This is a genomic window from Paenochrobactrum gallinarii (assembly GCF_014205685.1).
In the GTDB taxonomy this organism is placed as follows: Bacteria; Pseudomonadota; Alphaproteobacteria; order Rhizobiales; family Rhizobiaceae; genus Paenochrobactrum; species Paenochrobactrum gallinarii.
On sequence record NZ_JACIIU010000005.1, the window covers coordinates 115,102 to 161,465 of the forward strand.

The window sequence follows — 46,364 nt, forward strand, 5'->3', positions numbered from 1 at the left end:
CACTGCAAACAGACTTGTAAAGCCAAGTGACAGCACAAAATACATCACGCTAAGCACCAGATAAATTTCAAAGCTGGCGAAAGTTTTTGCATTTAAATCGGCCCCCATCGAGGCCAGATCATTAGCCGAAATGGCAGACACAACGCTCGACGTTAAAAGCAAATAAATAAACTGGCTCGTCAGCGAAGGATAAATACTTCTCAGTGCAGGCTTGATCACAATATAACGGAAAATCTGCATTCGTGACAGGCTCAATGCCCGCCCCGCTTCTATCTGCCCCTGCGGAATAGATTCAATACCCGCACGAATGATTTCAGTACCATAAGCCCCGACATTAATCACAAGCGCAACAAGCGCTGCCGTGTTGGGCGACATACTAACACCAACCGCCGGCAACCCGAAGAAGATGAAAAAGATTTGAATAAGGAACGGAGTATTGCGGATCACCTCCACATAAACACCAACCAGCCAGCGCAAAAATGGCATTGTTGACGTTTTGGCCATCGCTCCCAAAACAGAAACAACAAGGCCCAGCACCATCGCGATAAGCGAGAGGCGTACCGTTAACCAAGCACCGTATAACAACAAATCAAGGTTGTTAAAAACCGGTTCGAAATTGAGCTGATACATCGCCCCTCTCCGCGGATATTGCTAATTTCACAATTTAGAACGATCTAAATGAGAAAAATAACAGAGTCAAGCCATGTTTAAAGCACTACTCGCCCGTATGATCAGACGCGGCTCAACGATTGATCTTTCCACTTGAATACCAGGACAAACCAGGCGCCGCGCTAATAATCTTGCGGCCATTTCGCCAATACGTGCAGGGTCTACTGCCACACTTGTCAAAGGCGGATATGTCAGTTCTGCAAGCGGCAAACCGTCAAGACCAATCACTGCTATGTCACGCCCCGGTTCGCAACCGGCACGGCGCAAGCCCAGCATTAAGCCGGCCGCCAAAATATCGTTAAAACACAAAACAGCCGTGGGTTTTCCAGGCAAAGCAAGCACTTGCGCGGCAGATTGCTCTGAGCCTTTCCATGATAATTCGGCCTCAATAATGCCCGCATTTTCAGCCCCGCACAATGCTAAAGCTTCGGTTACACCATCAAGACGCTCTTCACGTGCTGATGTGCGTGCCGGTACTGATAAGAAAGCTATACGTCGGTGCCCTTGACCAACCAAATGCTGTATCGCCAGCAGAATGCCGGCGGCATAGTCGGCACCGGCATAATCGGTTGCGCTTGTCCCTACCTCACGTAAAGTTTGCACAACTGCCAAACCCCATTTTTGCAAGCGTTCCGGCAAATCAGGGTCTGTTTCTTCTGCCGGGCACAGAATCACACCATCCACACCATGGCCACGGAAGCGTTGCAAAATAGCATTCTGCCGTGTGGTATCATCCTGACTATTTGCCAAAAGAACAACACGGTCTTCCTCTTCCATAACTCGCTCAACACCAGCAAGAAACTCGGTAAAAAAGGAATTCACCAGATTGGGGACGATAACACCGATTGTATGACTACTATTACTACGTAATCTCGCAGCCCCAAGATCACGCACATAATCGAGCTCGGCCATCACCCGCTCAACTTTTTTGCGTGTATCTTCAGCCACCAAAGGGGATTTTCGAACCACGAGCGATACTGTTGCCCGCGACACTCCCGCAGCACGCGCAACTTCCAACAATGTAACTTTTCTGTGATCCATATCCCGATTCCGTAGCTTTTAGCCTTCCTTATAACTTAAACCAGAAGATGTAACATCTGCGAGCCGGAAGAAACAAAAAGGCAAAGTGAACAGATCATAACTTATGATAGATAATTAACATGATGAGCTGTCAGAAGGAGCCAATAAGATGAAATTACTATGCCTTGACCACGTACAATTAGCGATGCCTGAAGGCGAAGAAAATAAAGCTCGTTCTTTCTATCAAGGATTGTTAGGACTTACCGAAGTGGAAAAACCGGAGAACCTTAAAAAGAGAGGCGGCTGCTGGTTCCAGTCTGGTGATATCAAAATACATCTTGGCGTCGAGATGCCATTTACACCAGCTACCAAGGCACACCCGGCTTTTGTTGTCAGCGACTTAAATAAACTGGCAGAAATCATGCAACAGGCTGGTTATCGCGTCGTTACAGATGAACCACTCGTTGGATTTGATCGACTTTATATTGATGATCCGTTTGGCAACCGTATTGAATTCATGCAACCCGCTGTTGTGTAAAAATTCAACCCGAGGAGAATATTGTTTTATTTATAAGAAACTTCATCCTGTCCTTGTTTTAGCCATATTGTGCGACTATATATTTTCTCAGGCATTGCTGATGAGCGCTTATCTCACAGCGCTCGCAACTGCCTAATGTCATTTAGAGCCTTTGACCACGGATGTACTGGCACTGAGTTTAAATGACGAACTGAAGGTCGGTGCAGAGTTGCCCCGGCCTTTTTTGTTGCCTGAATTTCTAAAGCTTTCTTATCGCTGGGTAAACCAAAGTTGGACGGCAAGCGTTGCAAAAGCAGCAGAAAATCCTCGTCGCATCCAATTTTGAACAGAATTGCTAGAAATGACATATTGGCGAACGGAAGCTGCAAATACGCCGTAAATCGCAAAAACAATAAAAGTCAGCAGCATAAAAATTAAACTTAATTGCAGCATTTGACTAAACTGCGAAGTGTGATTCACCGAAACAAATTGCGGTAAAAATGCAAAGAAAAAGATTGATAATTTCGGGTTGAGAAAATTAATAAGAATGGCAGAAACTATGATCTTATGTGGATTTTTATCAGTTTTTGTATTGCCGTTAAGGCTTAGCATTCCACGCGCACGGAACATCGCCCATGCCATATAGAGCAAATAAACAACACCCAGATATTTGATGAACTGAAAGGCAAGCGCACTGGTGTGAAGCAGCACGGCCAATCCGCTGATCGCTGCCATGATATGGGGCACAATGCCTAATGTGCAGCCAAATACTGCAAAAAGGCTCATGCGGGCACCATCAGACAAGCCGATGGCGACAGTATAAATTGCGCCAGTACCGGGCGAAGCAACAATGACTAAGGACGTTAGAAAGAATTCAAGCGTCATGCCAAACACCCTTCTGAGAAGAAGGAATGATGATAAGTCACTGCCATTCTGTTTTGGTTATCTAGTTGCAGAAGCATTTTTGACCTCATTGGTTTTTAGCCAACTGATCAGTTACAAATCATCGCGTCTTGAATAAAATTGCAGATTAATGCTGTGCCGCAGCATAATTGCCGGGTGTCATGCCATAGGCACTGACAAAAAGCCGTGTCATGTGGCTTTGATCCGCAAAACCACATACGTGCGCTATATTTGACAGTGCCTCACCTGTCGCAATCATTATCCGTGCGCGTTGTAATCTGCGCTGCACAAGATAAGCATGAGGTGTCAGGCCTGTAAATTTTGAAAAGCCTCGGATCAACTGGAACTGGCTGATGCCTGCAATATTTGCCAACTCATCAAGCGTCACTGCAACGGAGGGGTCATCATCAATACGGCTTTGAGCCTTTACAATGTTTTTGGGAACGGCATTTTTATGCTCACACGAAGCGAGTTCAATTAAGCGCGCCAATAGTATAAGTAAATTTTCATGAAATTGAATTTCACTATCACCGCCATTTTTATCAGTGATCGCGCGATATAGGTTCAAAAATAACTTTGCGGAAACCGGATCTTTGATAGCAGGGTGAGAGAGTTCCGCCATATTGTCACGTCCGTCAGTCAATGCATGAATTGGCTTTATAAAAACGGCAGGATCAAAGTATAACATCTGCCAACTGCGACCATGATCACCGATAGGTGAGCCATCATGGACTTCGTCAGGATTAACGGTAATTACATCACCTGCTTCGGCCTCAACTACCCCACGCCCGCTTAAGGATTTTTGCGCTCCGCGTAGAATGACACCAATGCCAAATTGGCCGTGTATATGACGACCAAATGTATGAGCGGAATCGGCGGCAACGGCCTCAACACCTCTTATTTCGCTACGGATTATATGAAACCGACCTCTGCTCATAACAATAAGCATATAATAAAAAGGCATATTTCATAAGAGCCAATAAAAGCGCCGTATGTAGAAATGAAAAGCGCATTAGAAATACATCTTTAGCTAGCGGCTGGCCTGACCATTATAATATATCCGGCGTAGCGTCTTAATCCCAACTGCCCCTATGCTCACTCATCAAGACTTACTAACGCTCATCATCAAAAGCGGCGCTCGTGAAGGATGTTGGTATGAGCATATTATCTTCAATTAATGACTGTTTCGTTCCCATTCATAAAAAAGGTTATCCATTTTTATTGAGCGGCATTGCTGCAACAATCGGTTTAGCCTTTCTGTCAGCTCACTTGTTTTGGGTCGTGCTCATCATCACCATTTGGGTCGGTTATTTTTTTCGTAACCCACAGCGCACCACCCCGATAGCGGATGGTATTGTTGTTGCTCCTGCCGAAGGTCACGTCAGTATGATTACTGAAATTGCGCCACCATCAGAACTTGGCCTATTGAGTGAACCCATGCTGCGCGTTTCTGTTTTCATGAGCATCTTTGATTGTCATGTGAACCGCATGCCCGTCAGCGGAACAATCCGTCGTATCGCTTACAGACCAGGCAAATTCTTCAATGCAGAACTGGATAAGGCCAGCGACCATAATGAGCGAAACGGGCTGGTTATTGAGACGCCTTACGGAAAAATTGCAGTCGTGCAGATCGCTGGACTTATCGCCCGACGGATTGAACACTGGGTGAGTGAGGATCAGCAAATGGAAGCCGGTGACCGCTTTGGGCTTATCCGCTTCGGATCACGCCTTGATGTTTATCTACCTCTTGGCACACCACTGAATGTCTCTGTCGGGCAAATTGCAGTGGTTGGTGAAACTGTACTGGCACATTTAAATGACAGAACCAATTCCGGACATTTTAAAACAAGCTAAAAGAAAAATCCGCGCCTTTTTTATATAAAAGGCGCGGGGTTTCCATCAATAATAACAGATTATTTTTTACCGTAACCGCCACCGGTTGGGGTAATCACCGTAAAGGCCTCACCAGCCTGCAAGACGACCTGATCGCAACCTTGCAGAACCTGACGTGTACCGTCCAGACGACGAACCTCGTTACGGCCAAGCTCACCTTCTTCGCCGCCTTCCAGTCCAAACGGACGCACGCGGCGATGTCCGGAAAGAATGGCAAATTCAAGCTCTTCCAATGCACGGATGGTGCGATGAGTGCCATCACCTGCCGTCCACTGGCCGCGTCCGCCGGAATTTTCCCGAATATGGAAATCTTCCAGCATGACAGGGAAACGCGTTTCCAGAATTTCCGGATCAGTCAGGCGTGAATTGGTCATATGCGTGTGCACTGCATCCGCACCATTAAAACCCGGGCCCGCAGGTGCACCGGAACAAATCGTTTCATAATACTGATATTCATCATTACCGAATGTCAGATTATTCATCGTTCCTTGTGCCGCGGCCATCGCTTTGGTTGCGCCAAACAAGCAGTTGGTAACGGCCTGACTAACTTCCACATTACCCGCCACAACGGCAGCCGGATAATGCGGTGACAACATCGAACCTTCAGGAACAACCACTTTGATCGGGCGCAGGCAACCGGCATTCATCGGAATATCGCCTGTAGCCAAGACGCGGAAAACATACAAAACCGCCGCACGGGTCACCGGCTCAGGCGCGTTGAAATTATTCGGCTGCTGTTGTGAAGTGCCGGTAAAATCAACCACAGCTTCGCGGTTAACGCGATCAACAGTGATATTAACCTCAATCTTGCAGCCCTGATCCATTTCATATGTGAAACCGCCATCCGGCAGCTGATCCAGCACACGGCGCACGCTTTCAGCAGCATTATCCTGCACATGCCCCATATAGGCTTTCACGACATCTTCGCCGAAATAAGCAATCATTTTGCGCAGTTCAGTGACGCCCTTTTCGTTAGCGGCGATTTGCGCTTTCAGATCATTGACGTTTTGTGTCAGATTACGAACCGGATATGTCGCGCCATTCAACAAGTCTGCCAGCCCATCTTCACGGAAATGTCCTTGATCGACCAGTTTGAAATTGTCGATATAGACACCTTCCTGCTCAATATTAACCGCCAGCGGCGACATTGAACCCGGCGCAATACCACCAATATCCGCATGGTGACCGCGGCTTGCGACCCAAAAACGGATTTCTGTTTGTGCATCATCAAATACAGGCGTGCAAACGGTCAGATCCGGCAAATGCGTGCCGCCATTATAAGGCGCGTTAATGAGGAAAACATCACCCGGTTTGATAACCGGATTTTCGCGAATAGCCGTTGCAACCGACGCATCCATCGAGCCCAAATGCACAGGCATATGCGGCGCATTGGCCACCAGATTGCCTGTTGCATCAAACACGGCACATGAGAAATCGAGGCGTTCTTTGATATTCACCGAATAAGCGGTGTTTTGCAACGTGACACCCATCTGCTCAGCAATCGACATGAACAGATTATTGAAAATTTCCAGCATTACCGGATCGGCATCGGTGCCAATCGCCACGCGTTGCGGCAATGCCTTGATGCGGGTCAGCACCACATGATCATGACTGGTCAGACGTGCCTGCCAGCCATCTTCAATCACAATGGTCTGATTTTTTTCAATGATGATTGCAGGGCCGGTTACGGTTTGGCCGCGCTGCATGGTTTCGCGCACGACAACGGATGCATCATGAAAAGCACCATGCGAATAAAAACAGGTGTGGCGCGAAGCTGTCGCTTCGCCAGCATCAATAACTGAGCCTTTTGCTTCACCTTCACCAGCACCACCGCCAACGGTTTCAAATTCGATGGCATCAATAACCAGTGCTTTATTTTCAGCAATGAACCCAAAGCGGCGTTTATGGGCGGCTTCAAACTCAGCGCGCAAACGCTCGGCCTGATCATGCTGCGGATAGGTTGCTTCAATTGAAAGCACCGTATCCGTACCGGCATAGCGAATATGCGCACGCAAATGCGTGTTAATCACATCTTCTTTGACGCCTTGTGCGGTGAGTTCATCCATACATTCTTGCGCCAGTTCTGCACCGAGTGCGAATAATTGCGCAGGCGCATCCGCATCCAGATTAACACCGAGCGCCTTTTGGCGTGTGGCACGAATATCGGCCAAGCCCATACCATAGGCAGACAACAAGCCCGACATCGGATGAAGCAGGATATTTTTCATGCCCAGTGCATCAGCAACCAAGCACGCGTGCTGCCCGCCTGCTCCGCCAAAGCAATTGAGCGCATAGCGGGTAACGTCATAACCACGCTGCACGGAGATTTTCTTGATCGCTTCAACCATATTGGCCACAGCAATGCGAATGAAGCCATCAGCAACGCTTTCAGGCGAACGGCCATCGCCGATTTCATAAGCCATTTGCGTGAAAAGCTCACGCACACGCTCCACATCAAGCGGCTTGTCCTGATTAGCACCAAAAATCGACGGGAAATAATCCGGCATCAACTTGCCGAGCATCACATTGGCATCGGTTACCGCTAATGGCCCGCCATTGCGATAGCAGGCAGGACCCGGATTAGCACCCGCAGAATCAGGTCCAACACGGAAACGTCCAGCATCAAAATGAAGAATAGAGCCGCCACCAGCCGCAACGGTGTGAATCAGCATCATGGGTGCGCGAACACGCACACCTGCAACCTCTGTTTCAAAAGCGCGCTCATATTCACCGTCAAAATGGGCAACATCAGTTGATGTGCCGCCCATATCGAAACCAATAACCTGATGGAATCCGGCCGTTTCACCTGTGCGCGCAAGGCCGACAACACCACCGGCCGGCCCTGACAAGATCGCGTCTTTGCCCTGGAACATATCAGCGGCCGTTAATCCGCCGGATGACATCATGAACATTACGCGGGCGCCGGTGCGCTCCACATCCAGCTCGCGCGAAACCTGCGCTACATAACGGCGCAAAACCGGTGACAAATAAGCATCAACAACGGTTGTATCACCGCGCCCGACCAGTTTGATCAATGGCGACACTTCATGACTGACAGAGACCTGCTCAATGCCGAGATCACGGGCAATTTTCGCAACTTGTGCTTCATGCTGAGGGAATTTGTAAGCATGCATAAAGACGATCGCGACAGCATTATAGCCTTCAGCTTTAAGGGCACGCAAAGCGCTTTCAGCCTGCTCTAAATCAAGCGCTTCATCAACGCTTCCATCGGCCAAAATGCGCTCGTTAATTTGCACAACCTGATCATAAAGAGCTTCCGGCTTGATGATTTCGGTCGCAAAAATATTCTTGCGCTCCTGATAACCAATACGCAGCGCATCACGGAAACCTTTAGTGGTTACGAGTGCCAGCTTTTCGCCTTTACGCTCAAGCAAAGCGTTGGTTGCAACTGTTGTGCCCATGCGCACTTCACCGATTGCACCTGTGGGCACCGGCTCACCATCGCGCAAACCGAGATGCAAACGAATCCCCTGAACAGCAGCATCTTTATAAGCAGACGGATTTTCCGAGAGCACTTTACGGGCATGAAGCTGCCCTTCAGGGTCGCGACCGATAACATCCGTAAATGTACCGCCACGATCAATCCAGAAGTCCCAGACTTGCGAAATCTGTGGTGCCGTTCCGCTCATTTATCGGATCCCTTGTGAGAAAATAATCATTATCCAGCGTGTTTACCAGAAAACATTGTTTCATTTTATTGACAAAATGTCGATAAGATGGTGACATAAAATACATGAGATTGGGAGCGTGGCAATATGAGCAATAAAAAAACTAGTGTGAAGGATGATGACAATCCGGTATTGGCCGAGAAAAATTTGTCTGAAAATCTTTTGCCTGAACATTTGCGTAATGCGCCTTCCATCACGCCGATTGTTTCTTCTGCTCATTTGGCTGAAGGCGGCTCGACCGCTTTATCCGAAGTCGAGTATGGTTTAATTCTCGCCTCTCATGCTTTTTCCCGTTGGATGGTGCGGTGCATGGCAGCAGCAGGTTTGCCAGGACTTTCCCCGATTGAAATTCTGATCCTGCATTCCATCCGCCATCGCGGACGTGAAAAAAAACTTGCTGATATCTGTCTTGTTCTCGATATTGAGGATACGCATGTTGCCACTTATGCATTACGCAAGCTGGAAAAAGCAGGCCTGCTGACCACCGGAAAAGCAGCCAAAGAAAAAACTGTTCGTATAACCGAAAAGGGTGCTGATGCCTGTGCGCGTTACGCGCAAATCCGCGAGCGTTTGCTTGTGGGGGCAACGGCCAATGCACGCCCTTCGGAAGAAACCCTGTCTGAAGTGGCATCTTTGCTTCGCTTTATGTCGGGCGCATTTAATCAGGCAGCACGTTCTGCCATTACGCTATAAGGATGACCGGAGTGAACGACGCACAGCTTCGCCAAACAGCTGAAATCCAGCCATTGCTGGAAGTCAAAAATCTCTCCGTCGAGTTCGGCACGGCGCGGGTCGTCGACCAATTAAGCTTTTCTGTCCAACCCGGCAAAACATTGGCCATTGTCGGCGAATCCGGCTCCGGTAAATCCATTACATCGCTTTCGGTGATGCGTCTGGCCGATATGCAGGGCGCGTCATATCCGGAAGGCGAAATTCAATTTACCGGCACAAATGGCACTTTAAACCTGCTTGAAACCGAGCAGAAGACCATGCGCCGTATTCGTGGCAAAGAAATTGCCATGATTTTTCAGGAGCCGATGACGTCGCTTAATCCGGTTTTCACCATTGGTGACCAGATTGCCGAAGTATTGATGCTGCATGAAAAACTGTCAAAGAAAGACGCCTTGAAAGAAGCGCAGCGCCTGCTGGAAATGGTACGCCTTCCTGATGCTGCGGGCTTATTGTCACGTTATCCGCATCAGCTTTCCGGCGGTATGCGCCAGCGTGTAATGATTGCGATGGCACTTGCTTGCCGTCCAAAACTTCTGATTGCCGATGAACCGACCACCGCACTGGATGTTACCATTCAGGCGCAGATTTTGCACATCATCCGCGACCTCCAGAAAGAACTGGAAATGGCCGTGATTTTCATCACCCATGATATGGGGGTTGTTGCAGAAATGGCTGATGATGTGGTTGTCATGTGGAAGGGCAAGAAGGTTGAGGAAGGCGCGGTCAGCGATATTTTCGCCAATCCGCAGCATCCTTATACAAAGGTTCTTTTGTCAGCTGTGCCAAAGCTTGGCAGCATGGCCGGTGAAGATTTCCCGATCAGAACACCAGTCACTATGCTTGAAGACGGCAAGCCGGTTCAGGTCGGTGAAACACGTATTCAGGATACTGCCCGTTTAGACCAGTCACCGCTTTTGTCGGTGCGCGATTTGTCGGTGCGCTTTAACATCAAAAAGAACATGTTCGGACGTGTCACCCATGTTTGCAATGCGGTGTCACAAGTCAGCTTCGATATTCATCCGGGCGAAACACTGGCATTGGTGGGTGAATCCGGTTCCGGTAAATCCACCATCGGTCGCACAATTCAGCAATTGCAGCAGCCACTGGCCGGCGATATGCGCTTTAACGGCAAAGCCTATTCGGATATGAGCGCGACTGAGCGTTTCCGTATGCGCCAGGAAGTACAATATATCTTTCAAGACCCGTTTGCTTCGCTTGACCCGCGCAAGACTATTCGCTTTTCCATTGCCGAACCAATCCGCACCCATGGCCTTATTCTGGATGAAGCATCCATCACCAAACGCGTTGACGAATTGCTCGAACGCGTTGGTTTAAGTTCAGCGGTCGCCAATCGCTATCCGCATGAATTTTCCGGCGGACAGCGCCAGCGTGTTTGTATCGCGCGTGCACTTGCATCCAACCCGAAACTCATTATCGCCGATGAGGCCCTCTCCGCACTGGACGTGTCAATTCAGGCGCAGATCATCAATCTGTTTATGGATTTACAGAAAGAGCACGGGCTCGCTTATCTTTTCATCAGCCATGATATGGCAGTCGTTGAAAAAATGAGCCATCGCGTTGCTGTACTTTATCTCGGCCAGATCATGGAGCTGGGCTCACGCCGTCAGGTGTTTGAAACCCCGTCTCATAATTATACGCGCCGCCTGCTTTCTGCCGTTCCTGTGGCCGATCCGCTGGCGCGCACAAACCGTCCAATGCTGGAGGGAGAAATTCCAAGCACCACCAGACGGATCGAAGATAAGCCGCAGATCTGGGCTTATGAAGAAGTGGCCAACGGCCATTTCATTGCCCGTAATACCTAAGACCTGACAATAATTTATATAAAAGGGAGTTGAGCGCATGAGACTAAAAACCATTTTCTCCAATCTGGCACTGGCTACAGCATTATCTGCTGTTGCGCTGTCCGCCGCACCGGCATTTGCTGCCGGTAAAATGACTGTATCATCACCGCAGGATCCGGGCAGCTGGGATCCGATTGACACATTTTTGGTCAACTGGGCATCCGTTGCCACCAATATTTATGACGGTCTGGTCTATCGCGGTCCTGACCTGAAAATTGTTCCGGCTCTGGCAACTTCTTGGGAGGAGCTCGACGAAGGCAAGCGCATCCGCTTCCATCTTCGTGAGAATGTAAAATTCCATAATGGCGAAGACTTCAACGCTGAAGCTGTAAAGTTTACTTTTGAACGCCTGCTCGGTGAAGAAGGCGGCAAAGGCCCGCAGCGCTCCAATTATGTCGCGATTGATAAAGTTGAAGTCATCGACGATAAAACCGTTGATTTCCACCTCAAAGACACCGATCCGGTTTTGATGACAAAACTGGCCGGTTATGGCGCAATGATCGTGCCTCCAAAATATATTCAGGAAAAAGGCGATGATTTCTTCAACGCTAATCCTGTTGGCACCGGCCCGTTCAAAGTCACCAGCTACAAGCCAAAAGTCGGCATCCAGATGGAAGCATTTGCCGATCATTGGGGCGGCGCACCAAAACTTTCCGAACTGGAATATCGCTTCATCACAGAGCCTTCAACTGCTGTCGCAGAACTGCAAGCAGGTCGCGTTGATCTCGTTATTCCACCTACTATTCCGATCAGCATGATCCCGACCATTCAGAGCGACCCGAAGCTCGATATCGTGACGACTGCTGGCCCAACAGTTTATTCACTGCGTTACAACACGCGTGACGGCATCACCGCTGATCCGCGCGTGCGTAAAGCGCTGATCCTCGGCGTTGATCGTGACACCATCATCCAGTCTATTCTGGGCGGACAGGCAGAACCTATCGCCAGCCTTCAAGGCTCGCTATCATTTGGCTTTGATCCTGAACTGAAGCCACTTCCTTATGATCCGGAAGCTGCGAAAAAGCTGCTTGCTGAAGCTGGTGTTAAGCCAGGTGCAACCGTTCAGATCGACATTCGCGGTAATGATGCCACTTTGAACGAAGTTGTGCAGGCAATCTCCAGCTATTTGCAGATGATCGGCATTACAGCGACCATCAAACCATATGAAACCAACGTATTGCTGAACGACATCATCCCGCAGGGTAAAACCGGTGCGATGTTCCAGCAGTCATGGGGCGGCTGGACATTCGATTATGATAATACGGCTTACTCCATGTATCACACCGGTGAAAAGTGGAACCCGTATGATGATGATCCGAAGATGAATGAAATGCTTGAATCGCAGCGCGCGATCACTGACCGTGCCAAGCGTGAAATCATTTTGAAGGACATTGCAAAATACGCCGCCGAACGCGCATTGGAAATGCCGCTTTATAACCTTAAAGCAATTTACGGCATCAACAAACGCGTCAAAGATTTCGTACCGGCACCAGACAGCCGTCTGCGCCTCACCGCAGTCAGTGTTGACTAATTAAAACAATGCACCGCGCCGGTTATGATCGGCGCGGCAATTCCTTGATATTATAAAGGATATTCACTTTGGCCGGTTTTCTGATCAAACGAATTTTACAGGCGATCTTTGTCGTCATTATTGTGACTCTGACCGTCGCTTTTGCAATCCGTCTGACCGGTGATCCGGCGCTGATGCTCACCCAAGGTGCAGGCAGTGTTACCGAGGCCGATCTGGAACGTATCCGTGAAGGTTTGGGGCTAAACCAGCCATTCATCGTACAATATTGGAACTTTATTAAAGGCCTGTTTACGCTTGATTTTGGCCGTAGTTTCCTTGGCGGAACGCCTGTTAACCTGCTCATCAAAGATGCGCTGCCGGCCACGTTGAAACTTGCCTTTGCCTCGATGATTGTTTCCATCATCATTTCCATTCCGCTTGGCATTAAAGCTGCAACATCGCGCGGTAAATTTGCAGATCAGCTGATCCGCATTCTGTCGCTCATTGGCTTATCTTTCCCAAATTTCTGGCTTGCAACCATGTTGGTGCTTGTTTTTGCCGTTAGCGTACAATGGCTGCCGCCAAGTGGTATGAACGGCTTTGAAAGCTACATCATGCCTGCGGTTACAATGGGTATCATCCTCACCGCCACCAATGTGCGACTGGTACGCACTGCGATGCTCGAAACATTGCAATCACAATATATCATGGTTGCGCGTGCCAAAGGATTGAGTGAAAATAAAGTTCTGTACAAACATGCCTTGCGCAATTGCGCTATTCCGCTGATCACCTATTTCGGCCTGCAATTTGGCGGCCTTCTCGGCGGCATCGTGGTTGTTGAGCGCGTCTTCAGCTGGCCGGGCATGGGAACGCTGGCTTTTGATGCCGTTTCCGGTCGCGATTACCCAGTATTGCAAGCTACCATCACCGTATTGTCGCTCCTGATTATCGGTGTCAATCTTCTGGTCGATATTGCCTATGGCCTTGTCGATCCACGCATCCGGACGGAGTAGAAAATGGCCGCGAAAACTTCCTCTTCCCTGCTGTTCTCCCGCCTTTTCAGCCTTGAATTTATTTTAGGTGTCGGTCTTACAGCAATCATTTGTCTGGCCGTACTTTTTTCAGGCCTGCTGTTTCCAAACGGCGCCGATAAAATTGACCTGATGGCGCGTCTCACACCGCCATTCACCAATATGGCACATATTTTTGGCACCGATCCGCTTGGTCGTGACGTGCTGGCGCGCGTGGTCACAGGCGGTAAAATCTCGCTGATGGTCGGTTTTATATCTGTTGCTGGCGCTGTTGTTTTTGGCGTTCTGATGGGCTTGATTGCCGGTTACTATCGCGGCTTTTGGGATATGCTGGTGATGCGTTTTGCTGATGTGCAGCTGGCGCTCCCGTTCATCCTGCTGGCCATCACCTTTATCGCCATTGTCGGCGGTGGTCTGGTCAATACCATTATTTTGCTGATTGTCTCGCAATGGGTGCAATATGCCCGCCTCGTGCGCGGCTCGGTTCTCGCACTGCGCGAACGTGAATTCATCCTTTCCGCCCGCGCAATCGGTGTAAAAGACTGGCGCATTATTTTCCAGCATTTGCTGCCTAATCTGCTTGGTCCGGTGATCGTATTGATGACACTCAATGTCGCCAATAATATTTTGCTGGAATCCAGCCTGACATTCTTGGGACTCGGCGTTGATCCGACCATTCCAAGCTGGGGCGGTATGCTGGCTGATGGCCGCACCTATTTGCAAACCGCATGGTGGGTGAGTGTATTCCCAGGCTTAGCAATTTTGCTAACCGTTCTTGGCCTTAACCTTCTCGGCGACTGGCTGCGTGACAGCCTTGACCCGACAGGGAGAACATCGCGATGACCTCGATTTTCGAAAAAAGCTTTGAGCGCAGCATTGATCAGTTGCAGGCTTTGTGTGCCGATCCGGCGATGCAAGGCGCCACAGTTGAAGCATGGCTTTTTGACGATAGACAAAGCCGTGAAGCAACAGAGAAGAAGCTTCAAGCAATTGGCGTAAAAGCCAAATTGCACAGCGCCTATAAGCCACTGGTGCATTTCTTTGTTGAGGATGTCGATTGTGGCACTTTGTCAAAAGTGTCGATCGCTTATCCCGCCCACGAAGCTTGTGCGCCAAACCGCTTTTTGCTGGAAACCTATCCGCTCACCAAACTGGTTGGCAATGCCACTGTCGATTTTTCACCATCCGGCAAGCAAGACTTTATCTATTCGGTTGAGCTGACCTTTCAGGATGGCCGCACAGAAAGCCACGAAATCTTTGCACCAAACAGTGTCCATCAGGATGCTGTCGGCGAGACGCTTTTATCGCCAACTGGCTGGTTAAAAATCATCCGCAAAGATGGCACCAAATCAGAACGTTTTGAAACCGATTATGAAAAACTGTTTCACGCAGGCATTGCCTCTGTCAGCAACCATCCATGGGGCGAAAACGAACCATATTTTGAAGAACTGAACATCTCGGTACGCCTGCCAGCTCAGGACGAAAAACTGAACTATGCAGAAGAAGCCATCAGCCTGAGCGAAGCTTTGCACGAGGATTTTTATTTCTCGTTGCTGGAAGTTTTTCAGAAAAAATCAGGCCGTCCTTTGGGTGATCGCGGGCTGCAACCGGGACAAATTGTGCCTGAAATTACTTACGCGGATCAAAATCCATCCATCTGCATTACTATTCGCCCTCTTTCTACCAATAATGCGACTGGCGACAATCAAAAACTCGAAACCGCACAAGCGCCTTTATATGCCGCGCAAATCCGTGATGAATTATCAGCACTTGGCGGCGAGGTTTTTGAAAGCAAATCCCGCTCAGGTCGCACAGTTCATGGCCGCTATATCAAAGGCAGCGATCAGCCATTGATTATCAGTGCGGGTCAACACGCCAATGAAACAACCGGCGTGGTGGGCGCATTGCGTGCCGCACATCAGCTGAAAGCACGCTGTTCGGCTCATTTTACAATTTCGCCGCAAGAAAATCCGGATGGCTACGAGTTACACCGCCGTCTATGTGCTGATAATCCAAAACATATGCACCATGCAGCACGCTATACTGCAATGGGTGATGATCTGGAATATCGTAGTGTTGAAAATAACGGCGTCAAGCTCTGGGAAAAGGCCATCCGCCTGCAAGCTGAAAAGCTCACAAGCGCAAAACTGCATGTGAATTTGCATGGCTATCCATCACATGAATGGACGCGCCCGCTTTCGGGATATGTGCCGCGCGGTTTTGGCATGTGGACATTGCCAAAAGGCTTTTTTCTGATTGTCCGCCACCATAGTGAATGGGCGCAGCAATCAGAAGAACTGGTTGATCATGTCACCCGCCATTTAGCGTCTATTCCAGGGCTTGTGGATTATAATAATGCGCAAATTGCATTGTTTGAAAAACATGCAGGCGAAACAGGTTTCCGCATTATCAACGGCTTTCCATGCCTGATTGATGTTGATGACCGTCATATGGTGCCAATGACGCTGATCACAGAATATCCGGATGAAACAATTTATGGTGATGGTTTCATTCGTGGCCATACGGCACAAATGGAAACCGTGCTTTCCGCCTATGACGCCCTGCAAAATTTAGCTGCAAAGCAGTTGCTGGTATAATTTTTATAGGCGCTTGAGAAAATCCCAAGCGCTTATTAAAATAAGAAACCTGAACATGGTCAATTTGCCACTGGTGATGGGGGATTTCTCAGGCCGTCACGGGCATCTTTGCATTTATTACCAGCATAAATAAGCATAGCAACAATAGACAATAAAAAAACCGGCGATAATAGCACCGCCGGTTTTTTTGTCATTTTATACGGATTAATCAGGCTTCGGAACGGCGCCCGATACCCAACAGTTGATACATAATCAAAGCTGCGAATGTAGATGTACCGATACCACCCAGCGAAAAGCTACCAATGGTAATCGTGAAATCGCCAGCACCAAAGATCAATGCGACTGCGACGGTAAAGAGGTTTCGAGGATCGGAGAAATCCACTTTGTTAACAACCCAGATACGCGCCATTGCCGAGGCGATCAGACCAAATACAGAAACCGCAAGACCAGCCAGCACCGGTGCCGGAATAGTTTGCAGAACCGCACCAAATTTCGGTGACATACTGAGTGCCAGAGCGACAACTGCGGCGATCACAAAAACCAATGTCGAATAAACTTTGGTCATCGCCATAACACCGATATTTTCCGCATAGGTCGTCACACCTGTGCCACCACCGGAGCCCGAGATCATGGTCGCAAGACCATCACCAAGGAAACCGCGACCGATATAACGGTCCATGTTCTGGCCAGTGATTGAACCCAGTGCTTTAATGTGACCAAGATTTTCTGCAACCAATACGATTGCAACCGGCGCGATCAACGCAATAGCAGGCCAGCTGAATTCAGGCTTGGTAAAATGCGGCAGACCAAACCATGCTGCATTTTGCACGGTAGCAAAATCGATACCGTTAATAAGGCCAAGACCATTACCGAGTATAAGCACCAGCAAATAGCCAAAGACCAGAGCAAGCAGAACAGCAATACGGCGGGTCGAACGCGGGCCATAGGCCGAGATCATTGCCATGCACAGCACTGTTAAAAGCGCGATCGTGATATGCGCACCCGTACCTTTGAGCTGATTAACTGCAACAGGTGCCAGATTAAGACCAATCGCAACACCAATTGCGCCGGTAACCGCTGGCGGCATCAGTTTTTCAACCCAACCGGTACCAACCCCCATGACGATGAGGCCGATAAGTGCATAAATCGCACCGCAAGCGATAATACCGCCGAGTGCAACACCAATATTCGCATTAGGACCGCTACCGGCATAACCAGTTGCAGCAATTACCACAGCGATAAATGCAAATGATGAACCGAGATAGCTTGGAACACGACCGCCGGTTATAAAGAAAAACAGCAGCGTACCAATTCCTGAAAAAAACACCGCTACATTGGGATCAAATCCCATAATGAGCGGTGCAACAATTGTAGAACCCGACATTGCCAACAAATGCTGAATTCCCATGGGAACCGCAGCGGAAGTCGGCAATCGTTCATCTGGTAAGACCGTGGCGTTATTTGTCAGGCGCCAGGTGGGAAAATAGGCCATCTTGTCCCCCAAGTTAAGGCATGTCGTGGACCGAGCCGAATAGCTTTCCAGGACGATAGGTATAAAAATAAACAGAATACTTTAACTGAACATTGCTGAACGCAACGAATTGTCTTGTAAACGACCTTGTATATCCGTCATTAGAATTTATTTCCAGTAGAGCATTTTTTATTCACTGTTTAATTTTACTAGCATCACGCCTGAATGGCCAATGAGGCTATGCTTGAATCATGCACATATATGGCCAGAGCTTCAATGGTTTCTAACGTGGTAGTTTGGTTCCGCCTGTTTTTATAGGCTCAAATATTAAACGGCTCCGGTCATAGAACTGAGGCCGTTTTTATTTAAACGCGTAGCGAGCTAGCAGAACCGGTAATTAATACCGAGTTCAATAAATCTGCAGTGCAGATGAAACGGGACTGTTGCGCATATCAGATGCATTGTTTTGGCCAGAAATTGTCAAATTGATAATCGTTTTTCAACAGCTGCTTTAGCCCGGATCTATTGTTGAAATGGAATATCATCTCAATTGTACTCAAAGCGCTATAATTAATCGCGACAATAACACGACCACCAATTTAATATCATTATAAACTCTATTGCGTAAAGCGCCCAACCGGTCAGCAATTTCCTGATAAACAGTTCTCCCATATATGAAAGTGCCCAGATTACACGCGCTCTGAGCGGCTATTCACTCAGCGCTTTTTCAAACAGCTTACGTCGCTCACATTCAATTGTATTTTCTTCTGCATTGGGTCATCGTGAGGAACATTTTGTAATTTTTCATCACTCACATCGGCATGTTAAAACTGCCCGCGAAAGCGGTTACACAGATTATGATCCAGCGCCGGATTGTGAGCCGATTGAAAAATAAATTGCTCCGAATGGTCTAGGCCAAAGGTTGTCAAAGCCTGATGTGTCTTTAGTTAGCTTTCTTGTGCCAGAACTTCAGCCGCCTGCTGATCCCGAACAATAGGCCGCCAAAATCATAATAATGAGCGTTTATGCTATGCAAAAAGAGCATCAGGCAATGCCGGCTTAATCGCTCTCACGATTGCATAACCAATGAATTGAAGAGTGCACTATTATCTCTGCTTTCAACTTTTAATAGCTCAATTGCATTTAGCAAAACAACCATGATTGCAATAGTCAATATTTTATCTTCACAAAGACGCAACATAATATGATAAATTTAATCATATTATGTTGCTCTAGTCTAAATTCTTGCTAAAAAGAATAGTCTTATCAAATAATTGGTGCAGGTTTTCCCGCACCACAGTCAGCATTATAGGTCAGAAACGGCTTTTATGCTCATTGACCCGATTGAAAGGTTATTGTGTGAATATTTCAGATAACGCAGCACCAAGCCGTCCCAAGCTGCCTGAGTGGACATTGACTGTCGTCGAAGCATTCAATGTGACACCGAAAATGCGACGTGTGATCGTTACGACCGATAATATTGAAGCCTTCAACTATCAGGCTGGTCAAGCGCTGGTCATGCAAATCCCGCTTGGCGATGGTGAAACCGGACGTCGGGATTACACAATCCGCGCGCTTGATAAAGCGAAAAAGCACATAGCTTTGGATTTCGTGCTACATGGCACCACCCCTGCCCCGACATGGGCAGGCAATGTAAAAGCCGGTGACACAATCACCGCCCGCGGCCCCCGTGGACGCACCGTTTTCAACCCGTCTGCAGATTGGCATTTGCTGACAGGCGACGAAACCTGCATTCCTGCAATTTTGCATATTATTGAAACAATGCATGCCGGCACACGTGTATTTGCCTTTATTGAAGTGGCAAATGCTGAGGAACAGCAGCCATTTGAAACGCAAGCGGATGCTAAGGTTGAATGGATCAATCGTGAAGGCCAGCATGCGGGCCCAAGCTCAATCGTGCTGGATCAGGTCAGCGCTTTTCAATTCCCTGAAGGTATAGGTCACGCCTATCTGATCGGCGAAACAAGCAATGTGCGCGCGCTGCGTCACCATCTGATTGACCGTGGCTTTAACCGTAACCAGATCGCCTCAGAGGGCTATTGGCGCCCGGGTCGCGTTGGCGGCCATGATCATGTTGATGACTAAAGGCAATTAACAAAAATAAGAGCGCATTTATGATGATTATAAATGCGCTCTTATTAAATTTAACCGACACTTTAAAAGCTGGTAAATTCGTCCAGCTTTTTATTTCAAGATTAGTTATTCAAATAAAGCGACTGACTGACTAAGCCTTTATGAAAGCCGATAAGGGTTGTCAGATAGTGATCACTATCCTTGCCAACATATTGCAAAAAGCCTTCATCCACAGGCAAATGATCGGCATTATCAGCGATAATCATTGCACCCGGACGTAAGTGCTTTTCCAGCATCATCAAAATATCCAGATAGAGGTCTTTTGAACCATCCAGAAACAGCAGATCAATGGGTGCATTGATCGATTGTAATGTTTCCCGCCCGTCACCGCTCAAAATCTCTGCATAAGAAGAAAGTCCTGCATCTTGCAGATTATCGCGCGCTTTTTGTGCTTTATGTGCATGATATTCCGAGCCGGTTACCTTCCCGTCATTTTCTGCTGCCGCCGAAGCCAGATAGAGCGTGGAAACACCAAAGGATGTCCCGAATTCCACGATGTTACGGGCATTCAGAGTGCGTGCTATCGTATAAAGATAAGCTCCCATGCGCGGGCCAATCGATAAATATTGTGTTTTATGCGCTTCCGATGTGCGAAAATCACGATTATAAACCGGAACGTCTGTTTGCGCATTCATTTGTGCGGTAAAACTTGCCCGCGCCAGCCGTGCGGCCTGATGTTCACGTTGTATAATCGCCGCCACTTTCGGTTGTTTTAATACACACTCCATCGCACACACCTCTTTTAAAATTTAAATTAAATTGTCAAAACAACAGGACACTGACGCACCGGATGCGGCAAAACATGCACATTTTGCCGATACACTTTTTCAAGCATGTCTTTTTTGAGCACATCCCACGGCGTCCCTTCAGCTGCGACCTTGCCCTGACTAAGCAAGATGATCCTGTCTGCATAAGCCGCGGCCAGATTAAGATCATGCAGAACAGCCACCACTGTGGCACCCGCTTGCGCCATGTCTCGCGCTATCGTCAAAACCCTCTCCTGATGGCGCAAATCAAGCGCCGCAGTCGGCTCATCCAGCAACACAACCGGAGTTGCCTGCACCATCACGCGTGCAAAGGTAGTGCGCGCCTGTTCACCACCGGATAATGTCTGCGCATTGCGATAAGCCATATGATCAATTTCTGTCGCCAGCATTGCCGCATCAATAGAGGCTTGATCTTCATCAGGCGGCAAATCGCGAAATGCCCGCCCCATGGCGACAACTTCACCGACATTATAGCCAAAACGGATCACGGAACCTTGCGGAAAAACTGAACGGATTTGTGCCAGAGCATGAACAGAATAGCTGTTTACCGGTTTTCCATCGAGAATAACGTCACCTGCATCGGCTTTACGATCAGCCGCGATCACCGATAGTAATGTGGATTTACCTGCGCCATTTGGCCCGACAAGTGCCGTTAGTGTTCCTTTTGCACATTGCGCACTCACATCTTCCAGCAGTGTTTTTTCACCAGCGCGAACGGTTACATTTTTAATGTCGATCATTCTTGTCCGCCTCGCGCTTTACTGCTGCGATAAATCATCCAGAGGAAAAACGGCCCGCCAAGAGAGCCCATGATCACGCCAATCGGAACCTCTGATGGCGGATCAAGGGTACGTGCTGCCAAATCCGCCAGCATAACCAGCAATGCGCCCCCTGCTGCTGAAAAAGGAATTAGCAAACGATGCGCAGGCCCGATCATCAAACGAAATAAATGCGGAATAACCAGCCCGACAAAGCCGATTGTGCCGCTAAAGGAAACGGCTGCGGCCACAAGCAAAGCTGTCACAAAAATCAGTTTACGCCGCAAAACAGTGACATCAACGCCTAAATGTCGCGCTTGTCGCTCGCCAAGCGCCAACAGATCAAGCGGGCGCGACCACCGATAGAGCAACCAAATACCGATCACCGCCGGCGGCAAAGAGATTGCCACCGTAATCCATTTGGCTCCGGACAAAGACCCCATCGACCAGAATGTCAGGCTCTGCAATTGTTCCGCAGTGGCCAGATAAGTGAGATAACCGGCAAAGGCACCGCCAATAGCATTGACAGCAATACCTACCAGCAGGAGCTTTGTATTATCGCCGCCATCCTTGCCCGGCCGCGCTAAGGCGTAAATCAGAAAAGTTGTTGCGACACCCGCCACAAAAGCACCGATCGGCAATGTCCAAATTCCAAAAGTTGAAATTTGTAAAACGACGACAATGATCGCCCCCAGTGATGCGCCGCTGGAAACCCCGACAATACCCGGATCAGCAAGCGGATTGCCAAACAAGCCTTGCATGGCAGCACCACAAGTGGCCAAGCTGGCACCGACAATCATGGCGGTAATAACGCGCGACAAGCGCAAATCCCAGACGACGGCTTCATTCAACCGCCCGATATCATCACTTTGTACCGATGCAATACGAGCATAGAGAGCATTGATAACATCGGTGAGCGAAAGGGAAACGGCACCAATCGCTATTGAGCTGAAAAATGCTAACACTAAAAACAGCCCGACAAGTACGGCAAATAATACACGATGCTCGGCAGGCTTTTTTACAACAGATTTCGAGGTCATGGTTTGACAAACATTTCCTGTAAAGCCGAAGCCAGTGCTTTTGTTGCAATACCACTAGAAGCAGCATCCGCACGCACATGCAGTTCGCGCATGACAATCACATTCCGCTGACGACCCGCAGGCGTTTGATCAATACCCGGATAAGAGCCCCAAATCCCGTCCATACCGCCGAAAGAAGCGATTTCTTTTTCTGAAATCAGAATGACATCCGGTGCCATCATAATCATGCCTTCCGGTGTTACCGGCCGGTAGCGATCACGCCCGACTTCCGCAGCCGCATTCAGTGCCCCGACCCGTAAAATCAGATTATGGATAGCAGTTTCTGCTCCGCCAGCAGTAAAGCTGGTGCCAGCGCCCATTTTGGATGCGTGCACAATCCGCAATTTGCGGCCATCAAGCAAAACAGGCTCAATCGCAGCATAGTCAGCTTCGATAGCAGCATTCAGTTTCTCGCCGCGCTCTTCCAGTTTCAGCAATGCAGCAAGACGGGAGACCTTCTCTGTTGCGGGTAATGTGCGGTCAATCATGGCGGTCTGCACGCCTACGCTGTTTAAACCATCCAGCACACGCTGACTGGTAACACTTGATGCAACGACCAAAGCCGGTCGCAGTGCCAGCACACCTTCGACACCCGCCCATTCACGTATTTTATGTGGCGTATTATCGATGCCGGGAAGATCAATATCGGCAGGACGCGCCAAAATACGGTCGGCAGCACCAAGTGCCACCGCAACCTCAACGAGATCGGCACCAATCAACACGATATCCGGCTTATCTGTCCGCTCTGTCGCCTCTACCGGCTTATATAAAGGCGGATAAGGAACCGCATCAGCAATATTAAGCGATGCAGAATAGGCTCCGGTTGAAAACAAAGCGGAAGAAACACATAAAACACTGACAAGTCGCAATAAAATCATAGGACATCCCTCTGAAGCAAAAAAAGCACGCCATCGGGTGACAGCGTGCTTGTAAAGAATGATTAGAAGGATGTTCTTGCGCCCAGCCAGAACCGGCGGCCATCTTCAATATATTGATAACTATTCGTGCGATCAGGATTATAATTTGTCTTGTTGGTAATATTATAAACCGCCGCATTCACAGTGAAATGCTCATTAACCTGCCATGATAATCCGGCATCAAATGTCAGCAGATCACCAGCACTCTCGTTCATCGGCTTGCTGCCACCGCCCCAATTAACACCCTGATTATCTTTGCTGCGATAGTTTACACGAACATATGTGCCAAGGTCTTCATGCGCCTGCCAGTCCAGTTTGGCCGACACTACATGACGTGGCGTTGCAACAGGTGCCAATCCGTCGGCCTGACCAAGCGGAAATCCGTAAATATCAATACCAGCGGTCTTCATGTTGGATTTGGTATATGTATATGTACCACTAAGCGCCACATCATCCGTAATGCCCCAGCGGGCGGCAAGTTCAACGCCCTGAATAACAGCTTCCGGCACATTGAAATACACACTCATCGGGCGGCCATCCGCTCCTGTCCAGCAACCATCGCTGTTTGAGGGCTGGCCGTTCGGGGCATTCAGACAACGTGACCCGCTATTGGCAATCTTGTTCTTATAAGTGGTGTGGAAGTAAGTCGCATTAGCGGTGAAGTTATCGAGATTATCGTAATAAATACCGATTTCTTTATTTACGCTGGTTTCAGGCTTCAGCTCAGGGTTGCCCCATGTTGTTGCACCACCACGCTGACCATTGCCGATATAAGGCACATATTCCTTCAACGTCGGCGCAATAAAACCAGTCGCCACACCACCTTTGATTGCCCAGTTTTCAGTTGGTTGCCAGTTCGCATAAAGACGCGGTGACAGCTGGTCACCGAAGATCGAGTTATTATCGTAACGCACACCGCCGGTCAGTGCAAAACTGTCAAAAACTCTCCATTCGTCTTCGACAAACAATGCCCATTGATCAACTTCTGCCACCAGTTGGCCGGTTGCCGGCGTACCATCTGGCAATGGAGGCAACTGGCCATTGCGCATGCCGCCAATGTCCAGCTTTTGTCTGCGCCACTGGCCACCAATGCTCACCATATGGCTTTCACCCACAGGCGCTACAAAGCTGCCATCAATCGTGTGGTTAGTAACAGAAGGCATCCAGCGATCTGGTTCACCCGCTGTAAGCGCATCACGGGACGCTTCATCATAAATATAAGAAAACTGTGACGTTCCGAGATCCCAGCGTCCGGTATGTGCAAATGTATAACTTTCGCGCTTATAATCCCGCTCAAACTCTTTATCCGCAGGCTTGATGCTCATGCCCGGTTCCGCCCAATAACGCTGACGGCTACGATGCGCTTCCAGCATAAAGTCGTGATTTTCTGTTGGTGTGAACCACAATCTGGCAGTACCGTTCAGATTGTCTTCCTTGTTGAAGCCGCCAATAATTTCATCTTCATCGCGAAGTTTTTTATAGCCCCAAACCTGTAATCCGAGTGTATCGGCGATCAACGGCCCGTTTAAATAAAAATCACCCTGCTGTGAGTTGCCGGAATGGGAATTACCTTGCACCGTCATGTCCGCGCCAAGTGATCCGGTCCATTTATCGGCAACTTTACGGGTAATGATGTTAATTACGCCGCCCATGGCATCCGAACCATAACGGGAGGACATTGGCCCGCGTACGACCTCGATACGCTCAACCGCACCAATAGGCGGCATCCAGTTATCTTCAACGGAATTGCCGGATTTTGGGTTTAATTCACGGGTGCTGTTTTGTCTGCGGCCGTCAACCAGGATCAGGGTGCCTGAACCCGGCATACCGCGGATGGAAATATCACCATTATCGCCGCCGATCATCGTTACGCCTTCAACATGGCGCACGGCATCAATCAGAGAGCGATAAGGTTTTTTCTCCAGTTCCTCACGCGGAATAACAGTCACACTGGCAGGCGCCTCAACAACAGACTGCGCGAAACCGCCAGCCGTCACTGTAATCATATCCAAAGTGATAGCATCAGAGGCAACCGCCTCACCAACAGCAGTGCTCTGCTGTTCGCCGGTAATAAAAACCGTGCCTTCAGGGCTGATGTCAAAAGAAAGATTTGTCCCTTTTAGCAAACGGCTTAACGCAACGGAGGGCGTAAAACTTCCATTCACACTTTGAGACGAAAGCCCTTGCGTGACAGCAGACGCCAGAGAAATTTGTAACCCTGCCTGACGTCCGAAACTATTCAGTGCATTTGCCAATGGCTGCGCCTGAATATTAAACTGTTTTTCAGCCGAAACCTGACTGGCTGCTCCCTGAGCCACGGCACTAACGGGAGATAAAACAACCATACTGGTGCCAACCAGAGCTGTTGTCATGAACAGTTTGGCTGCGAGTTTTTTCAAGCGCGTCGTATTATTAAAGCCAGACGTACGAATATGAGCCTGCGACACCATTTGTCTTTAATCTCCGGTATACTATTTTGGGCACAAAATATGCATTCAGAGAGTAAGACGATCTGCTCGGAAATATTTTTCACGAAACAGCAAATTAATTATTTCGGTTGATCACCCGTAAATAAGGCGACACCGAACTGACCGTGCCGCCATAAGGCTGCACCAAAGCGCGTAATGCGCGATCCGGTTCATTCAGATTATAAAGGCCGGTTACACGCTCTTCACCAAGCGACCTATCTGCAAGCGCAATCCATGCCGGATGGTAGCGTTGCAATTCTTCAATAACGGAGCGCACGGTTACATCTTCAACGAAGAAATAGCCTTTTCGCCAACCTGCAATATCATCAATACTGATAGTCGAACGGGAAAAACGATCAGAACCGTTTTCAAACACCACTCTCTCCCCCGGCAATAATCGCTCAGGCTCCTGCTCATGATGCAAGCGATCCCGAACCTCCACCACACCACGTTCCAATGAAACCGCAGTGCCAGTTTCAGTAAGTTTCACATCAAAGACGGTTCCTAGAACAGAAACTTCTGCTTCACCTGCAAAAACCAGAAAAGGCCGCGACGCATCTTTGATCACGTCAAAATAGGCTTCCCCCCGCAACAAGCGTACATGCCTTATTGTTTCGCTGATATTCACCGCAACTGCACTATCGGCAGCCAGCGTTAATGTGCTGCCATCTGCCAATAATATGGTTTCCGTCTGCGCATTGGCCGTTCTGTAATCCGCCTCAAAACGCAACATCAACACTGGTGCGGCAAAAAACAATATAACAACAGCTGCAACACTCAAAGCAGAATATTGTACTTTTCTCCGGCCAGACATTTTGGGAGATTTATGCGCCTTTCTAATCTGCGAAGGCTTGAATAAATCGTCATGCAAGACAGTGTTTTGATCAAGCCAAAGATTTTCATAAACAGGCTCAGTATGCCCCATCAGCGCCCAAACCTGTTGGGCTTTCTGCCATGCCTCGGCGTGTGCATCAGATTGCTCAAGCCACATTTTAAATTGTTGTGACAAAGCAGGCTCGCTCTGCGGATCCTGCAAGCCCAGTAACCAATCTATCGCTTCATCCAATAGAATATCTGGCTTGATGCCTTGTACCAAAGAAAATTCCTGCCAGAGTAATCGTTAATAATATGACTGCCTCTATAAACCGCCACGGCATTTCGGGTAAAGACACGACACTGTTATTTTATTGATATGATCAGTGTTTGGAGTTATCCAGCTCAGACGCAATAAGAACCATAGCAGACCGGATATAGCGATGCACTGTCGCGACTGAAATATCCAACTGGACGGCAATTTCATCAAGAGTAAACCCGCCAAACCGGCTCATTTCCACGGCTATGCGCGCCTCAACAGGTAATGTCTGTAAAATGCGCGTTACTGTTTTGATCTGATCGCACAGTAAAACAGTTTGTTCCGGTGTTTCTTCTGCACGCGACACAATCCAAAATGGCGGACTGCCTTCCGCCTCTCGTTTTTCGATTTTCTTACGTTTGAGAACATCGAAAGCCAGATTACGCACAATTCGATATAAATAGCTAAGTGTCTGATCAGATGAATTAATACGTGTTTTCGCCGGCATGTAGCGGATAAATGCGTCCTGAACGATATCTTCTGCGGCTTCACGGGAGCCAAGTATCGGTGTCGCATAGTCAATCAACTTTGACCTATGGGCAAGAAACACACAATTGGCCACATCTGACTCTACCATTATTTGTCGAACCTCAGCGGCAACTATAAAAATATTCCAATAGGTTACGTCTAATAGACATCCCCATTAATCAACGGATGAGAGCAATGTTTAGCCTTCACCACAAATATGATTATTATAGTCATATTAAAATAAAGCCAAGGAAATTTGTTAAACAGCAGAAGGAAGCAATAAACGGATAATTTTGTCAGCTCTATTCAGCAGCTATGACACATCAGTGTGTGAAGCTTAATTATGCGTTTTGAGAGCAATCGATTGGTAAATTAAATTATATAAATATCGGAATTTCTGCATTTTTCACTGGCAAAGAAATGAATAAATTTAAAAAGCCGCTGATACAGCGGCTTTGTTTAGCGTCGAAATCCTTCACTCGCGACCATTAGATTTTTTGTATAATCTTGAACCACATTGCCTGTTTCCAAATCTTTTGAATTCAGCTCTTCGACAATTTGTCCATTACGCATGACAGCCAGACGATCACACATATGATTAACCACCGCCAGATCATGGCTGACCATAATAAAGGTAAGATTATAATCGCGTCGAATTTGCTCAAGAAGATTGAGAACCTCCGCCTGAACGGAGGCATCAAGAGCAGAGGTTGGCTCATCCAGCAGCAGAATACGTGGTTCAACAATTAAGGCACGCGCAATGGCAACACGCTGGCGCTGCCCACCCGAAAGCTGGTGCGGATAACGAAAACGAAAGCCGGAGCCAAGCCCCACTTCATCCAGTGCCCGCACGATTTTTTTATCAGTATCTGCAATGCCATGAATGGCAAGCGGCTCAAGTAAAAGCCGGTCAATCGTTTGTCGCGGGTGAAGTGAGCCATAAGGGTCTTGAAAGACCATCTGCACCTGACGATAAAAATCCTTATCGCGCGGTGTTGGCAATAATTTACCGTCAATGCTGATCTCACCATGCTCAATAACTGCAAGACCAGCAATTGTACGCAATAGAGTGGATTTACCTGAACCAGACTCCCCTACCAAGCCATAAGATTCACCATTCTTAACACTGATGCTCACATCATTGAGTGCCTGATAATGATCGAAATAAACATCGACTTCTTTGACATCAATTGCATTGGGTTGCGTATCTAAAGTCATTGTTTCCATGCCTCTTGTCTTTGCAGGATTGGCAGAGGATGGCGATCAGCGCCAATTTTAGGCATGCAGTTTAATAATCCTTGCGTATAGGGATGCTTAGCATTGGCCAGATCAGAAGCAGCTAATTCCTCAACAATGCGCCCTGCATACATCACGATTACACGGTCACAAAATGAAGAGACAAGACGCAGATCGTGGCTGATAAAGATCAGCCCCATGCCACGCTCGGAAACCAGCTTATCGAGAATTGATAAAACTTCCAGCTGAACAGTGACATCAAGAGCAGACGTTGGTTCATCTGCAATGAGTAATTCCGGTTCAGCAACAAGCATCATCGCAATCATAACGCGCTGCCCCATACCGCCTGAAACTTCATGCGGATAGAGCTTTAAGACACGTTCCGGATCGCGGATCTGAACGGCTTCAAGCATATCTAAAGAGCGCTTGCGCGTTTCTTCACGACTATAGCGTTTATGCGCGTTCAGGGTTTCTGCTATTTGACGCCCGATAGTCATAACCGGATTGAGTGAATATTTAGGATCTTGCAAGACCATCGCAATGCGGCCACCGCGTAAATCACGCCTTTGCTTAGCTGATGCTTGCAGCAGGTCGATCCCATCAAATTGCAGTTTCTCGGCCGTGATTTTGGCATGATGAGGTGTGAGTCCCATGATTGCGCGTCCGGTTTGTGATTTACCTGAACCGGATTCCCCCACGATGCCTAAGCGTTCACGGCCGAGGGTGAAAGATACACCCCTCACCGCTTCAATGTCGCCGGTTCTGCCCGGATAAGTGACTTTGAGATTTTCAACAGACAATAATGGTTTCATTGATTATTGCCTCGCGGATCAAGAGCATCACGCAGGCCATCTCCCAGCAGATTAAAGCCGAGGCTGACGATAAGAATTGCAATGCCGGGCATGGCAGCAACCCACCACTGGTCAAGAATAAATCGACGACCAGAAGCAATCATCGCGCCCCATTCCGGTAAGGGAGGCTGCGCACCAAGACCAAGAAAGCCAAGGCCGGCAGCAGTCAGAATAATGCCTGCCATATCCAATGTCACACGCACAATCAAAGACGAGGTGCAAAGGGGCATAATATGTCTGATAACAATGCGGCTTGGTGATGCGCCCATCAGACGAACCGCCGAAATATAATCAGAATTACGGATCGTCAGGGTTTCTGCACGCGCAATACGGGCATAAGGAGGCCAAGACGTGATAGCGATAGCGATAATCGCATTTTCAATGCCGGGCCCCAATGCGGCAACAAATGCCAAAGCCAGAATAAGCTTCGGAAAAGCGAGGAAGATGTCGGTCACGCGCATCAAAACGGCATCGACCCAGCCGCCGGCATAACCCGATATTGTGCCAACCAACAGGCCGATAGGCGCTGCAATGATTGCAACCAGCAGGATGACATAAAGCGTAATGCGGGAACCATAAATAAGACGGGAGAGAATATCACGCCCTTGATCATCCGTGCCAAGCCAGTAGCCATCAGTGCCCGGAGGTAACAGCCGTGCATTCGCCAGATTACCAACATATGGATTATGCGGCGCAAGCATATTGGCAAAAATTGCAACCAATATTAATCCAATGATAATAAGCAGACCAATGACAGCAAGCTTGTTTGACGTAAACCGTTTCCAGATCGTGTAGCTGCGCCCAAGTCTGGCCTGCATACGCGACTGTGGCCGCTCGGATAAAAGCCACTCACGCAGTGACTGTTTATGAATTGGGGTTGTCTGGCTCATCGTGAACGTGTCCTTGGATCAAGAACCCGATAAAGCAGATCTGAAAGCAAGTTGATGGCAATAAAAACGGATCCAATAATAATGGTTCCGCCCAAAACTGCATTCATATCCGCATTTTGTAGCGAGTTGGTGATGTACATGCCTAAGCCTGGCCAGGCAAAAACGGTTTCAGTCAAGACTGACCCTTCGAGCAGACCTGCATAAGAAAGCGCGATAACGGTAACCAATGGCACCGCAGCATTACGTAAAGCATGTCCCCAAATGATTTTGGCCTCAGTTATACCTTTGGCACGAGCGGCTGTGATATATTCCTGATCAAGCTCATTCAACATGAATGAACGCGTCATCCGGCTAATATAAGCCATTGAAAAATAACCCAGAAGCGCCGATGGCAATATGATATGACGCATTACGTCTTTTAATACGTCCCATTGCCCCTGTATGATCGCATCTAAGATGTAAAAACCTGTAATGGGCGTAAATGTATATTCAAAAACAACATCCAGACGTCCGGGACCAGCGACCCAGCCTAATTTGGCATAAAACACAAGAAGGCCAAGCATACCAAGCCAGAATATCGGTACAGAATAACCGAAAAGCCCGATGATACGTACGATCTGATCCGTTAGCGTGTCGCGCTTTACCGCGGCCAAAACACCAAGCGGAATACCAAATACAGCACCGATAATTGTGCCAACGGTGGCAAGCTCCATTGTGGCGGGAAACACGCGCCGTATATCCGTCATGACCGGATTTGTCGTTAAAACAGATGTGCCGAAATCCCCTTGCAGCACCCCTTTAACATACATAAAAAACTGCTGGTAATAGGGCAAATTCAAGCCCATTTCGTTGCGTACGCGCTCAATCACATGCTGTGGTGCACGATCACCGACAATCGCCAGCACGGGATCAATAGGAACAACACGGCCGATAAAAAAGGTTACAGCCAGAAGTCCTAAATATGTGGTCACTACAATAATCAGAAAACTGGCTATTGAAGCGGTAAGGCCATAGGCGCGCGATGGTGCGCGCCTTGTCCTTGTTCTGGTTACGACTGCTGTCACAATAATTGTCTTTCAGATCAATCTTTAGAAACAGTGCTCAGGAAGTTGGTGTCAAAGGTGGGCCCGAGCTTGAAACCTTTAACATTGCCGCGAATACCTGCCACTTCAACCTGCTGGAAAAGCATCACAAACGGGCTTGTATCCAGTGCTTCCTGCTGCAGCTTTTCATACATTTTTGCACGTTTGTCTGTATCGCGCTCCAGCAATGCTGCCTGCACCTGCTCAGTCAGCTCAGGAATAGCCCATGCATTACGCCAGGCAAGCGTTTTATTAGCGGCATCATCGCCGTTATCAGGATTGGCGGTAAAAGCTTCGGCATTAGAATTCGGATCCCAATAATCCATGCCCCACTGACCAATATAAAGATCGTGGTTACGTGCACGATATTTAGTCAAGGTTTGTTTGCCATCACCCGGAATAATTTCAACCTTCACACCAGCCTGTGCGGCCGTTTGCTGAAATGATTCAGCAATACCTGTCACCGGCTGCGTATTACGCACATCAAAAGTAACGCTCAAACCATCTTTCAAGCCAGCTTTTTCAAGCAATTCTTTGGCTTTTGCCGGATCAAGCTTAAACGGCTGCTCATCAAGCGCACCCAGCACTGATTTCGGCTGATAGGTCTGATGAATTTCGCCGATGCCTTTAATCAGAGTTTTGCCAATTGCATCGTAATCAACCAGATATTTAAAGGCTTCACGGACTTCCGGCTTGGCGAGATTTTCATTTTTCTGGTTAAGGCTGATATAATAGACAGTGCCTTTAGGCGCACTATCAGATTGAAGATCCTTGTTATTAATAACAGCTTCGTAATCACCTGGCTCAAGATTGCGCGCGACGTCAACATCACCTGTTTCAAGCATCAAACGTTGTGTGGCACTCTCTTTCACATGGCGATACATCACGCGGGCAAGCTTAGCCGGATCGTCATAATAATTATCATTGCGCTCAAGCACGACAATTTCATTGGCGCGCCAGTCACGGATCTTGAAAGGACCTGAGCCTGCATAATTGGTTTTCAGCCAGGCATTGCCATAGTCAGTGTCATATTTATAATCATCCGACGGCGTTACTTTGGCGGAATTCTGCTCCAGCAGTTTCTTATCAACAATCTTGCCAACGGTAGCTGTCAAACAATTCAACACAAAGCTTGGCGCATATGGCTTGTCAATTTTCAGTACAAAAGTTGTGTCATCGACGGCTTTTGCATTTTCAACCACATTATCACCCGTCAATCCAAACTGGGTGAGAATAAAGGCCGGTGATTTATCAAGTCTTACGCCACGCTCAAAACTATAGGCAACATCTTTAGCCGTCAGCGCATTGCCGGAAGCAAATTTTAAGCCTTCACGGATTTTGAAAGTATAAGTCAGGCCATCATCAGATACCGTCCAGCTTTCTGCCACACCCGGAATAACCTGTGAAGGATCGTTAATATTCAGACGGACCAGACTGTCATAGGCATTACCTAAAATTTCAGCCGGACTAATTTCAAAAGATTCAGCCGGATCAAGGGTGATAATATCATCAATAGCCCATGCCTCCACGAGCGTGTCAGCAGGTGTGGCCGCATTGGCAGCGCCTGCAACTGTAAAAATAGTGGCCAGAGCTGCACTTGCGGTCAGCGTTTTCAGATATCCCTTATTCTTCATAATACACTCCCGTTTGATTTTTACGATTATTGTAATTATTAAGCTTTCCGCCAGACATTGCGTAAAACGCGCTGCCAGTTGGCAAGACATATTTTATTGATATCTTCCTGATTATAACCTGCATCGCGCAATGCTCCGACAAGAGCCTGACTGCCGGATGCATCAGCAATATCCTTAGGAATAAGTGCACCATCATAATCTGAGCCAAGTGCGACACAGTCGATCCCCATGCGCTCAACCATATAATCAATATGACGGATCATATCACTTAATGGTGTATCCGCGTTTTCCTGACCATCAGCTCGCAGCATCGTTGTGGCAAAATTCAAGCCGACCACACCGTTACTTTCCTTCACTGCATCCATCTGTCTATCAGTTAAATTGCGCGCAACCGGTGTCAGACTATGTGCATTGGAGTGACTGACGACTAATGGATTGTCGCTAAGCTTTGCAACATCCCAAAAGCCTTGTTCGGTGATATGCGCAAGATCAACCATAATGCCCATTTGATCACAGGCCTTGATCAGTTCCCGCCCCGCATCAGTCAAGCCCGGCCCTGTATCCGGATGGGCCGGATAAGCAAATGGAACACCATGACCAAATATATTATTACGGCTCCAGACAGGCCCCAGCGAACGCAGGCCAGCTGCGTATAAAACCTCCAGCTCATCCAGATTTTTGCTGATGGGTTCGCAACCTTCCAGATGTAAAACGGCTGCGAAAACACCAACATCAATCGCTTCATCCAGATCAGTCGCAGTGCGACACAGACGCCAACTGCCAGCACGCTCCAATCGGAGCGCTATTGCGGCAATTTCCAATGCGATGACCAGAGACTTGGTATAATCAAGCGGCTTATTGAGCGGTGTCGAATAATGCCCGTTTGAATCGGGTGGTGCCAGTTCAAGGCTCTGCTCATTAGGAATATAGATTGCAGAAATTCCACCTGCCAGACTGCCTTTTTTTGAGCGCGGCAGGTCAATATGTCCTTGAGCTGTGCCTTGTGTAAACTCTTTTACAGGGTCTGACCCATTTCGGGAGTTTTCCCAAAGTCTCAGTAAAACGTCATTATGGCCATCAAAAATTTTCTGTGTCATTTAGCGCACGCCCATTCACAGAAAATCTAAATTCTTGTGATTACTCATGACATGCTCCCCCCATATTCACTTGCTCACATCAGATATCAGGGTCTAAGTAAAGAGCATTGTCAAGTGAGCTTTGTTTAGATTTTTTACGCTATGTATCAATTTGAGATATTACGTTAAAAAGAAACAATTAGCGCATGTATTTGTGAATTAATTAAAGAAACGACTGAGAATGCGACATCTCTGCTGATCGTGATCTTTACTTGACAAATTGATGCATATATAACAATCTACTGTGGTAATATTAATATTAGTTTTTTCGCATCTCAACCAAAATTTACCACAATAATCTTCTTATTTGATCACAGTATGTGAATTAATTTTTATATTCCTATATAGATATATATTTAAAAATTACTCAATTTTATTATAGCCCGACTCAAAATTCTATCTTTACTATACGGCGTTAGCGCCTTTGATCTTTTTGCCTGCATTATAGCCGCGCGGGCTATCAGCTTCGGTCGTCTTCACTGACTGGCTATCGATAATAGCTGCTGCCGGCTCCATCTTGCGCCCCTCCGCCAGCCGTGTCACCGCAACCAGCATCTCATTGATAATGATCAAGCAAGCCGTTGTCGCGCATCCGGTAGAAATGATACTGCACTGTAGTGAACGGTGGAAAATCCTTAGGTAATTGCGCTCATTGGCAACCCGTTGTCGCAATATACTGGATCGCATTCCACGGTTTACGCGGATTATGTTCGCGTGGACGGCCGACTTTGCTCATCCGCTGCAAAAGCGACGCAATGATAGCCCGCTCATCGTCAGTACAGTCGCCTGCATAACTCAAGCCTCGTATGGCATAGCCGCTCGGGCGATTTCAGTCCAGGCCATGTGATCCTCCGTAGTTGTTGTATACCACAGTGACCCATAAACTCCTGAAATCACTCAACTTAATTTTCTGGTAGAGCCTTAGAGATAGCCATATAGCAGCGCACCAGTAAGATATATCACTAAGTCATTTCAACTAACTCATGCAGATCACTACACCAGAGCTCATTTACATGATTAATAACGTTATCTCTTGAGTACCAAAGCTACCAGTTCTGTCTGTCTGCCGGTCTCCGTTTTCTGGAATATATTGCGCATGTGAAACGCAACGGTAGAACGCGAGACGCCGAGATCAGTCGCGATCTGCGCCAATTTACTACCTTGAGTGAGCGCTTGCGTGATCCGTAGTTCTGCGGGTGTGAGGCCATAGACTTCTGAAAATTTCGTAAAATTGGGAGCATCTGACCGCAATGGACGTGCCAAACGGATGCGTCCGATCTGACGTAAACGCGCTTCGATGGTTGCCAGCAAGAGATCATAATCGATTGGCTTAACAAGGTAATCATCCGCACCAAGACGCTTGCCATCAACGATGTGCCTTGGATCGGCAAGGGCGGAGAGGAAGACAAAAGGAATTTCGGCATAGTCAGCCCCTCGTTCCTGCAGCGCATTAAGCACACCATAGCCGTCAAGTTCAGGCATGGAAATGTCGCAAAGGATCAGATCGGGGCAAACACGCGCCAGCTTGTCGAGCGCTTGTTTGCCATTACTGGCTTCGAGGACATCATATCCCGCCTCGACCAGTTCGTCCACGATGTCACGCCGCAATTGCACTTCGTCTTCAATGCATAGGATCACAAACGGCTCCACGATCATACCGTCTCCTGTCGAAAGATCACGGGCACAACAGCACCGGAACCGGAGGCAGAATGTGGCAGCGACATCGCCATTCGAACTGTGCCAGACTCCGAATCCTGCAACTGCACGTCGCCGCCCTGCAAGCGCGCAAGCGCTTTCGCCATATAAAGACCAACACCAATACCCGGGCAGCCTTCAGTATTGCTACCGCGATAATAGCGATCAAACAGTGAATCAGGCACGAACGCCCCTCTAGGTGATACAATATTGATCACGATGCACGTGATGTGTGACCCGTCACAAGCGAAGCTGACCGTGATCGGGGTCGCCTTCGGTGAATATTTCACGGCATTAGACAGAAGGTTAGTCAGAATGTGTTCCGCATGCACGGGATCACAATAGGCAACTGGAGAAACACCGTCAGGCAGCGTCACCGAGATCCGTCGCCAGCTCATATCGTCTTCCTGACGCGCGCAAATGTCCGCAACAAGGCGATCAAGGTCGCAAGCCTGGCTGCGAACTTCGATCTGGCCTGCATCAAGCTGCGCGGCATCAAGGGTACTTTCCACCAGTTGGACCAGACGCGCGATGGCACTGCGGGCCTGGCTGCCCCGCTCCGTTATCTCTGCCGGCGTGAGTTGTTCGCGCCGGCGGATCAGCCGCTGAAGCGCAGAATCGACAAGAGCAAGCGGGGTGCGGAACTGATGAGAAATCATGGTGCCAAAATTCCTATAAAGATCAGCTGTGGCACGCTCTCTGGTCAATGCCGCCTCAAGCTCCTGCGTGCGAGCCTGCACCAATTGCTCAAGATGGTCACGATGATCAGCAATTTCCCGTTGCGCCGCTCTGCGTTTGGTAACGTCCGAGACCAGTAAGATTGTGCCGATGATGCGCTCGCCGTCACGTAGTGAGAAGCAGCGCAAATCGACATAAAGAGGGACTGTCTGGTATAGGGGAAAGAATGGCTGATCCAACAATGTAACTGCTTTGCCCTGAAGGGCGTCGTTAATTGCCTGCTCGACCCGGTCTACCGCGAAGAAGCCTGACAACTCTCCCAACGCACCACCCGTGGCTCTATCAGCACCAACACGGAACAGCCGTTCGGCAGCCTCGTTCCAAACCGTACAGCGTCGATCCATATCGACAGCGATAATGCCTTCACCGCTGGAGCCGATCAGGAGTTCGGAAAATGCTTTTTCTTTGTTGAGCAGGCGAGTCCGTTGCCTTGCATCGCGGATCGCAAGCAGAAAATGAACGCAAAGCACCGAACCGGCCAATGATATGCCGACCATGGATATAATGATCTGCCACAACTGCTTGCGCGTGACATCAAGCGTCGCGCCAAGATCGTCCCATTCGGCCACCATTGCCTTGTTAGCAGCTTCGGCAAGCGTCGCATTGTAAGGAACCAGCAGAGCCCGTATGCGCGACATTGTCGACGCGCTGGGGCTTTTCAGCAACGAGCCAAGCTCGTCTAGGTTTTCCCGCAACTCATCCAAAGGGGCCAACGCGCCAAGCGCTTCCATCCGCCGACGTTGCGGGCCATCATCAAGTAAGGCTAGCCGGCTGAGGAATATGTTCAGGCGCAACTCTGTTTGCGCGCGATCAGCCTCTCCGGCAGCGTTGTCCGCGATGGCTTCGCTCAGCTGCAGGCTTGAAATATGCGCCTGCGAGATCACCCAAAGCATATTCTGGGTGGCCTCAATGCGCATGTTGCGCTCGATATCAGACAGGCGCATCAAAGAGAATGCGAGCAGAACTACAAAGATAGCGATGGCTGAGACAGGCAGCGCGACGCCCAGCAATGCACGTGCTCGCCTGCTCATCGAATATCCAGCGATTTTAATTGCCAAACCCAACGATAATCAAAGCGGATATCCTGCAGCTCGGCATGCTGGTCACGTGGGTAGACAATCCATAGCGGCCCCTTCTCGCTCGGCAGCAGCGGTTTTCCGTCCATCTCATAGGCAACAAGAATGTCGAACTGGTCAAATTCCTCGACTGCGAATTCAATCGCGTAATCATTCAGGGCTCTCGCAGTCACGACTGTGCCGTGAGAGCCGACATGCGCCAAAATATCTCTCATTAAAACGCCGTCAAAGCGGTGCACACCATCTGTGACAGCGGTGGTTGTTTCGAGCCGCGCTTGAGGAAGTGTCCGCAGCTCCACGATGTCGAAATGTGCGACCCCTTCTGCATTGCCTTTCGAAATAGCGCCGCTCACCTCAAGTATGGAGGAAGGCAATATTGACTGTTCCTGACCACTGACTTCAGGAGAAAAGTAAAACAACATGGCTGTCAAAATAGAAAAGAAAAATACTTGCAAAACTACGCGCTTCCCTCCAGGCTACCCCTAATTCTTTGTGCTCACTTATTTTATATATTTATCCACTTTGGCACATTTTTACTAATTATACTCAGTTTTTCCAACATGTCCCTATCCAAATGGATGGGGCATGCCTGCTTTGCTTCTGCTAAAGTTTCCTGAACGGATGTAAAAGGCAAGGTTATATAGAAGGCGGGATAAGGAATGTGGGATTTCAGAGTCGGTGGCGCGCTAGCAATGATGGCGCGGACCATGCCGTTCATTGTGCTGCGGATAGCAGTCTACTTCGGTATTGCGGTTGGCTATGTTTTGCTGACGGGGACCGGCGCCGGTATCGGCTATGGCGTGGGCGGCTTCGGCGATGAAGGGTTCCAGGCAAACACAACACTATGGGGCGGCGTTATGGGCTTTGGCCTGTTTGGCGCCATCATGTACTGGGCGCGCGAATATATACTTTATATCGTCAAGGCGGGCCATATCGCGGTATTGGTGGAACTAATCGACGGCAAGCCAATGCCGGATGGCAAGTCACAGATCAGCCATGCGACAACGGTGGTGAAGGAACGCTTTGCTCAGGCCAGTGTCCTGTTTGCTATCGACCAGCTGGTGAAGGGTGTGATCGGAGCAATCACCGGGCTGGTGCGCGGCATCCTGACCATCCTGCCCATACCGGGAGCGCAGCAGCTTTCGGGTATCCTGCACGCCTTCCTGCGGGTTGCTGTTGGTTTCATCGACGAAATCATTCTCGCCTATGCAATCCGCACAGGCGCGACAAACCCTTGGGGATCGGCCAGAGAAGCGCTCGTGCTTTACGGCCAGAACTACCGTGTCATGCTCAAGAACGCCGCCTGGCTAGCAATCATTGTCTACCTTCTGAGCTTTCTGGTGTTTCTGGTGATGCTCGCGCCAGCAGCTCTAGTAGTCTACGTGATGCCTGGCGCGTGGGCAGCCGGTGGCTTCGTGTTCGCGCTTTTGTTTGCCTGGAGCGTTAAGGCGGCATTGCTGGAGCCGTTCGCCATTGCCTGCCTGATGCAGGTGTTTTTCAAAACCATCGAAGGTCAGCAACCCGACCCCCAATGGGACGCAAGGCTGGAGCAGATGTCGGGCAAATTCCGCAAGCTGAAGGCGCGCGCCATGGGAGCGTCAGGTTCTGCCGGTCCGCGTAGCGACAGTGATGTGCAGCCTGCATGAAACAACTTACGGAACGAAACACCATGATGAAAGCTTTGAAAACGGCACTGATCGCGGCTACCGCCATCATCCCCCCTCTGTCGGTCGCCGTAGCGGCAGAAGATGTGGTCATCGTTTATGACGCCTCCGGCTCGATGTGGGGCCAGATCGACGGCACCAGCAAGATAGAAATCGCACGCGACGTGATGGCCGATCTCGTGACCGGCTGGTCCGACGACATCAATCTAGGTCTGGTCGCCTATGGACATCGTTCAGAAGGCGACTGCCGCGACATCGAAACATTGATCAAACCGGGCGCGCTCGACAAGGCAAACTTCATCAGCACGGTGAACGGCATCCGCCCGAAAGGAAAGACGCCGATTTCCGCAGCCGTCCAGCACGCTGCAGAACTCTTATCTTATCGTGACAACCCCGCCACGGTCGTGCTCATTTCTGATGGTCTGGAAACCTGTCAGGCCGATCCTTGCGCGGTCGCCGAGCAGCTGGCACGGCAGGGCGTGAAGTTCACGACCCATGTCGTTGGTTTCGATCTTGAGGACAAGGCTCATGCCAGCCTCGCCTGCATTGCCGAAAACACCGGTGGCGTCTTCGTTCCGGCCCAAAATGCTGCTGAGCTGAAAGAAGCGCTGGCGCATGTGCAGTCGGTCATGGATTTGCAGCCAATGGTGGAGCAACAGCCCAACTCAACGCACGAACCCATGCAGGAAGCGGAAATTGATATCCAAGCTCCAGGACAGGTGACCACCGGCTCAAGCTTCAAGGTGACATGGTCAGCTTCCATCCATCCGGAAGACTATGTCACTATCGTTCCTGCCGGAGCTGAAGAAGGCAAATACACCAACTATCAGCGCGTGCGCAATGTCAACGAAAACAGTTTGATCGCGCCCGCCGAACCCGGCTTTTACGAGGTGCGTTATGTGCTGCGAGAAGGTGGGCGCACAATGGCCTCCGCTCCTGTGGAAGTCATTGAGGCCGAAATGGCTATCACTGCCCCCGAAGAGGTGATCACCGGCGCAAGCTTCAAGGTGACGTGGTCAGCTTCCATCCATCCGGAAGATTATGTCACCATCGTCCCTGCCGGAGCTGAAGAAGGAAAATACACCAATTATCAGCGCGTGCGCAATGTCACTGAAAACAGATTGATCGCGCCCGCCGAGCCCGGCTTTTACGAGGTGCGTTATGTGTTGCGAGAAGGTGGGCGCACATTGGCTTCCGCTCCTGTGGAAGTCATTGAGGCCGAAATGGGCATCAGCGCGCCCAGCGAGGTGACCACCGGTGCAAGCTTCAAGGTGACGTGGTCAGCTTCGATCCATCCGGAAGACTATGTCACCATCGTCCCAGCCGGAGCTGAAGAAGGAAAATACACCAACTATCAGCGGGTGCGCGATGTCACCGAAAACAAATTGACGGCACCTGCCGAGCCCGGCTTTTACGAGGTGCGTTATGTATTGCGAGAAGGTGGACGCACAATGGCTTCCACCCCCGTGGAAGTGGTGGCCGCCGAAGTGACAGTCAGCGGTCCGGAAGTCGCCCGTGCGGGAAGCAAAATTAAAGTCACCTGGTCGACTTCAATCCACCCGGAAGACTATCTCACCATTGTCCCTGCCGGAACCGCTGAAGGCAAATATGCCGACTATATCCGGGTTCGGGACGCACGTGCAGCCGATATGAAAACTCCGGCCGAAACCGGACTTTACGAAATCCGCTATGTGCTGCGCGAAGGCGCTCGCACCCTTGCCAGCCACCGGTTGGAAGTGGTGGCGGAAAACGCCCCGCTGGATGACGGAGCTGGGCTCAAGGTACCGGCGCAGGCAGGTATAGGCGAAACGATCACCGTGTCGTGGAGCTCGGAAGGCGGAAGCGCAGATCAGCGCATCGCTATTGCCCGCACCGATCAGGCCGATTTCAGCTGGATTGCGGCGCACAAGGTCGGAGAGGAAAAGTCGTTGGAACTGCAAATGCCGGCACAGGCCGGAACCTATGAAATCCGGTTTCTTAATGTCGGCGACCGCAAGGTTCTGGGTCGCGCGATCGTAGAGGTGAAATGACCATGACACACACATTTAAGGCCGCACTGCTTGTCATGACACTCGGTCTGGCCGCATCTCACGCCCATGCCGAAATCGATGGCCACGGACCGGATGCCTGGCGCGTCACCAATGTGACTGTCGGGGACGTGCTCAATGCACGCATGGGACCGGGCACCAATTATCCGGTGATCGAGGCTTTCAGCGACTATGAGCGCGGACTACAGCAGATCACCTGCGTGCCATTTTACACCGCCGCACACTATACGAAGATGACGCAAGCGCAGATCAAGGCGCTGCCGCCACGTTGGTGCCTGATGCGCAACAAAGAAATGAGCAAGGCTGGCTGGGTAGCACAACGCTACATCACGCCCGATAATGAGCCGCTACTTGTCTCTCCGGCGCGAAAGTCTGTTGAGCACCCGACAGAGCCATACTTACCCGAACCAGACATCGATCCGGTTGCTCAGGCGCAGGATCTGGTTCGTGAGATTTATGAACGCCAGTTCCAGTCCGAAAACAGCAATTTACCGAGCGCGTTCGATCCGAAGGTGTCCAAAAACTACTTTACTGACGAGATTGTGACTTGGCTGGCCTCAGGCAAAGTTGGTGCACATCCTCTATACGGCGCTCAGGACTTTGATGTCGTCTTAGAAGATCCGACGCCTGATCCTCACCAGCCGATGCTGCGTGGTATGATCACCATAAACGTCGATTTCACCAATTTCGGCAAGAAGCAGCGCGCGGTTTTCTACCTGCGCGCCGACACCACCAAAGCCGGCGCTCCGTTGCGGATTTTCCGCGTCGAGCACGATGGCTGGTCATATCCATAAGCACCGGAGAGCGAAATGTTCACGCAAAACCCCAAAATGCAGAAGCGCCGTACGCGCATCGCTCTCCTGATCGCTTCGTGCGGCAGCCTTATGCTTGCAGGGTGCAGTGCAGAGGCGGAAGCACCGCCAGCAGAGAGCGTTCCCGCGGCTGGATCAGGTATTCTGGAAACCTCCGCTGGTCGCTACGAGTTCACGCCGACAACATGCGCCTTTTATGAGCAGGATGGAGCCTACGATATTGAGCTCCGGGGTCCCGGAACGACGCCAGACGGCGAAAAGCTCTTCTTCGAACTGTCGTCAACGGCGAATGCACTGACCATTGGCCTCGGCGTCGATCGACCCTACGCCAGCCCTGAGCGACAGCTCAAGGCCGGACGCATTTATTCACAAGAGTTTGACATCGTCGTCGCCGATGAAAAGCTGACGATCAACGATCTGGTTCTGGTCAACGAGGATGGCGCACCCGTCGGAGATGGCGCCACTCTCAGTATCAATTGCAGCACACAGTAATAATGTATTTAACTTCCACAAAAAGCTACAGAAATGCCCTGCCGAATGGTGGCAGCCATACGGCAATTGTACCTCTTTATCAGAAGGTTATTTTGTTGCCATTAGTGACACATGCAGTGATACGAATAATGCCAATACGGCTCTCGTGCACGCAAAAGGCATCAATGTAGCCGATGCATCTTGTGAATTTGAAGCGGTAAGAAAGCTTGCTGAAAATGAATATTTTTGCGCTGGCACATGAGCACACCCGAAACACCGTGCGGGTTAGCTGAATCAAGGAAACATCACGATCCTTGTGCCAAAAAAGTTTCGCTTCAACAACGGCTTAATAAAGGGCGAATTTGACTAATGTGCACCAGATAGCCTGCCGGAAATTTTACACTAACCGCTAATATGCGTTTTCCTGCTAAACACGCAAGGCTCTCCCATAGGAGAGCCACAAGCACGAAATTTTATATGCGCAGAATTTAGTTCTGCATTTTTTTCATCTGTTCGCACATGGTCTGCTTCTGACTTGCACTGCCTGCAGCAATTTTAGCCTTGGTATCTTCATAACCTTTGGCGAAAATTGTGTCGAACTCTGCTGATGAAAGTCCGCCAGCGGAAGATGCAGATTGCTGACCTGCCTTCATTGCTTTCAGCTGATCAGCAGAGTAACTACCACATTCTTCAGCCATGGCATGCATCGCGCCGCCAAACTCGGCGATTTTTGCCATATTTTCTTTTTCCTGCGCCATAACAGCACTTGGCGCAAGCAAAGTCGCGCATAAGGCGGCCGCAAATAGCGTTTTCGTTAGGCTTGAACAAAACATTACATTTCTCCCACAATAAATAGCCAAGTAAAAGCTGATGGTCTGCGTAAAGCACCCGGCAAAAGCTTTCAATAATAAAATTATACTGTCGTGAAAGTATTATTGTCCTTTAGCAACGCAGTGCTGCCATTCAAATTTTCCTGTATCGTAGCACCAACCGGCTTGCTCCATTGCATCCTCAAGCGCGAATAGCGGAGCAATCTTGGTTTGCGCATCACGCTGACAAGTGAAGGACGCGATATCCTCGTCACCTTTGGAGATGTGAACGCCTGCTTCCAGCTCGGCCTCCTCATCAAGCCGGTCGAAGCTCTGCCACACCTGATATTTGTAACCTTCATTATTAAAAGTAACGGTTGAGTTAATAGCTCTGCCGACACCTTTCCAAGGTGAGACGGTTTTGGCAGAAAAAACCTCACTCAGCACAAGCCCCTCTTTGCCCTTTTCAGTAAATTGATAGGTAAATTTCGGTTCCGCATCACCACTTGCCGGTTCGATGCAAATCTGGAGGTGCTTATTCCTGGCGACATTGCAGGAAATGAATGTTTCACCCAAGCAATCAGGCGCAGCGAATGCAGACGTCGTATCAACTATTGCTACCCCACCGCTCAGAGTCAGCAGTGTTAAAAAGGAAGTAACAAGACATTTATTTTTCATGAAGATAAACCACAAAATAAAGAAACTTATATACTTGAGTCAACGTGCATTAAGATTGACACATAGGGCGTATACATTAAGTATTTGGATTTTAAAATGACGAATCAAGGGTACTTATGCAAAAGTCTGCATTAATGCTGTTAGCCTGTCTGGTACTTGGCGCCATTTTTGGTTTTCTGGATGTCAGCAGTATTATAGCTGATCAGGGCTTGAGCAATGTTACCGGCTACGGAATTGGTGCTGCAGCAGTAACTATTCTTGGTATTGCGGGATTGATACGCCTGCCATGGGTTATTGCGGGCGCGGTTCTCAACGGCTTACTCATTGCGGCTTTTGCCTATTTTGCATCCAACGGTATTCTAACGGGTGAATTTACGGGGCAAACGGTGGTCCCCACACCGCTTTTGATGATCATTTTGCTGCCGCTGCCTTTTTGGGTTTCTTATGCGCAGACCCGTCATTTTGATTATGCAATCGTCTATCAGTCCGCATGGAACATTTGCTGGCGCGTCTTCGGAGCGCTTGCCAGCCTGTTTTGGGTCGCTATTTATTCCACAGCCTCGGGCATCGGCACAGATATTGTCGATCCGGAACTGATGCGCTTTATTCCGTGGCTCATTGGCGGCGCGATAGCTGGTGTGGTTGCCATATTAACAGATCGGCTCGAGCCGTCTTTTATCTCGCCAAGATCGCGGTTCATTGCGCATCTGATAGGGCCGCAACTTCTGTTGCCGCTCATGGCAATGATGATGCTGATTGTGTTTTTTGGCACAGAAACGGACAATGACTCCCAATTTTCGATCAGCCTCACTCTATGGGCCATGCTCAGCTGGTCAATCATTGCCACTATCATTGCCGAGCGTAATGAAGCAGAGCGTCTGCAAGGTGGTTATGACTGGTTCGGTAAAATTGCAGTGCTTGCGGTTTTGGCTTTCGGGTTCCTGACTGCATGGCTGCTTTATGGTGATTATCAAAGTTTCGGGCTGGTGCCGGTTGATGTCACATTCATTTACCTGACAGCCATCGGGCTTATCTATGGTTTTGCCTATCTGTGGGCGCTAACCGGCGGAGCAGCATGGGCACAGCGTTTACGCTGCATCAATCGTGAGCGCGACGAACACCCCACCTTTTCTTTTGTGAATGATGCCGCGAGATAAGCTCTTTCATTGAAAGGAGCGGACCGGGATGATTGGAGATCGCGCTGATGCCATGCTTGAAGGCATGGATGAAGCCAGGCATGAGGGAAAGTATCGTCGGATCGAGGTGATTACCGGCCGGCGGCAGCGGCGGAATTGGACTGATGAGGAGAAGGCACGGATCCTAGCGGAAAGCGCGGAACCTGATGTGAACATCTCGGCCGTTGCCCGGCGCTGGGGCGTCAATCGCGGCTTGCTGAACGTCTGGCGCCGGGACGCTGGGCTGACCTCTCAACGATCTGGGAGGTCCGGTGCGCAGCAAGCGATGTTCGTGCCGGTGACGGTAGTTGGCGATCGAACGCCGCCTCCAGGCTCGCCGTCAGATGTCGCCCACTTTGCCGCGGGTCGAATTGAGATCGAGATTGCTGGCGCGCGCATGACGGTTATCGGCCCGGTAGCGCCTGAACTGGCGCAAGCGATGGTGACGGCCTTGCGAGGTCGCCGGTGATCGGAGTTTCGCCGAGTGGCGTGAAGATCATGGTGGCGACGCAACCGGTCGACTTCCGGCGCGGCATGAATGGCCTTGTGGCTTTGGTGGCGTCAGCGCTCGCGGCCGATCCCTATTGTGGCGACGTGTTCGTGTTCCGCGCCAAGCGTCTGGATCGACTTCGCTGCATTTACTGGGATGGGTCAGGCATGATCCTGGCGACAAAGTGGTTGGAGAGCGGAAAGTTTGTTTGGCCCCCGATCCGCGATGGTGCGATGCAGATG

At 49.4% G+C, this 46,364-nt stretch carries 40 protein-coding genes and 1 pseudogene (1 of these 41 running past the window's edge); 16 read left to right on the forward strand and 25 right to left on the reverse strand.

Annotated elements, in window-relative coordinates; genetic code table 11:
• Together FHS77_RS07815 and FHS77_RS07820 are read right to left on the reverse strand one after the other, a co-directional pair.
• Window positions 1-630, reverse strand: partial view of an amino acid ABC transporter permease gene (locus tag FHS77_RS07815; RefSeq protein ID WP_184222053.1) — the 5' portion only. The gene continues 39 nt to the left of window position 1, outside the view; 630 of the gene's 669 nt are visible here — the first part of the coding sequence; the start codon lies at window positions 628-630; its stop codon lies off the left edge, out of view.
• 66 nt (window positions 631-696) lie between these two features.
• Window positions 697-1,710, reverse strand: a complete 1,014-nt coding sequence (locus FHS77_RS07820; protein WP_184222055.1) for a LacI family DNA-binding transcriptional regulator — start codon at window positions 1,708-1,710, stop codon at window positions 697-699.
• A gap of 148 nt (window positions 1,711-1,858) precedes the next feature.
• Between FHS77_RS07820 and FHS77_RS07825 the strand changes: the two genes are divergently transcribed.
• The gene (locus tag FHS77_RS07825) at window positions 1,859-2,227 is read left to right on the forward strand and encodes a VOC family protein (RefSeq protein ID WP_184222057.1); all 369 of its coding nucleotides are present in this window, start codon (window positions 1,859-1,861) and stop codon (window positions 2,225-2,227) included.
• A 249-nt stretch (window positions 2,228-2,476) separates the two neighbouring features.
• Here FHS77_RS07825 and FHS77_RS07830 read toward each other — a convergent pair whose 3' ends face one another.
• Together FHS77_RS07830 and FHS77_RS07835 are read right to left on the reverse strand one after the other, a co-directional pair.
• Window positions 2,477-3,091 (reverse strand): LysE family translocator, encoded by a 615-nt coding sequence (locus tag FHS77_RS07830; protein ID WP_184222059.1) that lies wholly within the window; start codon window positions 3,089-3,091, stop codon window positions 2,477-2,479.
• Between the two features lie 145 nt (window positions 3,092-3,236).
• Window positions 3,237-4,046, reverse strand: coding sequence for a helix-turn-helix transcriptional regulator (locus FHS77_RS07835; protein WP_184222139.1), 810 nt, complete (start codon window positions 4,044-4,046; stop codon window positions 3,237-3,239).
• A gap of 218 nt (window positions 4,047-4,264) precedes the next feature.
• Here FHS77_RS07835 and FHS77_RS07840 point away from each other — a divergent pair, with 218 nt between their 5' ends.
• Window positions 4,265-4,963: a phosphatidylserine decarboxylase gene (locus FHS77_RS07840; RefSeq protein ID WP_184222061.1), complete on the forward strand. Its 699-nt coding sequence runs from the start codon at window positions 4,265-4,267 to the stop codon at window positions 4,961-4,963.
• 59 nt (window positions 4,964-5,022) lie between these two features.
• Here the strand turns inward: FHS77_RS07840 and FHS77_RS07845 are convergent, their stop codons facing one another.
• Window positions 5,023-8,652 (reverse strand): hydantoinase B/oxoprolinase family protein, encoded by a 3,630-nt coding sequence (locus tag FHS77_RS07845; protein WP_184222063.1) that lies wholly within the window; start codon window positions 8,650-8,652, stop codon window positions 5,023-5,025.
• Between the two features lie 126 nt (window positions 8,653-8,778).
• On the opposite strand from FHS77_RS07845, the gene FHS77_RS07850 reads away from it, so the two are divergent.
• From FHS77_RS07850 to FHS77_RS07875, 6 genes are all read left to right on the forward strand, one after another.
• The gene (locus tag FHS77_RS07850; protein WP_246431267.1) at window positions 8,779-9,384 is read left to right on the forward strand and encodes a winged helix DNA-binding protein; all 606 of its coding nucleotides are present in this window, start codon (window positions 8,779-8,781) and stop codon (window positions 9,382-9,384) included.
• 11 nt (window positions 9,385-9,395) lie between these two features.
• Window positions 9,396-11,246, forward strand: coding sequence for an ABC transporter ATP-binding protein (locus tag FHS77_RS07855; protein WP_343060973.1), 1,851 nt, complete (start codon window positions 9,396-9,398; stop codon window positions 11,244-11,246).
• Between the two features lie 37 nt (window positions 11,247-11,283).
• Window positions 11,284-12,816, forward strand: coding sequence for an ABC transporter substrate-binding protein (locus tag FHS77_RS07860; RefSeq protein ID WP_184222067.1), 1,533 nt, complete (start codon window positions 11,284-11,286; stop codon window positions 12,814-12,816).
• A 68-nt stretch (window positions 12,817-12,884) separates the two neighbouring features.
• A complete protein-coding gene (locus FHS77_RS07865) occupies window positions 12,885-13,808 on the forward strand; it encodes an ABC transporter permease (RefSeq protein ID WP_184222069.1) in 924 nt (307 codons plus the stop codon).
• A 3-nt stretch (window positions 13,809-13,811) separates the two neighbouring features.
• Complete coding sequence (locus FHS77_RS07870; RefSeq protein ID WP_184222071.1) at window positions 13,812-14,669, forward strand: ABC transporter permease; 858 nt, start codon at window positions 13,812-13,814, stop codon at window positions 14,667-14,669.
• Window positions 14,666-16,423 (forward strand): M14 family metallopeptidase, encoded by a 1,758-nt coding sequence (locus FHS77_RS07875; protein WP_184222073.1) that lies wholly within the window; start codon window positions 14,666-14,668, stop codon window positions 16,421-16,423. Before FHS77_RS07870 ends, FHS77_RS07875 begins: the two co-directional genes overlap by 4 nt.
• A 208-nt stretch (window positions 16,424-16,631) precedes the next feature.
• On the opposite strand, the gene FHS77_RS07880 is transcribed toward FHS77_RS07875, so the two are convergent.
• Window positions 16,632-17,915, reverse strand: a complete 1,284-nt coding sequence (locus FHS77_RS07880) for a solute carrier family 23 protein (protein WP_184222075.1) — start codon at window positions 17,913-17,915, stop codon at window positions 16,632-16,634.
• A 1,338-nt stretch (window positions 17,916-19,253) separates the two neighbouring features.
• Here FHS77_RS07880 and FHS77_RS07885 point away from each other — a divergent pair.
• Window positions 19,254-20,000, forward strand: coding sequence for a siderophore-interacting protein (locus FHS77_RS07885; protein WP_343060974.1), 747 nt, complete (start codon window positions 19,254-19,256; stop codon window positions 19,998-20,000).
• A 110-nt stretch (window positions 20,001-20,110) separates the two neighbouring features.
• On the opposite strand, the gene FHS77_RS07890 is transcribed toward FHS77_RS07885, so the two are convergent.
• From FHS77_RS07890 to FHS77_RS07970, 17 genes and pseudogenes are all read right to left on the reverse strand, one after another.
• Window positions 20,111-20,776, reverse strand: a complete 666-nt coding sequence (locus FHS77_RS07890) for an O-methyltransferase (RefSeq protein WP_184222077.1) — start codon at window positions 20,774-20,776, stop codon at window positions 20,111-20,113.
• Window positions 20,777-20,802: 26 nt separating this feature from the next.
• Window positions 20,803-21,555: a heme ABC transporter ATP-binding protein gene (locus FHS77_RS07895; protein WP_184222079.1), complete on the reverse strand. Its 753-nt coding sequence runs from the start codon at window positions 21,553-21,555 to the stop codon at window positions 20,803-20,805.
• Window positions 21,552-22,613 carry a FecCD family ABC transporter permease gene (locus FHS77_RS07900; protein ID WP_184222081.1) on the reverse strand — a complete coding sequence of 354 codons (1,062 nt, stop codon included), beginning with the start codon at window positions 22,611-22,613 and terminating at the stop codon, window positions 21,552-21,554. Before FHS77_RS07900 ends, FHS77_RS07895 begins: the two co-directional genes overlap by 4 nt.
• Window positions 22,610-23,530 (reverse strand): ABC transporter substrate-binding protein, encoded by a 921-nt coding sequence (locus FHS77_RS07905; RefSeq protein WP_184222083.1) that lies wholly within the window; start codon window positions 23,528-23,530, stop codon window positions 22,610-22,612. Before FHS77_RS07905 ends, FHS77_RS07900 begins: the two co-directional genes overlap by 4 nt.
• A 62-nt stretch (window positions 23,531-23,592) precedes the next feature.
• A complete protein-coding gene (locus tag FHS77_RS07910) occupies window positions 23,593-26,019 on the reverse strand; it encodes a TonB-dependent receptor domain-containing protein (protein WP_184222085.1) in 2,427 nt (808 codons plus the stop codon).
• Between the two features lie 94 nt (window positions 26,020-26,113).
• The gene (locus FHS77_RS07915) at window positions 26,114-27,133 is read right to left on the reverse strand and encodes a FecR family protein (protein WP_184222087.1); all 1,020 of its coding nucleotides are present in this window, start codon (window positions 27,131-27,133) and stop codon (window positions 26,114-26,116) included.
• Between the two features lie 100 nt (window positions 27,134-27,233).
• Window positions 27,234-27,746: an RNA polymerase sigma factor gene (locus tag FHS77_RS07920; RefSeq protein WP_184222089.1), complete on the reverse strand. Its 513-nt coding sequence runs from the start codon at window positions 27,744-27,746 to the stop codon at window positions 27,234-27,236.
• A gap of 350 nt (window positions 27,747-28,096) precedes the next feature.
• A complete protein-coding gene (locus FHS77_RS07925) occupies window positions 28,097-28,855 on the reverse strand; it encodes an ABC transporter ATP-binding protein (RefSeq protein WP_374786220.1) in 759 nt (252 codons plus the stop codon).
• On the reverse strand, window positions 28,852-29,685 hold the full coding sequence (locus FHS77_RS07930) for an ABC transporter ATP-binding protein (protein WP_184222093.1): 834 nt from the start codon (window positions 29,683-29,685) through the stop codon (window positions 28,852-28,854). Before FHS77_RS07930 ends, FHS77_RS07925 begins: the two co-directional genes overlap by 4 nt.
• Window positions 29,682-30,614, reverse strand: a complete 933-nt coding sequence (nikC, locus tag FHS77_RS07935) for a nickel transporter permease (RefSeq protein WP_184222095.1) — start codon at window positions 30,612-30,614, stop codon at window positions 29,682-29,684. The genes FHS77_RS07930 and nikC overlap by 4 nt, the downstream gene beginning before the upstream one ends.
• Window positions 30,611-31,678, reverse strand: a complete 1,068-nt coding sequence (locus FHS77_RS07940) for an ABC transporter permease subunit (RefSeq protein WP_184222097.1) — start codon at window positions 31,676-31,678, stop codon at window positions 30,611-30,613. Before FHS77_RS07940 ends, nikC begins: the two co-directional genes overlap by 4 nt.
• 17 nt (window positions 31,679-31,695) lie before the next feature.
• On the reverse strand, window positions 31,696-33,330 hold the full coding sequence (locus FHS77_RS07945; RefSeq protein WP_184222099.1) for an ABC transporter substrate-binding protein: 1,635 nt from the start codon (window positions 33,328-33,330) through the stop codon (window positions 31,696-31,698).
• Window positions 33,331-33,368: 38 nt separating this feature from the next.
• Window positions 33,369-34,427 (reverse strand): dipeptidase, encoded by a 1,059-nt coding sequence (locus FHS77_RS07950; RefSeq protein ID WP_184222101.1) that lies wholly within the window; start codon window positions 34,425-34,427, stop codon window positions 33,369-33,371.
• A 459-nt stretch (window positions 34,428-34,886) separates the two neighbouring features.
• Window positions 34,887-35,309, reverse strand: a pseudogene (locus FHS77_RS16220) (transposase); the annotation flags it as partial.
• Between the two features lie 183 nt (window positions 35,310-35,492).
• Window positions 35,493-36,122, reverse strand: a complete 630-nt coding sequence (locus FHS77_RS07960) for a response regulator transcription factor (protein WP_184222105.1) — start codon at window positions 36,120-36,122, stop codon at window positions 35,493-35,495.
• Window positions 36,119-37,909: a sensor histidine kinase gene (locus tag FHS77_RS07965; RefSeq protein ID WP_184222107.1), complete on the reverse strand. Its 1,791-nt coding sequence runs from the start codon at window positions 37,907-37,909 to the stop codon at window positions 36,119-36,121. The genes FHS77_RS07960 and FHS77_RS07965 overlap by 4 nt, the downstream gene beginning before the upstream one ends.
• A gap of 17 nt (window positions 37,910-37,926) precedes the next feature.
• Window positions 37,927-38,430, reverse strand: coding sequence for a putative pterin-binding protein (locus tag FHS77_RS07970; RefSeq protein ID WP_210307066.1), 504 nt, complete (start codon window positions 38,428-38,430; stop codon window positions 37,927-37,929).
• Between the two features lie 204 nt (window positions 38,431-38,634).
• Here FHS77_RS07970 and FHS77_RS07975 point away from each other — a divergent pair, with 204 nt between their 5' ends.
• Genes FHS77_RS07975 through FHS77_RS07990 form a run of 4 tightly spaced genes read left to right on the forward strand, consistent with a single transcriptional unit; the run spans window position 38,635 to window position 42,991 of the window.
• Window positions 38,635-39,621: a hypothetical protein gene (locus FHS77_RS07975; protein WP_184222109.1), complete on the forward strand. Its 987-nt coding sequence runs from the start codon at window positions 38,635-38,637 to the stop codon at window positions 39,619-39,621.
• A 23-nt stretch (window positions 39,622-39,644) separates the two neighbouring features.
• The gene (locus FHS77_RS07980) at window positions 39,645-41,669 is read left to right on the forward strand and encodes a vWA domain-containing protein (protein ID WP_184222111.1); all 2,025 of its coding nucleotides are present in this window, start codon (window positions 39,645-39,647) and stop codon (window positions 41,667-41,669) included.
• A gap of 2 nt (window positions 41,670-41,671) precedes the next feature.
• Window positions 41,672-42,481, forward strand: coding sequence for an SH3 domain-containing protein (locus FHS77_RS07985; protein WP_184222113.1), 810 nt, complete (start codon window positions 41,672-41,674; stop codon window positions 42,479-42,481).
• A 15-nt stretch (window positions 42,482-42,496) separates the two neighbouring features.
• Window positions 42,497-42,991 carry a hypothetical protein gene (locus FHS77_RS07990; protein ID WP_184222115.1) on the forward strand — a complete coding sequence of 165 codons (495 nt, stop codon included), beginning with the start codon at window positions 42,497-42,499 and terminating at the stop codon, window positions 42,989-42,991.
• A 467-nt stretch (window positions 42,992-43,458) separates the two neighbouring features.
• Here the strand turns inward: FHS77_RS07990 and FHS77_RS07995 are convergent, their stop codons facing one another.
• Window positions 43,459-43,875, reverse strand: coding sequence for a hypothetical protein (locus FHS77_RS07995; RefSeq protein WP_184222117.1), 417 nt, complete (start codon window positions 43,873-43,875; stop codon window positions 43,459-43,461).
• A gap of 27 nt (window positions 43,876-43,902) precedes the next feature.
• A complete protein-coding gene (locus tag FHS77_RS08000) occupies window positions 43,903-44,457 on the reverse strand; it encodes a hypothetical protein (protein WP_184222119.1) in 555 nt (184 codons plus the stop codon).
• A gap of 116 nt (window positions 44,458-44,573) precedes the next feature.
• On the opposite strand from FHS77_RS08000, the gene FHS77_RS08005 reads away from it, so the two are divergent.
• The 3 genes from FHS77_RS08005 to tnpB form a co-directional block, all read left to right on the forward strand.
• The gene (locus FHS77_RS08005) at window positions 44,574-45,614 is read left to right on the forward strand and encodes a hypothetical protein (protein ID WP_184222121.1); all 1,041 of its coding nucleotides are present in this window, start codon (window positions 44,574-44,576) and stop codon (window positions 45,612-45,614) included.
• A 28-nt stretch (window positions 45,615-45,642) separates the two neighbouring features.
• Window positions 45,643-46,101, forward strand: a complete 459-nt coding sequence (gene tnpA / locus FHS77_RS08010) for an IS66-like element accessory protein TnpA (RefSeq protein ID WP_184222123.1) — start codon at window positions 45,643-45,645, stop codon at window positions 46,099-46,101.
• Window positions 46,098-46,364, forward strand: a 267-nt coding sequence (tnpB, locus tag FHS77_RS08015) for an IS66 family insertion sequence element accessory protein TnpB (RefSeq protein WP_184222125.1), incomplete at its 3' end; no start/stop codon positions are given. The genes tnpA and tnpB, both read left to right, overlap by 4 nt.

Bases quoted from the DNA above. Each gene is read 5' to 3' on its own strand.
- FHS77_RS07890 (WP_184222077.1), bottom strand. From the start codon at position 20,776: ATGGAGTGTGTATTAAAACAACCGAAAGTGGCGGCGATTATACAACGT.
- FHS77_RS07975 (WP_184222109.1), top strand. From the start codon at position 38,635: ATGTGGGATTTCAGAGTCGGTGGCGCGCTAGCAATGATGGCGCGGACC.
- FHS77_RS07980 (WP_184222111.1), top strand. From the start codon at position 39,645: ATGATGAAAGCTTTGAAAACGGCACTGATCGCGGCTACCGCCATCATC.
- FHS77_RS07820 (WP_184222055.1), bottom strand. From the start codon at position 1,710: ATGGATCACAGAAAAGTTACATTGTTGGAAGTTGCGCGTGCTGCGGGA.
- FHS77_RS07875 (WP_184222073.1), top strand. From the start codon at position 14,666: ATGACCTCGATTTTCGAAAAAAGCTTTGAGCGCAGCATTGATCAGTTG.
- FHS77_RS07840 (WP_184222061.1), top strand. From the start codon at position 4,265: ATGAGCATATTATCTTCAATTAATGACTGTTTCGTTCCCATTCATAAA.
- FHS77_RS07895 (WP_184222079.1), bottom strand. From the start codon at position 21,555: ATGATCGACATTAAAAATGTAACCGTTCGCGCTGGTGAAAAAACACTG.
- nikC (WP_184222095.1), bottom strand. From the start codon at position 30,614: ATGAGCCAGACAACCCCAATTCATAAACAGTCACTGCGTGAGTGGCTT.
- FHS77_RS07930 (WP_184222093.1), bottom strand. From the start codon at position 29,685: ATGAAACCATTATTGTCTGTTGAAAATCTCAAAGTCACTTATCCGGGC.
- FHS77_RS07920 (WP_184222089.1), bottom strand. From the start codon at position 27,746: ATGGTAGAGTCAGATGTGGCCAATTGTGTGTTTCTTGCCCATAGGTCA.
- FHS77_RS07845 (WP_184222063.1), bottom strand. From the start codon at position 8,652: ATGAGCGGAACGGCACCACAGATTTCGCAAGTCTGGGACTTCTGGATT.
- FHS77_RS07850 (WP_246431267.1), top strand. From the start codon at position 8,779: ATGAGCAATAAAAAAACTAGTGTGAAGGATGATGACAATCCGGTATTG.
- FHS77_RS08005 (WP_184222121.1), top strand. From the start codon at position 44,574: ATGCAAAAGTCTGCATTAATGCTGTTAGCCTGTCTGGTACTTGGCGCC.
- FHS77_RS07950 (WP_184222101.1), bottom strand. From the start codon at position 34,427: ATGACACAGAAAATTTTTGATGGCCATAATGACGTTTTACTGAGACTT.
- FHS77_RS07900 (WP_184222081.1), bottom strand. From the start codon at position 22,613: ATGACCTCGAAATCTGTTGTAAAAAAGCCTGCCGAGCATCGTGTATTA.
- FHS77_RS08000 (WP_184222119.1), bottom strand. From the start codon at position 44,457: ATGAAAAATAAATGTCTTGTTACTTCCTTTTTAACACTGCTGACTCTG.
- FHS77_RS07880 (WP_184222075.1), bottom strand. From the start codon at position 17,915: ATGGCCTATTTTCCCACCTGGCGCCTGACAAATAACGCCACGGTCTTA.
- FHS77_RS07925 (WP_374786220.1), bottom strand. From the start codon at position 28,855: ATGACTTTAGATACGCAACCCAATGCAATTGATGTCAAAGAAGTCGAT.
- FHS77_RS07835 (WP_184222139.1), bottom strand. From the start codon at position 4,046: ATGAGCAGAGGTCGGTTTCATATAATCCGTAGCGAAATAAGAGGTGTT.
- FHS77_RS07985 (WP_184222113.1), top strand. From the start codon at position 41,672: ATGACACACACATTTAAGGCCGCACTGCTTGTCATGACACTCGGTCTG.
- FHS77_RS07870 (WP_184222071.1), top strand. From the start codon at position 13,812: ATGGCCGCGAAAACTTCCTCTTCCCTGCTGTTCTCCCGCCTTTTCAGC.
- FHS77_RS07830 (WP_184222059.1), bottom strand. From the start codon at position 3,091: ATGACGCTTGAATTCTTTCTAACGTCCTTAGTCATTGTTGCTTCGCCC.
- FHS77_RS07825 (WP_184222057.1), top strand. From the start codon at position 1,859: ATGAAATTACTATGCCTTGACCACGTACAATTAGCGATGCCTGAAGGC.
- tnpA (WP_184222123.1), top strand. From the start codon at position 45,643: ATGATTGGAGATCGCGCTGATGCCATGCTTGAAGGCATGGATGAAGCC.
- FHS77_RS07990 (WP_184222115.1), top strand. From the start codon at position 42,497: ATGTTCACGCAAAACCCCAAAATGCAGAAGCGCCGTACGCGCATCGCT.
- FHS77_RS07945 (WP_184222099.1), bottom strand. From the start codon at position 33,330: ATGAAGAATAAGGGATATCTGAAAACGCTGACCGCAAGTGCAGCTCTG.
- FHS77_RS07860 (WP_184222067.1), top strand. From the start codon at position 11,284: ATGAGACTAAAAACCATTTTCTCCAATCTGGCACTGGCTACAGCATTA.
- FHS77_RS07960 (WP_184222105.1), bottom strand. From the start codon at position 36,122: ATGATCGTGGAGCCGTTTGTGATCCTATGCATTGAAGACGAAGTGCAA.
- FHS77_RS07910 (WP_184222085.1), bottom strand. From the start codon at position 26,019: ATGGTGTCGCAGGCTCATATTCGTACGTCTGGCTTTAATAATACGACG.
- FHS77_RS07905 (WP_184222083.1), bottom strand. From the start codon at position 23,530: ATGATTTTATTGCGACTTGTCAGTGTTTTATGTGTTTCTTCCGCTTTG.